The organism is uncultured Pseudophaeobacter sp. (assembly GCA_905479575.1).
Classification (GTDB): domain Bacteria; phylum Pseudomonadota; class Alphaproteobacteria; order Rhodobacterales; family Rhodobacteraceae; genus Pseudophaeobacter.
On sequence record CAJQNB010000017.1, the window covers coordinates 1 to 56832 of the forward strand.

The window sequence follows — 56832 nt, forward strand, 5'->3', positions numbered from 1 at the left end:
ATCGTCGAATTACGCTCAAAAATCCCATGTCTATCACTCCAATAACCCCCAACACATCCCGTCAGGAGCAAGGTTGCACATGGGTCAGTTCTCAGTGACAATTCTGACCTCTACCGGGTCAGTTTTGAGTGACATTCAACAGGCGTGGACGTCTGATCGGCCGTCCAAAAGGCGGCATGAACACGAAGTTGCATGCCGTCACCGACACGATTGGACGGCCGATCCGGTTCTTCATGACCGCAGGCCAGGTCAGCGATTACACTGGGGCCAGAGCCCTGGTGGAAAGCCTGCCAGCCGCCGACTGGTTATTGGGAGACCGAGGGTATGACGCGGATTGGTTCCGTGAGGCCCTTGTAGATAAGGGAATAACACCCTGCATCCCGGGACGAAAGTCGCGCGACAAGCCCGTCAAATATGACAAGCGCCGCTACAAACGACGGAACCGGATCGAGATAATGTTCGGTCGCCTGAAAGACTGGCGACGGATCGCCACTCGATACGACCGTTGCCCAAAGGTATTCCTGTCTGCAATCGCCCTCGCAGCAACCATCTTGTTCTGGTTATAAATCAATGAGTCTGGAGCCTAAGAAACTGGATGATGGGCAACTGAAAATCGACGTCTTGCGGAGTTACTACAACGCACAGAACAGACATAGCTCCCGGGCGGCTGTCTATACGACACTGTTCTTCTATGGGCTGGGTTTTCTACTTTTGGCAATTCCAGGAGTTGCGTTTACTAGCAGGGTTCTCTGCGTCGTAGGTACCGACATAGGATTGCTGTGAGCGACGACGACTCGGCCATTCGCTCCTATAGCTTGAAGCAGATGGAGAGCGTTTTCTGTGCTTATACTGTGTTCGACACAAGCAAGCACAGCATCCGAGGCAGTCTGAAGCACTAAGTGCTTGTTTTTCTTGGTAAAATTGGTGAGCCCGTCCGGGTTCGAACCGGAGACCTACTGATTAAAAGTCAGTTGCTCTACCAGCTGAGCTAACGGCCCACTTTATAGTCGCGGTCTAAGTGATTTATCCAAGAGGATCAAGCGCTTAATTTGCTATCGTCCGGCCAGTCCGTGTCGTTCTTGCCGTTCCGATTGGCGGCTATCTACGGTTCGCGGGGGGACGGGTCAAGCCCTTTTTTGAACTTTATGCGTCACAGACTGGATTCATTTTCACCACAGGTCTATATGGCCGATATGAGCATGTATTCAGAACCCCTTTTTCCCTTCATGAAGATGCACGGGCTGGGCAACGACTTTGTTGTTGTTGACGCGCGGAGCAATCGATTGGAAATCACCCCCGCCCTGGCGCGGGGAATCGCCCATCGTCAATTTGGCGTTGGCTTTGATCAGTTGGCGCTGATTGAACAGGGCACGGGGGACGCGCATCTCACCTTTTACAACGCCGATGGCTCCACCTCAGCGGCCTGTGGCAATGCCACCCGCTGCATTGCCCGCCACCTGATGCAGGAAAGCGGCAAGACCGATCTGCACCTCACCACTGATCGCGGCGATCTATTCGCCTGCGACGTCGGCAACGGGCTCACCTCGGTCAACATGGGGCAACCGCAGCTGGACTGGCGCGACATTCCTTTGCGGGAAGAAACCGACACCCTGGAGTTGCCCATCGAGGGCGCCCCAACCGCTACCGGTATGGGCAACCCCCATTGCACCTTCTTTGTCGAAGATGCCGATCTCATCCCGCTCTCAGAGTTTGGCCCCAGATACGAACATCACCCGCTTTACCCCCAGCGCACCAATGTGCAGGTCGCCCATCTTGTTGGCCCCAATCACATCCGCATGCGCGTCTGGGAACGCGGTGTGGGCGTTACCCTGGCCTCTGGCTCCTCCTCCTGCGCAACCGCCGTGGCCGCCGCCCGACGCGGCCTGACCGGGCGCAAAGTCCAGATTGATCTGGACGGTGGCACACTCTGGATCGACTGGCGCGACGATGGCGTCTGGATGACCGGACCGACCATGCATGTCTTCACCGGCAGTTTCACCGCCGCTTTTCTCGAAAGTCTCTGACATGTCAGCGCCAAAGTTCACCACACTCGGCTGCCGTCTCAACGCCTATGAGACCGAAGCAATGAAAGAGCTGTCTCAGGCCGCTGGCCTGGAAAATCTGGTGGTGGTGAATACCTGCGCCGTCACCGCAGAGGCGGTGCGCAAATCCCGCCAGGAAATTCGCCGCCTGCGCCGCGACAACCCAGAGGCCCGCATCGTGGTCACCGGCTGCGCGGCCCAAACCGAACCCGAAACCTTTGCACAGATGTCAGAGGTCGATACCGTTCTGGGCAATACCGAAAAAATGCAACCAGAAACATGGCATGGCATGGCCGCCAATTTCATCGGCGAGACGGAAAAGGTCCAGGTCGATGACATCATGTCGGTGACCGAAACCGCCGGCCACCTGATCGACGGCTTTGGCACCCGCAGCCGCGCCTATGTGCAGGTACAAAATGGCTGTGACCACCGCTGCACCTTCTGCATTATCCCCTATGGCCGGGGCAATTCGCGATCCGTGCCCGCCGGGGTGGTGGTGGACCAGGTCAAGCGGCTTGTGGACAAGGGCTTTAACGAAGTGGTGCTGACCGGCGTTGACCTCACCAGCTGGGGCGCCGATCTGCCTGCGCAGCCAAAACTGGGCGATCTGGTGATGCGGATCCTCAAACTGGTGCCGGACCTGCCGCGCCTGCGCATTTCCTCCATTGATTCGATCGAAGTGGATGACAACCTGATGCAGGCCATCGCCACGGAGCCGCGTCTTATGCCGCATCTGCATCTGTCGCTGCAACATGGCGACGACATGATTCTCAAACGTATGGCCCGGCGCCACCTGCGCGACGACGCCATCCGGTTCTGCGAAGAGGCCCGGCGCCTGCGCCCCGATATGACCTTTGGCGCCGATATTATCGCCGGCTTTCCCACCGAAACCGAGGCGCATTTTGAAAACTCACTGGCGCTGGTCGAAGACTGTCATCTTACATGGCTGCACGTCTTTCCCTATTCAAAACGAGAGGGCACGCCTGCGGCCAAGATCCCCAAACAAATCAACGGCAACACCATCAAGCAACGCGCCGCCAGACTGCGCGCAGCTGGTGACGCCCAAGTCCAGAAACACCTCGCCACCCAGATCGGCAAAACCCATCAGGTCTTGATGGAAAACCCCCATATGGGTCGGACCGAACAGTTCACCGAAGTGAAATTCTCCAAACCTCAGAGCGAAGGCAAAATCGTCTCCACCCACATCCTCGGTATCAACGATACCCATCTCACCGCCTGAGCCCCCCCTTTTCATCTTGCTAAAAATACCTCGGGGTGAATGGGCGTTCACGCCCAGAGGGGCAGCGCCCCTGCGATTTGCAGCCGCCTGATCAAACAAAAAGGCCCCCGCAAGGTGACTTGCAGGGGCCGTTTTATGTCTGGTGAAATCAGCCTATCAGGCGGATTTTTTACCCTTGTGCGGTGCCCAGAGCTGTTTGTTGGTCAGATAAAGCAGAACCGACAGAACGGTCAGGATCAGCACCCCAACAAAACCGCTTTGCTTGCGGGCCATCATCTTGGGCTCGGCGGTCCACATCAGGAACGCCGCAACATCCTGTGCCATGTGATGCACGGTGTTGTCATGGCCATCGGCAAATTCAACCTGCTCATCCGACAGCGGCGGCGCCATCGAGATCCAGCCACCTGGGAAGGCGGTGTTCTCATAAAACAGGGTGCCTGCCTCTTCCTTTTCCTCACCGGTATAGCCGTCCAGCAAGGAGGCGATGTATTCCGCGCCACCGATGCCTTTGAACAGCTGGTTCATACCGGACCCATAGGGGCCGTGGAAACCGGCGCGTGCCTTGGCCATCAGGCTCAGGTCAGGGGCACCGGCGGCGGTATTGGCAGGGAAGTGATCTACCGGCTTGGCAGGGACATCCTCGTCCAGTTCCGGGTCATAGACGGTAAAGTTCTCAGCCGCATAGGCACGGACCTGATCAGCAGGCAGTGCAGGACCACCCTCGTCAGCAAGGGTGCGCAGGGGTACGAACTTCAGCCCGTGACAGGCAGCGCAGACTTCGGTGTAGATCTGCAAGCCGCGCTGCAGCTGATTTTGATCATAGGCGCCAAATGGTCCCTCAAACGAGAACTGAAAGTCCTCGACGTGGCCGCTGCCACCTGCCGCATGGGATGCGACAGGGGCAAGGGCCAGAGCGAAGGCGGCACCGATTGCGAGTTTCTTCAACATTGGTAGCTGTCCTTCTCTTACTCGGCAGGAGTGGCTGCGTCAGATTTCTCGCCATAGTGAGCGTCGAAATCTTCTTCGATTGTAGCAGGCTCTGCCAATGGCTTCTCGATGACACCCAGGATCGGCAGGATCACCAGGAAGTAACCGAACCAATAGGCCGATGCGATCAGCGAGAACGATGCATAGGGCTCTTCCGCCGGCATCGCGCCCAGCCACATCAGGGCAAAGAAGTCAAAGATCAGCAGATAGAACCACCATTTGAACATCGGACGGTAACGACCCGACCGCACCCGGCTGGTATCCAGCCAAGGCACCAGCGCCATCACGGCGATCGCGCCAAACATCGCCAGAACCCCAAAGAACTTGGCGTCGACAATGCCACCCGTCACAAAGGATGCAATCTGAACAACCCAGACTTCCGAGGTGAAGGCCCGCAGGATCGCGTAGAACGGCAGGAAGTACCATTCAGGAACGATATGCGACGGCGTCACCAGTGGGTTTGCCTCGATGTAGTTATCGGGGTGGCCCAGGTAGTTTGGCATAAAGCCGACGATGGCCCAGAAGATCACCAGAACCACGGCCAGACCAAGGAAATCCTTGATCACAAAATAGGGCCAGAACGGCAGGGTGTCTTTTTTGACTTCCTCTTTCGAGCCCTTGCGCACATCAACACCGGTTGGGTTGTTGTTGCCGGTGGTGTGGAAGGCCCAGATATGGACCACAACCAGCGCCGCAATAACAAAAGGCAGCAGATAGTGCAGCGAGAAGAAGCGGTTCAGGGTGGCATTGTCCACCGCAGGTCCGCCCAGCAGGAATGTCTGCAGTGCTTCACCCACAAAAGGAATGGCGCCAAACAGGCCGGTGATCACGGTCGCGCCCCAGAAGGACATCTGACCCCAGGGCAAAACATAGCCCATGAACCCGGTGGCCATCATCAACAGGTAGATGATCATGCCGATGATCCAGGTGATCTCACGTGGGGCCTTGTAAGAACCGTAGAAGAGACCGCGGAAGATGTGGATGTAGACCGCCACAAAGAACAGCGAGGCGCCGTTTGCGTGCAGGTAGCGCAGCATATAGCCGCCATTCACGTCGCGCATGATGTGCTCAACGCTGGCAAAAGCCATGTCGGCATGCGGGGTGTAGTGCATCACTAGGACGATACCGGTGACAATTTGCATCACCAGGCAGAAGGCCAGAACAATGCCCCAGATCCACCACCAGTTCAGGTTTTTGGGGGTAGGGATCATGATGGTGTCGTAGATCAGACCGACGATGGGCAGGCGGCTATGCAGCCACTTTTCTGCGCCTGTCTTCGGCTCGTAATGGTCGTGCGGAATACCGGACATATGTTAGTCTCCTTATCCCAGCTTGATGGTTGTTGCGTCGGTGAACTCAGCGACGGGCACGTGCAGGTTCTGGGGCGCGGGGCCTTTGCGGATCCGGCCAGCGGTGTCGTAGTGCGACCCGTGACAGGGGCAGAACCAACCGTTGAAATCGCCCGAACCATCGCCCAGCGGCACACAGCCGAGGTGGGTGCAGACACCCATCATCACCAGCCACTCGCCGTTTTCATCCATGGTGCGGTTTTGGTCCGCAGCATCGGTGCCAGGCTTGTTGGGGTTTTCCGAAGCGGTATCGATCAGGCCCGCAACATCAACCGCGCGGCCTTCGTCGATCTCAGCCTGGGTACGACGACGGATGAACACGGGTTTCCCCAAGAACATCACACTAATTTGCGTTCCAACTTCTACACCGCTGACATCCACGAGAATCGAGGACAAAGCTTTGACGTCAGCCGAGGGGTTCATCTGATTGACCAGGGGCCATACAGCGGCACCCGCAGTCACTGCCCCGGCGCCGGCAGTGGCGTAGTAGAGGAAATCTCTCCGGGTTCCTTCGTTGTCTTCTGCGTGGGACACGAGGTTTTCTCCATTTCCAGCGCCCGTTTAGGGCAAACATGCGCATGCACCACGATAAACGCGGTGACTCAGGCGGGTCATAGCTGGGTGAGGCGCTTTCGTCCAGCGGTCAAAGCCGCACAGGGCACTCCAGTTTGAAGTTTCTTTCAAACGGCGCTCTCAAAGCCACAGCAGACCTGCCTCAGCCCCTGCATTTTAAAGAAAGAATTAACCCTCAGGCGGCCGCGTAGCCTGCATGGAAGGCCGCGATTCGAAATCCTTGAACCAATCCGCCAGAGCCTCGTTTCCAACCCGCCAACCGGCGTCGGGATGCCTGAAATCCAGGTAAGAAAGCGCACAGCCCACTGCGATTTGCCCCATATCCAAAGGCCCCTGCAGGTGGCTCATCCAGCGCGCATTGAGCGCCGCACAGGCTCCCAGAACTTTGCCCAGCTGGGCCTGGATCCACTCGGGGTATTGCTGTGCCTCGGGGCGCAGGCGCTTTTCATAGGTCATCAGAACGGCGGCATCCATCATGCCATCGGCAGTGGCTTCCAGGACTTTGCTATCCCAGCGCGCCGCATATAGCCCAGCCTCGGCGCGTGCATCGAGGTATTCGCAAATCACCCGGCTGTCATACAGCGCCGGCCCGTCATCGCGTTCCAACGCCGGGATTTTTGCCAGCGGATTACTGGCCTGGACATCTGAACTGGGGGCATAGGGCGTGGTTGCAACATTGTGTATTTCCACACTGTCCAGGGTCCCCGTCTCGTGCAGCAGGACCATCACCTTGCGAACAAAGGGGGAAGTCGGGGCATAATGCAGTTTCATCGCGCTCTCCTTGTCGATTGGCCGCAGCCTAGCTGTTTGGTGTCAAATGGAAAGCCCGCACGCACAAAGGCTGTGCGCGCATTGCAAGTCGCCCTACGTCATATCTGTGCTTCACATCTTGCGCACCGTGCAACTTCTTGGCAATGTCGCGCTGTTCTCAGGGCGGGGCGAAATTCCCCACCGGCGGTATGCAAAGGGGGGTTTCCTTTTGCGAGCCCGCGAGCGGCTTTTGTCGTCTCCACGATCCAAAAAGTGGGAACCGGTTTTTGGATACATTGTGGAACATGGGCAAAAGTGTCAGCAGATCTGGTGTGATTCCAGAGCCGACGGTCATAGTCCGGATGGAAGAGAACGTGCGACAGGAGTGCTTTTGGCTCAGGCCAGGTGCGCCCATGCCGTTCGTTATCGCCTTGGGTGACGTGTCAAACCTATAGGAGATACCAATGACACACACCCGCTACGCCTTTATCAAGGCACAATGGCATGCCGATATCGTAGATCAGGCCTTGCTTGGCTTCACCCAACTTATCCCCGCCGAACATGTTGATGTTTTTGACGTGCCCGGCGCGTTTGAAATGCCGCTGATGGCCCAGGATCTGGCCAAAACAGGCCGCTACACCGCCATCGCCTGCACCGCATTTGTGGTAGATGGCGGCATTTACCGCCATGATTTTGTTGCCCAATCCGTGGTTGACGGAATAATGCGTGTGGGCCTGGATACTGGCGTGCCAGTGCTGTCGGTCTCATTGACGCCGCATCAGTATCAGGAAACCGATCACCACAACGCCATCTATCAGGCGCATTTTATCGACAAGGGCCGCGAAGCTGCCCAGGCGGCGCTGATGCTCGCCAAATCGCGCCAAACTCTGGCCGTTGTCGCCTGATATCGAACCTGATCCTGCAAACGGCAGTGGGCCTACCCTGGGTCCACTTGCCTGCCCCTAGCCCAGATAGGTCTTCAGCGCCGGGGGCGGATTATCCAGCAGCGCCGCCGTGGCCTGTGGAGGCTGCGCTTCCCCCTCGGCCACCAGAACCACCTGTTCAGCGATGCGGCGGGCGTCTTTGGGGTCATGGCTGACCATCAGCACCGTGGCGCCGGTCTCATCGGCAATTTCCGCCACCAGATCCAGCATTTCGTCCTTCAAGGCAGGCCCAAGGGCGGCAAAGGGTTCATCCAGCAGCAAGATATCGCGCCGCTGCAGCAAAACCCGCGCCAGAGCCACCCGGCTTTGTTGACCACCGGACAGGGCCGCCGGTTTGCGTGCCGCCAGATCCGACAGCCCAACGCGGCTCAACGCATTCTGTACCTGGTCGTGTTCTGCACTGGACAGGCGCAGATTGGCCCGCAGCCCCAGGCCCGCATTCTGCGCCACGGTAAGATGGGGAAACAGGTTGCCATCCTGAAACAGCATCGCCACCGGGCGCTGCCCTGGTGGCAAATCCGTCAGATCCTCGCCCTGCCAAAGAATACGCCCCTGAGGCAGCGGTAAAAACCCGGCAATCGCCTCAATCAGGGTGGATTTCCCCGCCCCCGAGGGGCCGATAATGGCCAGCTTTGCCCCCTTGTTGATCTCAAGATCCGCCCGCAGGGTGAAGGTGCCATTTGCTATTTCACAGCTTTCAAGCCTCAGCATGCCAACGACCTCCGCGATCCAGTATCCAAAATGCGCCCATCGACAACAACAGCAACAACAGCGCCGCCCCGGCTGCCGCCTGCATCTGATAGGCTCCCATCAGGCGGTAGACCTGCAACGGCAGGGTGGCCACCTCGGGGTCGGCAAACAGGGTGATGACGCCCAGATCCCCCATCGACAGCGCCGCTGCCAGCCCGGCGGCAAAACCAATCTGCGCCCGCATCCGTGGCAGGAACACCCGCCACAAAAACGGCCCGCCTGCCATATCCAACGACAGCGACAGCCGACCATAGCGCATCATGACCTCGCGGGCCTGCGGCACCAGAATACGCAGGGCAAAGGGCAGTGCCATCACCGCATTGACCAGCGCCGTCACCGGCAACGCCAGGGCAAAGGGATCAGCAACAGGGTAGATCACGATAAACAACCCCGTACCAATAACCAGGGGCGAGGCTGCCAGCCCCAAAATACCTGCGACCTCAATCAATGTGGTGCGCCCCATCGCCACCGCCGCCGCCATCGGCAGTGCCAATAACAGCAACACCAGGGTACTGAGACCAGCAACCAGCACAGAGGTCAGCGCCGCCATCCAAACCCCAGCGTTCAGCAGCAACAAGCCAGAGACCCCAGAGACAACAACCGCCGACAAGGGCAGGATCAAAAACAGCGCCGCACCAACAATCCAGGCTGCATCCAGACCACGCGCCAGAGGGGTATCCCCATCCCAGCGCCGCAGCACCCGGTCCAGCCCAGCGCCGGCACCATCATTGTCAGCCACCCGCAGCGCCACAAAAGCAGCCCCCCCGGTCAGCACCAGTTGCAGTGCTGACAACAGCGCCGCCCGGCCAAGATCAAAATCAAACCGAAAGGCCTGATAGATGGCCAGCTCGATCGTGGTGGCCCGCGGGCCACCGCCCAGCGTCAGCGCCACGGCAAAGCTCGACAGGCAAATGGCAAACACCACCGCCAGGGCACCGGGCACCACCCGCCGCAGCATCGGCGCTTCCAGCAGCTGCCACATGGCACGCGGGCCGGCATTCAGCTGCGCCGCCAGGCGAAACCGTTCCGCCGGGATCTCCTGCCAGCCCTGCAAAATCAACCGTGTCGCCAGCGGCAAGTTGAAAAACACATGCGCCAAGACCACCCCATGCAGCCCATAGATCTGCAAGGGCTCCAGCCCAAAGAACATCAACAGCTGGCTGATCCAGCCCGCCCGGCCAAAAACGCTCAGCAATCCTAGGATGGCCACGATCACCGGCAGAATAAACGGCGCCCCCAGCAGCGTGATCAATGCGCTGCGGCCAAAGAACCGCCGCCGCGCCAGAGCCCGCGCCAGACCAATCGCCAGACCAACGCTTGTGACTGCCGACAATATCGCCTGGGTCAGGGTAAACCGCAGCGCCGCCCAGTCACTGGCGGCAAATCCGCGACCAGTCTCGGCGCGCAACGCCACCGCCGCAAGCGTCCCCAGGATCAGCGCGGCCACAAACAGGGCCGCGCCAGCACCGGGAAGCGCGCTTATTGGCTCAGCGCGTCGAGCCATTCGCCCAATGCACCGTCGCGCAGCGCTGCGGCCTCATCCGCTGGCAAAAGCAGCGATTTTACCGGGGTAATCAGGGTCTCAAACCCCTCAGGCAGGCCGCTCGCTGGGGTTACCGATGGATACATCCAGTTGGTGGTGGGGATCACTGACTGAAACCCCTCAGAGACCATGAACTGCATAAAGTCACGCGCCAGCTCTGGCTGGTCGCTGGCCGCCAAAACGCCAGCAACTTCAACCTGCATGTAATGGCCTTCATCAAAGGCGGCAGCAGCTTTTGTGGCGTCTTCTTCGGCAATCAGATGATAGGCCGGCGAGGTGGTATACGAGAGCACCATGTCAGCCTCTCCATCCAGAAACAGACCGTAGGCTTCGGACCAACCTTTTGTCACTGTCACCACATTGTCCGCCAGATCGGCCCAGATCGCCGGGGCGTCGTCGCCATAGGCCGCCTTGACCCACATCAGCAGGCCCAGCCCTGGCGTCGATGAGCGCGGATCCTGAATGACGATCTTCATGTCGCTGGCGCCCAGCGCCTTGAAATCCGTCGGCACGGACACCGCATCTGCGTTGTGCACAAAGGCAAAATAGCCCCAGTCATAGGGGGCAAAGGTTGCGTCTTCCCAGGCCAGGGGCAGGCTGTAATCCGCTGTCACACCGTGCTCGGCAAATAGCCCGGTTGCCGCGGCAGCCGCCGTCAGGTTTGTGTCCAACCCCAACACCACATCCGCGTCCGAGCGCGCGCCCTCCAGTTTGACCCGCGCCAGCAGTGCCGCGCCATCGCCGGCAGCAACCAGTTTCAGATCACAGCCACACTGGGCCTCAAAGGCTTGTTCCACCGCAGGACCTGGGCCCCAGTCGGAAACAAAGCTGTCATAGGTATAGACAGTCAGCTCGGGCGTATCAGCATATGCAGCCGACGCTCCCAATAGTGCTGCTGCAAAAACAGAATACTTCATGGCATCCTCCTTTGCGGCATCGGGCAAGGGTGGAGCAACTCCGAAACCTTCCCTCCGCCGGTTCTAGCCGGTTCAGGTTCAACGGGTCTGTTCTCAGCCTGGATCTCCCAAGCACCCCGAGGTGCCCTCTGTCCTAGGTCTCCACCGCCTTAAAGGCAAGCCCAACCCTGCGCCGTGCTAGGAGTTTCACCGCCCGACGTGACACACCCAGCCCCGGCCTCATTTGGCCAAAAATATATCCAGGCAGCCACCAACGCCGGTGGGGGCAGCGCCCCCTCTGGCCTCTCTTCTTAATGGCACGCTGGGGACATCGAACTGCAATACCCCTTGAGCCACGGGCCGCGCCTCGCTAAGCACAACGCGCAAAGGAGATCCCAGCACATGTCGATGAACAGCTTTGGCCATCTTTTCCGCGTCACCACCTGGGGCGAAAGCCACGGACCGGCGCTGGGGGCAACCGTGGACGGCTGCCCACCAAATGTTCCGCTGGACCCTGAGATGCTCCAGCAATGGCTGGACCGACGCCGCCCCGGCCAGAACAAGAACACCACCCAGCGCAACGAACCCGACGCGGTGAAGATCCTGTCCGGCGTCTTCGACGGCAAAAGCACCGGCACGCCAATCCAGCTGATGATCGAAAACACCGATCAGCGCTCCAAGGACTATGGCGACATCGCCCAGACCTTCCGCCCCGGCCATGCCGACATCACCTATTTCCAAAAATACGGCAATCGCGACTATCGTGGTGGCGGTCGTTCCTCGGCCCGCGAGACCGCAGCGCGGGTAGCTGCGGGTGGCGTCGCACGTGAAGCCATCAAGGCGCTGGTCCCGGATCTGCAGATCACCGGCTACATGACCCAGATGGGCGAGATGGAGATCGACCGCTCCCGCTTTGACTGGGAAGCGATCGGCCAGAATGATTTCTGGATCCCCGATGCCGGTGCGGTGCAAGACTGGGAGGATTACCTCCAGGGCTTGCGCAAAGCCCATGATTCCGTTGGCGCCGTGGTCGAAGTGGTCGCCCGTGGAGTGCCCGCCGGGATCGGCGCGCCGGTCTATAGTAAGCTCGACACCGATCTGGCAGCCGCCATGATGTCGATCAACGCCGTCAAAGCGGTGGAGATTGGCGAAGGCATGAATGCCGCCCGTCTGAAGGGCTCGCAGAACGCCGATGAAATCTTCATGGGCAACGATGGTCAGCCGGTCTATTCCTCCAACCATGCCGGCGGCATTCTGGGGGGGATCTCTACCGGCCAGGATGTTGTGGTACGCTTTGCCGTCAAACCGACCTCTTCGATCCTGACGCCACGCCAGTCGATCCGCAAGGATGGCACCGCCGCCGAGGTGATCACCAAGGGGCGCCATGATCCCTGTGTTGGCATCCGCGCCGTGCCGGTGGCCGAGGCGATGATGGCCTGTGTGATCCTGGACCATCTGCTGCTGCATCGCGGCCAGATCGGCAGCAACCAGGGCCATATCGGCGCATGAGCCTGGCCGCGCTGCAGATCCAGCTCCGCCGCATCTCAGAGGTGCAGATGGCGCAGGATCCGGCCCATGACATCGCTCATCTTGATCGGGTCTGGGCCAATGCGCAGCGGATTGCCCGTGACGAAAACGAAAAATCCCCAAACCGGGCCAACCTGCGGATACTGATCGCCGGGGCCTACCTGCATGATCTGGTCAACCTGCCAAAGGATCACCCCCAGCGCGAGACGGCCTCAAAGCTGTCGGCGGAAAAATCAGAGCCTATTCTTCAGGGTTTGGGCTATAGCGGCGATGAAATCATCGCCGCGCAACACGTGATCGAAGCCCATAGCTTTTCCGCCGGCTTGCCCGCCAATAGTCTGGAAGCTCTGATCCTGCGCGATGCGGACCGGCTGGATGCCTTGGGCGCTGTTGGCATCGCGCGCACCTTTATGGTGGCGGGGACAATTGACCGGCCGCTCTGTGATCCTGATGATCCCTTTGCCGCCAACCGGTCGTTGGATGATCAGATCTGGTCGATTGATCATTGGCATCTGAAACTGTTGAAACTTCCCGGTGATATGGCCACTGACAAGGGCCGCAAGATCGCCCGCAAACGCGCGCGGCTGATGCTGGCCTATCTGCGGCAACTGGCCAAGGAAATGGAAACCGAGCTGCCAGACCACTGGGCGGCGCTGCTGAAATGATCGACATTCTCGCCATCACCTTTCCCATCTACGTCGCCCTGGCACTGGGCTATCTGGTGGTCTGGAAAGGTTGGTTCAGCCCGGGCGATATGCGCGTACTAGGCCGCTATGTGCTGAATATCGCCCTGCCTGCCTTGATCTTTTCCGCGGTAGCGGCACGCAGCCCGGTGGAGGTTTTTCAACCCGGATATGTCGTGGTCTATGCCCTTGGCGGGCTGGCAACGGTGCTGCTGTCCTATCTGTTGTTCACGCTGCGCGGCACCGACCCCAAACGCCGCGCCCTGGGGGTCATGGGCTCCACCTGCCCCAACAATGCCTTCGTTGGCTATCCGATCATGCTACTGGCCCTTCCCGACCAGGCCGGGATCATTCTGGCGCTGAACCTGCTGGTGGAAAACCTGCTGCTGGTCCCGGTCTGCCTGATTTTGGTGGAGCTGGCAGGCAAAGGCGTTGACCAGCCGTTGCTGCCACGACTGCGGCGTATCCTGCTGGATCTGGCCAAAATGCCCATGCTTATCGGTCTCGCCCTGGGGCTGGTGGTGTCGATTTTTGGTATAGCGCTGCCCGGCCCCCTTATGCGGTCTATTGATATGTTTGCTGTTTCTGCTGGGGCTGTTGCGCTGATCGTCATAGGCGGCTCGCTTGTCGGGCTGCCGCTGCATGGCAATCGCTCGCTTGCGGCGCAGATCAGTGCCTCCAAACTACTGTTGCATCCAGCCCTGGTCGCGCTGGTGGCTGCCGTCCTGTTGGCACTGGGGCTGATCACCCTGCCACCCGCACTGCACAGCGCGGTTATCCTGTCGGCGGCGATGCCGATGTTTGGCATCTATACCGTCCTGGCCCAGCGCCAGGGGTTGGAAGGCGCCGCCAGTCTGGCCATGCTCACCGGGACCAGCTGCGCCTTTGTTACGCTAACTGGTTTGTTGTGGGTTTTGACCTGACAGACAGGCGCTTGACCGCCCCCTATTAGGCGTACAAATCGGCGTAATCCTCGCGCAGCGCCTTTTTCTGCACCTTCCCCATGGTATTGCGCGGCAGTTCGGACACCAGCACGATCTGTTTGGGCTGTTTGAACTTGGCCAACCGAACAGAGAGCGCTTGGGCGATTGCTGCGGCAGTGATGCTCGCGTCCGCCTCGGGCACAACAACGGCCACCACCGCCTCGCCAAAATCGGGATGAGCCACGCCAATAACGGCGCTTTCCAGCACGCCGGGCAGATCGTCGATCAGGCTTTCGACCTCTTTGGGGTAGACGTTAAAGCCGCCGGTGATCACCAGATCCTTTTGCCGCCCCACAATGGTGATATAGCCATCCGCGTCTTGCTGGGCGAGATCACCGGTGATGAACCAGCCATCTGCCTGCAGCTCTTCTGCGGTCTTTTCGGGCATCTGCCAATAGCCCTGAAACACATTGGCCCCGCGCACTTCCAGCACGCCTGTTTCACCACTGGCGACTTCATGCCCCTGGTCCATGATACGGGCCTCAACGCCGGGCAGTGGAAAGCCCACGGTGCCGGCGCGACGCTCACCCTCATAGGGGTTGGAGGTGCTCATATTGGTTTCGGTCATCCCATAACGTTCCAGAATGCGGTGCCCGGTGCGGGCCTGCCACTGCTCATGGGTGTCCACCAGCAGCGGCGCCGAGCCAGAAATGAACAACCGCATATTCGCGGCCCGCTGCGGTGTCAGGCGCGGATCCTGCAACAGGCGGGTGTAGAAGGTTGGCACCCCCATAAGGGCCGTCGCCTGCGGCATCGCCTCCAGGATCTGATCGGCGTTGAACCCAGACAGAAACACCACGCGTGCACCGGCAAACAGCGCGACATTGGTGGCCACAAACAGCCCATGGGTATGAAAAATCGGCAAGGCGTGGATCAACACATCCGCGTCGGTGAACTGCCAATAGTCCCGCAGGGTCAGCGAGTTTGAGGCCAGGTTATCGTGGCTCAGCATCGCCCCCTTGGAGCGCCCGGTGGTTCCCGAAGTATACAGAATGGCCGCCAGATCATCTGGCCCGCGCGGCACCAGTTCAAACCGCCCGCGGCCCACCACGGCATCTGTCAGCGTGCCCAGCCCCGTGCCATCCAGCGTCACAACCCGCGCCGCGCCCGCGATTTCTGCCATATCATCGCGCCGCGCCGGGTCGCAGACCAACACGCGAGGCGTCGCATCGCCCAGGAAATAAGCCACCTCCGGCACTGTGTAGGCGGTGTTCAACGGCAAAAACACCCCGCCCGCCATGACTGTTCCAAGATAGAGCTGGATTGCCTCGATGGTTTTTTCAACCTGCACCGCCACCCGGTCGCCGGGCTGAACGCCCATGGCCACCAGGGCCGCCGCAGTGCGTTCAGCGCCGGCAAACAGCTCTCCAAAAGTGACGCTGGCACGGGCCGGAAAGGTCGCAAAGTTGCGGGTTTCATGCCCTTCACAGGCCGCATATAGCTGTGAAATCAAATGGTTTTCATCATACATTGAAAGGGCTCCTCAACTTTTGGCGCAATCTGCGCCGGGGCTGATAGGGAAATCAACCCATTGATCTTTTTGTCGCAGGGGCGCAGGGTCCTGCTCATGGCCACATCCTTAACATCGCATCGACCTCTGCTTGCCATCGCCCTCAAGGTTGCTGCCATTGGGCTGTTTACCGGCCTCTCTGCCGTGATCAAGTCGGTGTCCGATGTGGTTCCAGCCGGCGAAGCGGTGTTTTTTCGTTCGTTTTTTGCCATTCCCGTCATTGTTGTCTGGCTGTCCATGCGCGGTGATCTGAAACACGGGCTCAAGACCACGCGCCCCATGGGGCATGTGATGCGCGGTCTTGTTGGCACCTCGGCGATGGCAATGACCTTTATGGGGCTGGGCATGTTGCCCCTGCCAGAGGTCACGGCCATTGGCTATGCGACGCCGATCTTCACCCTGATCCTGGCCGCCGTCTTTCTGGGAGAGCGCATACGCCTGGTACGTATCAGTGCTGTTGGGATTGGCCTGCTCGGAGTGTTGATCATGATCTATCCGCGGCTGTCCAGCGGCATGGATATGTCCAGCACCGCCTTTGTCGGGGTCATGCTGATCCTTGGCGCCACAGTGGCGCGTGGGTTTGTACAAATTCACATTCGCCGGATGGTGATGACAGAGCAAACTGCCGCAATTGTGTTTTACTTTTCCGTCACCGCATCCCTGCTGTCTCTGCTGACACTGCCGTTTGGCTGGGTCATGCCGGATCTGACGACACTTCTCCTGTTGATCAGCGCCGGAATTATCGGCGGCGTGGCGCAGATCCTGATCACCTCGTCCTACCGCTTTGCACCTGCGTCGATGCTGGCTCCCTATGACTATGTCTCGATGCTGTTTGCGATTGTCCTCGGCTATGTCTGGTTCGCAGAATTGCCAACGCTTGTCATGCTGGCAGGGGCCAGCCTGGTGATTGCGGGCAATATTCTGGTGATCTGGCGTGAAAGCCGCCTTGGCCTGGTCCGTGGCAAGGCCAAATCTCTGACCGACCCCAAAGGCGGGTAAGCCCACACTGCCCTCCCGGCTCAGGTTTCGCCAGCGCCAGGCGAAGGTCGCGTTCTTTTAGGTCTGGCTCTTTGCGTTCAACCGCAGTGCCAGCTCCTGGATCTTGTCGCGTAACGAAATCAGGTCAGCCAGATCATCCCCCGCCGCCTCCAAAATACAGCGCGAGATAGTTGCCGCCTCGTTCTGCAAGGCAAGACCTTTAGCTGCCAATGAGACAATCACACTGCGCTCATCCTCAGGGTTACGCTTGCGCGTGATCAGGCCGGCCACCTCCATGCGTTTCAACAAAGGCGTGAGCGTATTTGACTCCAGGTTCAATGCGCTGCCCAGATCATTCACCTTCTGGCTGTCCTGCTGCCACAGGGCGACAAGCACCAGATACTGCGGATAGGTCAGCCCATATTGCGACAACAGCGGCCGATACAGCCGCCCCATGGTATTATTGGCGGAATAGAGCGCAAAGCAAAGCAGGTCATCAAGGTGAAGGGGTCGGTGCGTCATCCTCGACAGGTAAATCGCACACGATCAAACTGCAACCCCTTGCCACTGGTCCCGGCCTGACCTATTTAAATCGCACGCGATATATTCCCACACGATTAATCAAAACAAGGACACCACCATGAGCATCTCCCCTCTTTATACCGCCCAAGGCACAGCCACCGGAGGCCGCAATGGCCGCGCCACAGTTGCAGAATCTGGTCTCGATCTGGTTCTGGCGGCGCCACCTGCCCTGGGCGGGGACGGCAAAGGCAGCAATCCAGAGCAGCTTTTTGCCGCCGGATACTCCGCCTGTTTCATTGGCGCCATGCAATTTGCCACGACGCAGGATGAAAGCCTGGCCAAGGTTCCCGCCGAGGTCTCGGTCACTGCAAATGTGGGAATTGGCCCCAAACCCGAGGGTGGTTTTGGTCTGAGTGTCGCCCTTGTTGTGACCCTGCCCGGGCTTGACGCGGCCCAGGCCGAGCGCATCGTCGAAGCCGGTCACAAGATTTGCCCCTATTCCAACGCGATACAGGGCAATGTCGAGGTGACAACAGAAGTTCAATAAGGCCGGAATAATGCGCGAGGCCTTGCCGCGCGTTCGGGATGCTATTGGCCAAATGAAGCGGCCACAGGCGGCAACCGCATCGCCAGATGCTCATACAGTAAAAGCGCGGAAGGTATCTTCCGCGCTTTTTCATTTTAGCAACAGCAGCTGCGATTAACTACGCACCATCGCTTCATAAGCTGCAGCGATGTCGCGCGTCATCTCACCGACTTCGAATGTGTAGGGACCGATTTCCCCAACAGGGGTGACCTCAGCCGCGGTGCCGGTCAACCAGCACTGTTCAAACCCTTCCATCTCCTCGGGCAGGATGCGACGTTCATGCACGGTGATGCCTTTTTCCTTGAGCATCGCAATCACGGTCTGACGGGTAATCCCATTGAGAAAGCAATCTGCCAGCGGCGTGTGCACTTCGCCGTCCTTCACAAAGAAGATATTGGCGCCGGTCGCCTCAGCCACATAGCCGCGATAATCCATGAACAGGGCATCCGAACAGCCTTTGGCCTCAGCCTTATGCTTGGAAATGGTGCAGATCATATAAAGACCCGCCGCCTTGGCATGCACCGGGATTGTCTCGGGGCTGGGGCGCTTGTATTCCGCAATGTCCAGTTTGGCGCCCTGCATCTTGGCATCGCCATAATAGGCCCCCCAGCCCCAGACTGCCACGGCCATGCGCACCGGATTCTGCGCCGAGGCGACACCCATGTCTTCGCCAGAGCCGCGCCAGACCAGAGCCCGCACATAGGCGTCCTGCAGCCCGGAGGCCTTGAGGGTCTCTTCTTTGGCGGCTTCGATATCATCCACCGAATAGGGCATCGGCATGTCCAGCGCCTCAGCACTGGCAATCAGCCGCTCGGAATGTTCGCGGCTTTTGAAGATCTTGCCGTTATAGGCGCGCTCCCCTTCAAACACCGAAGACGCATAGTGCATCGCATGGGTCAGGACGTGCACCTTTGCATCTCGCCAGTCGATCAGCTCACCGTCCATCCAGATAAAGCCGTCACGATCATCATATCCAGCCATGCCACAGCCTCCTCAAAGCAGTTGTATTTTCATAAGTTGCGCCAAATATGACCGAAGTGGACATATTGTTGCGCCAAAGCTGCGATTCGATACATCTTCACTCTTGGAATGTCAATATAGCTGACATAAACTGACCGGCAGGGATGCACGGCGAGCAGAGGGAACGCACCATGGCAGAAGGCAGCTCAAGCGGACGGTCAATGGGGCGATCCAGCCAGGGCTATGGCGGCGAAAGCCTGTTGTTTTTGACCGATGAACAATTGCGCCAGGGGATCGAGGCAATGTTCTTTGCCTATCGCGGCTTTACAGCCGATCCCGACCGCATTCTGGCACAGATGTCTTATGGGCGTGCCCATCACCGCGCCATTCACTTTATCAATCGCGCCCCCGGGACCACGGTAAACAACATGCTGACCATCCTGGGCGTCACCAAACAATCGCTCAACCGGGTTCTGCGCACCCTGATCAGCGATGGGTTGGTCGAAAGCCGGGTTGGGGTCACCGACAAACGCGAACGCCACCTGCACCTCACCGAGGAAGGCAGACAGCTGGAGGCCAAGCTTTCGGATGCCCAGCGCGCCCGCATGCGCGCCGCCTATAAGGATGCCGGGCCCGAGGCCGTCCAGGGGTTCAAGAAGGTATTGGAGGCGATGATGGATGCAGATATGCGCCGGGCCTATATCAATCTGCGGGAAACCGGATCATGACCACCTTTGACTCGCACCTACTGATTGTTGACGATGACGAACGCATTCGCGGATTGCTGAAGAAATTTCTGGTGCGGGCCGGGTTTCTGGTCTCTGCAGCACGGGACGGAGCCCATGCCCGCCGGATCCTGGCAGGCCTCGATTTTGATCTGATCATCATGGATGTGATGATGCCGGGCGAGGACGGTATCTCGCTGACCAAATCCCTGCGCGAAACCATGACCACGCCAATCCTGCTGCTCACCGCAAAGGGCGAGACAGAGGACCGCATCACCGGTTTTGAGGCCGGCGCAGACGACTATCTGCCCAAACCCTTTGAACCCAAGGAACTGCTGTTGCGGGTCAATGCGATCCTGCGGCGGGTGCCGGATACCTCGGCGCAGGACAGCGCCCCCAAGGTGCTGCATCTTGGCGACATCCGCTATGATATCGAACGCGGAGAGATGTGGCAGGGCAATGATCTGGTGCGGTTGACCGGCACCGAAAGCCAGCTGATGAAGATCTTTTCGGCCTGTCCCGGAGACCCCGTGAGCCGCGCCAAACTGGTCGAAGATCTGGGCCGGGACCGTGGTCAGGCACAGGAACGCGCTGTGGATGTTCAGATCACCCGGCTGCGCCGCAAGATCGAGCCGAACCCAAAACAGCCGCAATACCTGCAAACTGTCCGGGGTGCCGGCTATATGCTTGCGCCTGATTGATCAGGGACCGCCGCTCCGAAAGACTCGCCCTTTCTAACTGATCCCTTTGCTGGCACCCTATGGGCAATTCTACCCCTGTTGTTCACTCTGACGCTCTGGAACATGCCAAAATGACAACCGCTTTGATCACCCACGCTGATTGCCTGCGCCATGACACACCAGAGGGGCACCCCGAACAGGTGGCCCGCCTTGAACACGTCCTACACGCGCTGGAAACACTGGATCTGAAACGTGTTGCCGCGCCGATGGCGGCCGAGGATGACGTCCTGCGCATCCATCCTGTGGATCATCTGCGCGCCCTGCGCAGCGCCCGCCCAATCGAAGGCTATGCACAGATTGATGGCGATACTTTCCTGTCCCCCGGTTCACTAGACGCGGCCTTTCGCGCCGCCGGTGCTGCGGTACGCGCCGTGGATTTGGTACTGACAGGCGAGGTTCAAAACGCCTTTGCTGCTATTCGCCCACCGGGACACCATGCCGAAACCGAGACCGCCATGGGGTTTTGCCTGTTTGGGAACGCTGCACTGGCCGCCAAACATGCCCTGGATCATCACGGCCTGAAACGAGTCGCGGTGGTGGATTTTGACGTGCATCACGGCAATGGCACCCAGGATCTATTGTGGGACGAGCCCCGCGCCCTGTTTATCACCAGCCAGCAAATGCCGCTGTGGCCCGGTTCAGGGCGGGTGGATGAAGACGGCGCATACGGCCAGATTCTCAACATGCCACTGGCACCCGATTCTGCTGGCCCTGAAATGCGCACCGCCTATGAAGGCCAGGCTTTTCCACGGCTGCGCGCCTTTAAACCAGAGCTGATAATCATTTCCGCCGGCTTTGACGCCCACCGTGATGATCCCCTTGCCAGCCTGAACTGGAGCACGACCGATTTTGCCTGGCTCACGGCTGAACTCTGCGCTCTGGCAGAGGAGCTGTGTCAGGGCCGTATCGTCTCGACTTTGGAAGGCGGATATGATCTGAACGCCCTAGCGCAGGCCACGCGCGCACATGTGGAAGAATTGATAAAGGCAGCGACATGACTGAACCCACCGCCCCCTCCGTAGAAGAGATGAGCTTTGAGCAGGCCATGCGCGAGCTGGAAACCGTGGTTGGCCAACTGGAACGCGGCGATGTAGCACTGGATGCCTCGATCGCGCTGTATGAACGGGGTGCCAAGCTCAAGAAACGCTGCGAAGATGAGTTGAAGCGCGCCGAAGAGAAGGTCGCCTCCCTGACGCTGGACGCCAGCGGCACACCGGTTGCAACCCAGGCTCTGGACGCGGGCTAACAGCATGGCTGCCTCGTTCACCGTGGCGCTGAAACAGGCGCAACAAGAGATCTCTGCCCGCTTGAGCGCGATTATTCCTGTGCAGTCCACCCTGGGACAGCCAATGCTGCATGCGGTGATGGGCGGCAAGATGCTGCGCGGATTTCTGGCGCTGGAAAGTGCGCGGCTGCACGGCGTTGATGCCGAGGCCGCCCTGGATGCGGCCGTCGCGATTGAATGCATTCACGCCTACTCCCTGGTGCATGATGATCTGCCCTGCATGGATGACGACGATCTGCGCCGTGGCCTGCCGACGGTCCATAAAAAATGGGACGAGGCAACAGCGGTGCTGACAGGCGATGCCCTGCAAACCATGGCCTTTGATCTGTTGGCCGATGCAAAATTCGGCACCAACGCGCTAGAGCTCATCAGGCTCCTGGCCCGCGCCGCTGGCCGCTCTGGGATGGTGCAGGGGCAGATGCTGGATATTGATGCAGAAACCGCCACAACCCCTTTGACCTTGGAACAGATCACCCGCCTGCAGGACCGCAAAACCGGCTGCCTGATCAATTGGTCTGCCACCGTTGGGCCAGTGATTGCCGGCGACGATTCCCGCGCTCTGTGGCAATATGCAACCGCTCTTGGCCTTGCATTTCAGATTGCCGATGACATCTTGGATGTGGAGGGAGACGCTGAAAAGGTTGGCAAGGCCCTGCGCAAAGATGCCACTGCGGGCAAGGCGACCTTTGTCTCGCTCTTGGGACTGGAGCCTGCCAAACAGCGCGCTCGGGATCTGGTCGACGAGGCCTGCAGCGCCCTAGCCCCCTATGGGGCCGCCGGAGAAACCTTGAAGCAGACCGCCCGCTTCGTTATTGCGCGTGACAGCTGACACCGGGGCCCGATTGCCCTGACCGCCACAAGGAAACATCATGTCTGACCGGCCCTCTACCCCGCTTTTGGACCAGATCGCGCGCCCTTCGGATATGAAAGGGCTGAGTGATGCACAATTGGTGCAGCTGGCCCATGAGCTGCGGCAAGAGACCATTTCTGCGGTCTCCACCACTGGCGGCCATCTGGGTGCGGGACTGGGCGTGGTTGAACTGACAGTGGCGCTGCATGCGGTGTTCAACACCCCACGGGATAAACTGATCTGGGATGTCTCCCATCAAAGCTACCCCCATAAAATCCTGACCGAGCGCCGTGACCGCATCCGCACCCTGCGCACCAAGGGCGGGCTGTCGGGTTTCACCAAACGCTCCGAATCTCCCTACGATCCCTTTGGCGCTGCCCATAGCTCCACCTCGATCTCTGCGGCGCTGGGATTCTCGGTGGCCCGCGATCTGGGCGGCGTGGTGCCCGAAGGTCTGGGCGAAGCAATTGCAGTGATTGGCGATGGGGCGATGTCGGCCGGCATGGCCTTTGAGGCGATGAACAACGCCGGTCATCTGGACAAGCGCATGATCGTCATCCTCAACGACAATGAGATGAGCATCGCACCGCCGGTTGGCGCGTTGTCCTCCTATCTGTCACGGCTTTATGCCGAAGAACCGTTTCAGGAACTGAAGGCCGTGGCCAAGGGCGCCGCATCGCTGCTGCCGGAACCCTTCCGCGAAGGCGCCAAACGCGCCAAAGACATGCTCAAAGGCATGGCCGTTGGCGGCACAATGTTTGAATCCCTCGGCTTTTCCTACATCGGCCCTATTGATGGCCACGATCTGGATCAGCTGCTGCCAGTGCTGCGCACCGTCAAGGCCCGCGCGCGCGGGCCGATCCTGATCCACGTGCTGACCAAAAAGGGCAAGGGATACGCCCCGGCTGAAACAGCCCGTGACAAGGGCCATGCCACCGCAAAATTCGATATGGTCACCGGTGAGCAGAAAAAAGCCCCCTCCAACGCGCCCTCCTACACAGGTGTCTTTGGCGATGAGCTGGTGAAACTTGCCGCCAAGGACGACAAGATCTGCGCCGTCACGGCCGCCATGCCCGATGGCACCGGCCTGTCGCTGATGGCGGAACGCTATCCGTCACGCTGCTTTGACGTGGGCATAGCCGAACAGCACGGCGTCACCTTTGCCGCCGCGCTGGCGGCCGGCGGGATGAAGCCGTTTTGTGCGATGTATTCCACCTTTTTGCAGCGTGGCTATGACCAGGTGGTGCATGACGTCGCCATCCAGCGCCTGCCCGTGCGCTTTGCCATCGACCGCGCTGGCCTGGTGGGGGCCGATGGCGCCACCCATGCCGGTTCCTTCGACATCGGCTTTATGTCCAACCTGCCCGGCATGGTGGTGATGGCAGCCGCCGATGAGGCCGAGCTGGTGCATATGGTCCATACCGCCGCCGCCCATGACGCGGGCCCCATCGCCTTTCGCTATCCCCGTGGCGAGGGCGAAGGTGTCGAGATGCCGGAAGAGCCGCAACTGCTGGAGATCGGCAAGGGCCGGATGATCCAAACGGGCAAACGCGTGGCGCTGCTCTCCTTTGGCACCCGTCTGGGCGAAACCCGCAAGGCCGCTGAGGCCCTGTCGGCCAAGGGCATCACGCCGACTATTGCCGACGCCCGTTTTGCCAAGCCGCTGGACCGTGAGATGATCCTGAAACTGGTGGCCGACCACGAGGCACTGATCACCATTGAAGAGGGCGCCGTAGGCGGCTTTGGCTCCCATGTGGCGCAGCTGCTGGCAGATGAAGGCGTATTCGACGCGGGCTTCAAATTCCGCTCCATGGTGCTGCCCGATACGTTTATCGACCAAGCCAGCCCCAAAGACATGTACGAGACCGCCGCCATGAACGCCCCCCAGATCGAAGCCAAGGTGCTGGAGGTGCTGGGTGTTGCGTCAATTGGAGAAAAGCGGGCGTAAATCACTCAATGAAGCCATCGGTGTGAGCTTTGAGGTCCCGTTTAACGCTATGCCCCATATGTGCCAGAATAATGCGCACACCTTCACGACGAGCGAATTTGAATGCGGGGATGAAATCGCTATCCCCAGTCACCACTACTATTGTTCTGACTAGCTGTCGTAGCGACAGGCGAGCGATGTCCAAACCTATTCGCAGATCAACACCTTTCTGCTCAATGTCGAAGACAAAGTCTTCTTTCTTTAATTGACGATCCGGTAATTTATCATCTTGCAGAGCCCAATGCGCCAACTTGAAGCCTCGTGGCGATAATTCTCCCGCACGCAAGGAAATTTCAGGTTGTAGCTCTAACTTTTGGAAGAATGCCTTGTTCTTCGAAAAGACAGGCGTATCAGCCAAATTTGTTACTTCTTTAGTGATTGGGTGAGTGAGCTTACCCGTCGCAGGATATGCATCGTAGTAGTACGTTCTCAGTAACTCGTAGTTGGCTAATAAGGGATCTGCACGAATACGGCGGATCTCCTCAACGACATCCTCCACTTTTGGAGTTCGTTTGCCCAACTTGTTGTAGAGCTTTCGTGTAAAAAATCCGCCATCGACCAAAATAGCGTAACGATGATCCATAAAAAAAAATCGACTCCGTACATTCGCGGTATAGTTGCCTATACACTTTGATAAACGGCGAATGATACGGAGTCTATTTTTCTATATAGGTACTAGAGCACCTATCCTTAGACATATAATCTGTTCCTTAAGAAATGGTAGAGTCAATTTTGCCACAGTCCTACAACGCTGGCGGTTCTTCCGGCGGCACAAAGCGCTCCATATCTTCTGCTGCAAGCACCGCCTGCAACCCCTCGCGGTAGCTTGGATACAGCAGCTCGACCCCCAACTCGTCTTTGATGCGATTGTTGCGGACGCGCTTGTTCTCGCCGTAAAAACTGCGCGCCATTGGGGTCATGCCGGCCTCATCAAAAGGCACCTCGGCGGGCACGGGCAGGCCCAGCAACTCTGCCGCGTAGCCCAGAACGTCCTGTGGTGGGGCCGGGTCATCATCGCAGAGGTTATAGATCCCCCCCGGGTTCGGCTGATCAATTGAGGCCAGCAGTGCCTGCACAATGTCATCCACATGAATGCGGGAAAACACCTGTCCTGGTTTGACAATACGCCGCGCCTTGCCCGCCATCAGCTTGGCAAAGGGGCCGCGCCCGGGGCCGTAGATCCCCGCCAGCCGAAAGATATGCAGCGGCAGGTCAGGGACCTGCTGCCAGTGTTGCTCTGCCAGGCTGCGCCAGGTGCCGCGTTCGCTGGTCGGCGCAACCGGTGTGGTTTCATCCACCCAACCGCCGTCCCGGTCGCCATAGACCGCTGTGGTCGACAAATACCCGACCCATTCAAAATGGGCAGCCGCAGCAGCTATCTCGTCTCGTAGGTGAGCCAAAACAGGGTCGCCGCGCTCATTTGGCCCGATAGAACTGAGCACATGGGTCACCCCGGCCAAAGGAATATCCTCCCCCGGCCAGGTCAGCATGTCCACACCTGGGACCGCAACCGGCTCCCGCGCGGTGCCAATCACCCGCCAGCCGCGCGCCAACAGCTGCGACGCCAGGTGGCGCGCCGTATATCCACATCCAAGACAAAGAAGCGTTTTTTGCATAGGCTCTATTTGGGCAGAACCACGCGAGGGTGCAAGACTTGTTTCGCCCCCGCGCCGCTCTTTCAAACCGTCATCAGCATTTCCTGAAGTGAGCCAGCAAAACAGTGCTAAAAAGCAGGAGAGCGGGCAGGCCTGCACACCGCACATTCACCCGGCAAGAGACCGCCACGACCTGCTGCTCTGCGGAGCTTGCCCACCGTCATCTTTGTTGGCGCAATGCCGCTTTAGATATGTGCTCAGTCGATCTGATAGCTTGGCAATTGCGCCAGCGCGTTGCGCAGGGCGTCTCCCCAGCTTGAGGAGACCGCTTGGTAATAGGCATCGTCCACTTCGATCCGTGGCCTGGGGGTGGCGACAAAGCTGTCTTGGAAATAGACGTGCAGATCAAGGGGAAGCCCAACAGACAGATTGGCCTTTATTGTTGAATCAAACGAGACGATCAGCAGCTTAACAGCGTCTTCAAATGACATCTCGGGATCATAGGCCCGTACCAGGATTGGTTTGCCGTATTTGGCTTCGCCGATCTGGAAAAACGGATTGTCGTCAGTGATTTCAATAAAATTGCCTTCGGGGTAAATCATAAACATCGTAGGTGCCCCGCCTTTGATCTGACCCCCTACAATCACCGAGGCTTTGAATTTTGACGATGCTTGCTGGCCCTCGGAATGGCTATCGGCAATCACCTCTCGCAATGTCGAGCCAACAAGCCGGGCGATTTCGAACATCGTCGGCAGCTCCAATATGGAGGGGCTGCGTTCCGTTGTGACCTTTGACCGTTCCTCCAGAAGGCTGATCAATGATTGAGTGGTTGCAAGATTGCCCGATGTCATCAGTGTGATGACCCGTTCGCCGGGAACATCCCATGTGAACATTTTCCGCGTGACCGAGAAGTTATCTACGCCTGCGTTGGTGCGGGTGTCGGACATGAAAACCAAGCCCTTGTTCAATCGTAGTCCGACGCAATAGGTCATTGTTTTGGTCCAGTACGGGGTAGAGAGTTCGAAACAGTGTACCGTATCTATTGCTGAATTTGCAGCGATACAATCATCGTCTCGTCCATAGCTCCCCTGCGAATGCCCGTAATTGGCGCCGCATCCCGTGAATCAAGGCCGGTTGCGATCCTGACATATCGCTCATCCGGCGAAATACCATTGGAGACGTCAAAGCCGACCCATCCCAGCCCCTCAATATGGGCCTCGGCCCAGGCGTGGCTGGCATCTTGATCGATCCGGTCGTCCATCATGAGATATCCGCTGACATAGCGCGCAGGAATGCCTGCCACCCGCGCCGCTGCAACGAAGATCTGCGCGTGGTCCTGGCAAACGCCACCACCAGCCTTCAACGCCTCTTCGGCGCTGGTTCCTGCAAAGGTGTTTGCTTCGCCATACGGGGCCGCTGCAAGAATTTCCTGTGACAATACGTGGAGATCGCTCAGCGTATCGCCTTTGGCCTTTATATGTTTGGCCAGCTTGCGAATGCCGCGTCCAGGTGTGGTGCGTGGTGTTGTTTGGCAAAAATGCCAAAGCGGCGCCTTGCCGTAAACTTTGCCGAAAATACCATCAGAGGAATGGGTTTCGACCACGCCTGAGACCTGAACAGAGACTTCGGTCGTGCCTGCATTGGCTTGAACCAACAGCGTTTGGTTTTGATATTGATCCTGAAACTCAAGCTCCTGAACCCCGCCGGAAATCGAGACATTCCAGTCCAGAACCGTTTGATGCTTGGTGGACATCGGGGTCAGGCGCACCTGTTGCAAGCCATAAGACACCGGCGCATCGTAGGTGTATTTGGTCGTATGTGAGATTTCCAGTTTCATAGTCTCAAACGCTTATCCGATGAACCGATAGTCTGTTTCAATCTGCTGCCCGATCGCGTTGATATCGTCGATAAAGGCTGTGATGAATTGATGCAGCCCCTCGTCAAAAACCGTTGCAATCGTGTGCGCACGCAGCCTGTCGCGCTGTGCGCTAATCATGTCGTGACATGTCAGACGGGTGCCATAATCCTTGGCGAGAAATCCGAGACTTTCTTCCAGAATTCGGCTGCAAAAGGACAGGGACCGTGGAAAGCGGGGATCCAGAATGAGGAAATCAGCGACGCTGGCGGGCGTCATGTTTTCATCATTGAGCCAGCGAAAAGACCGGTGCGCAGAAACCGAGCGTAAAATGGTTTCCCACTGCACATTATCCAAAGCGGATCCGACAAAACTGGCTGACGGTAGCAATGTGTAATACTTCACATCAATGATCCGTGCCGTATTGTCTGCCCGTTCCAATGCGATGCCCATTTGGGTGAAATCATAAATATCATTGCGCAGCATGGTGCCGTGCATAGCACCGCGGACCAATGCGCTATGGCGGCGAATTTCTCCGAGCACGGCTGGCAGATCCGTTTCTTTTACAGGTGACTTGAGGGTCTTTTTCAGGCCCATCCAGCCTTCATTGACCGCTTCCCAGACTTCTGTGGTCAACGCGGTTCGAACCATACGGGCGTTGGTCCGTGCTTTTTCGACAGCTGAGAGAACACTCGACGGATTGGCGGGATCTCGCAGCAGGAAATCCACCACATATGCCGCCTCGTAGGAATCATATTTTGCGTCATAATGGCTACGCGCGCCCGCCGTGGTCACAACGGATTTCCATTCTGAGGCAGGATCATTGGACCGTGTCAGCGCAATGCGGAACCCGGCTTCGACAAGGCGCGCGGTATTCTCGCAGCGTTCCAAAAAGCGAAACATCCAATAGAGGCCACCAGCGGTTTTTCCAAGCATCCTGCTAGTCCTCCAGAACCCAAGTATCTTTGGTGCCGCCACCCTGGCTGGAGTTGACCACCAGGGAACCGGCCTTCAATGCCACGCGGGTCAGACCGCCCGGGGCGATGTTGATACTGTCCGGTGACACCAGGGCAAAGGGCCGTAAATCAACGTGACGCGGCGCAAGCCCTTTTTTGGCAAAGATGGGCACTGTCGACAAAGACAAGGTCGGCTGCGCGATATAGTTGCCTGGGTTTCTGCGCAGTTTGGCAGCAAAGGATGACAGCTCTTTCTTGCTGGCTGCTGGCCCGACAAGCATCCCATAGCCGCCCGATCCGTGAACCTCTTTCACCACCAGCTCTGCCAGATGATCTAGGACATAGGCCAGCGAGTCCGCCTCTGAACACCGCCAGGTCTGGACGTTTTTCAAAATTGCCTTCTCACCAGTATAAAATTCGATGATGTCGGGCATGTAGGAATAGATCGCTTTATCGTCAGCAATGCCCGTCCCCGGCGCGTTCGCAATGGTGATGTTTCCGGCACGGTAGACATCCATGATCCCCGGCACACCCAACATAGAGTCTGGGTTGAAATTCAGCGGGTCAAGATAATCATCATCGACCCTGCGATACAGCACATCAATGTTCTTATAGCCCTTGGTCGTGCGCATCGCGATGTGGCCGTCCACAACCATCAGATCATGCCCTTCCACCAGCTCGACGCCCATCTGATCAGCCAGAAACGAATGCTCAAAATAGGCGGAGTTGTGAATTCCTGGCGTCAGAATGGCCACGGTGGGCTTGCCAGCGCAGCGCTCGGGCGCACAGGCGGCAAGCGAGCGCCGCAGGTTTTTGGGGTAGTCGCTCACGCGCTGAACTTTGATCTGGCTGAACAGTTCGGGAAACATATGCAGCATCGTTTCGCGATTCTCGAGCATGTAAGACACACCCGACGGTGTTCGGGCGTTGTCTTCGAGCACGTAGAAATCATCCTCACCCGTGCGCACAAGATCAGTGCCGACGATGTGGGTGTACACTTTACCCGGTGGCGTGAACCCGATCATCTGCGGCAGGAACGCTTCATTGCGCGAAATCAGTTCGGTCGGCACGATCCCCGCACGTAGAATTTCTTGTCGGTGATAGATGTCATGCAAAAAGGCATTGATTGCACCCACACGTTGCTTGATCCCTTTGGATAATTTGGTCCACTCGCGGTTTGCAATAATGCGGGGGATCAAGTCGAACGGGATCAATCTTTCTTGGGCGGCGGCTTGGCCATAGACATTAAAGGTGATGCCTGTGCGTCGGAAAAACGCCTCGGCTTCCTTTGATTTCTTTGAAAGACGCGCAGGGTCTTCGTTTGCAAACCACTTTTGGTATTCGGCGTATGGAGCGCGGACGCCATCTGAACCCAAAAGCATTTCATCAAAGTGGAGACGTTCTAAATCCATATAAACACGTTAAGGGTTTATGAAGGTTTGGCAAATGGAAGTGTTGAATTATACGCTGCGCGCCACATTAACTGCCTGTTTTTTGAGCAACATACTGCCGTAGGACGTCATAAAAGACACGTCTGCAGCGTCTCTGCCCACACCAATGCGCGCAATTTCACTCGCTTTTGCCATGCCCGTCGGGTCAACCAAATGCCACTGATTTTCTAGATAAACCTCTGCCACGGCATGAAAATCCTGGGGCGTAACATCTGGTGCATAGGCACTCACAAATCGGGCGGGAATACCCACGGAACGCGCCATAGCGATCAAAACATGTGCATAGTCGCGACAAACGCCTGCACGAGCCCCAAAACTGTCCGTTGCGGTTGTCAGACCATGGCTTGCAAAGCTGTCATATGTGAATTGATTCTCAATCCAATCGGACATTGCCACAATCAACCGGCCACCAGAGGCCGCCCCAAACAAAGCTGGGACAGAATTGGCGAAGTCTTCTGGATGGCAATATCGTGAGGGCATAAGGAACTTTGTGACCTCGCTGGGAAGCTGGCGCAGCTCTGTGGCCGCGAGCTCAGCCAATACAGCTGTTTTTCGATCCACCATGACCTGCGTTTGATACATGCATTCAAATTCACCGGCCACGCGGAGCCAACGCCTTGTTCCAACCTGTTCTTCACCGGAAACAATACTGGTTTCAACATCGGGTGAGAGGCAAAATTGCGTGTTCTGCAAGCGCTGCTCGGTATCCTGCGCCGCCTCGATCTGCAGCAATAAATCGCAGGGGTGCTCAGATCTGTAGATGAGATGGGCCTGGATCGATAGAAGCAAGACGTATCCTTCCAATGCAAAAACGCAAGACAAGCAGGCTCACACTTTCCGCCCTGAGTGTCGATGCATTTTCAAACAGCGGCCAGAACGCCGGCTCGGTTACCCAAACGTCCAAGCAGACATTCATCGCTTAACGGCAACTTGCTCTCTCTGGGCTCGGGCCCGTCGCTGGCTGAACATGAGGCAAAGGTTTGCTCTGGCTGTTTTTATTAGACCCAGCATATCGCCTTGGCCCCGTTCAGCCGAGCAAAGGCTGCCGCAGGGGCTCAAAGCCCGAGCAATTGCGCCTCCAGGGATTTTGCGCGGGCTGTTTTCAGCCGCCGTTTTTCAGTCTTTGCCATATCACCCACGGCGGTTTTGCGGCCAAAGGTCTGGCGCAGACGATCCATCGCCATCAGTTTGCGGGCGGTGACCTGCGCCAGCTGCATGTTAAGATTGCGGCGCGTGTTCAAATGCCAGCCCTCCCACAACAGATCAGCCCCCAGGGCCTTCATCGGCATGTCGCTATCAGCCTCTGAACGGGCCTCACGAACCTGGGCCTCCAATTTGGTCAACTGGCCACGCAGCCGCGCCTCTTGGTCCAAGATGGGTTTGATTTTGGCGTGTTCTTTCAGATACTGCGCTTCGGTGACAGCAGCCATCTGTTTGAGCATGGCCATCTTTTGTTTCATCACAGACCTCCCTTGGCGCGTTCGCGCATCTCATCAGCAAAGCGGATCGCCGCAGCCACCGGTGCGTAATATTCTTCTTCAACCTCGTCACCGATCCCGATGGTGGCGTAAAGTGCCCGCGCCGTTGGCGGATCACTGTGGATCGGAATGGCGTTTTCATTGGCGATCCGGCGAATGGTCGCCGCGACCTCATCCACACCTTTGGCCACGCAGACCGGCGCCGTACCGGCACCGCCCTCCCATTTCAGCGCCACCGCATAGTGGGTCGGGTTGACGATCACAACGCTGGCCTCTGGCACCGCAGCCATCATCTGGCCCGTGGCAATTTCCATGGCTTTTTGACGTCGCTTGCCCTTCATATGGGGATCGCCTTCGGCGTCCTTGTTTTCGTCTTGGATTTCCTTGCGTGACATCATGTTCTTGCGACGATGTTCATCGTGCTGGAAAATCGCATCCACCACCCCGATGGTGATCGAGATCAGCAAGGCAATCACCAGGAACTCCATTCCCAGCTCTGCCAGCATCTTGATCACCGACGAGGCCCCGGTTGCCGAGGAAGCGATCATCTCGGGCATCCGGTTATTGAGATAAACCCCAAGACAGATCGAATATATCATCAGCTTGAAGGCGCTTTTGCCAAACTCAAACAGCCCAGCACGACCAAACTTGTTCTTGGCGTTGGAAATAATCGAAAGCCGCGACATCTTTGGTTCAAGCTTGCTGGGCGCAAAGACCAGTGCCCGTTGGCCGACGATGGATAACAGAACCAGCACAAAGGGAATGATAAACAGCGGCAGCAGAGGCCAGACCAATGCCGCAATCATGCCGCCAACCGGTGGCGTTCCATTGCCGGAAAACAGCTGTTTCGCCAGCCGGTCGGGCTGGTCGATAATTGACATCAACACAGTGCCAAATTCGGTCACCATACCGTGGCCAGCCGCATATAAGGCGACGACCAACCCCATATAGGCGGCGGCGACGGAAAGGTCGGTTGATTTGGCAACCTCACCTTTCTCCCGCGCTTTGCGCAGCTTGGCCTCCGTTGGCTCAAATGACTTGTCTGAATCGTCGTCGCCGCTCATTACAAGCCACCTCCGGGATCAGCAAAAAAGGTCATCATCTCGCGCATCCAGACATCCAGGATCATCGGGCTGGCAACCATCAGAATGAACAGACCACCAAAGGTGATTACCGGCGCACCAACAAAAAACACCATCAACTGAGGCATGGCACGGTTGATCACGCCCAGCGCCAGATTGTAGATCACCGCCGTAATGAGAAAAGGCGCCGCCAGGGTGAAGGCCATGTAGAACGCGCGGGCGATCCGGTGTATGCCCCATTCGGAAAAACCAGCGGGCGCAGGGTAATCGCCGAGCGGAAAAATCTGGTAGGAATAGATCAAAAACTCCGCCACCCGGACATGCAGCCCCATCATCACCGCCAGCGCCAGGCCTGACACCAGCAACACTGCCCCCATTGCCGGCAGGGAATCGGCGCCGATATTGCCCAGAACCTGCGACAGGGAGGTGCTTTGCGCTGCAATTGTGCCAGCGATCTGCAACCCCATGAGAAACAGCCGCACCGAGATCCCCAAGGCCAGGCCAACAATGGCCTCGCTGGTGGCTAAACCAGCAAAATGCAGCGGTGATGTCGGCTCTGGAAACAGGGGCAAGGCCGGCGCCACGACAAAGGTAAAAGCAACGGCAATCGCCAGCTTAATATTCATCGGGACATATTGTTCACCAAAGGCTGGCAGCACTGAGGTCATGGCACCAACCCGCAAGAAGACAATGGCAAAATGCCAGAAACTCGCTCCGAGAAACGCCCGCAACTCTGGAGGCAGATCCAGCAGTGTCATGCGGCAACCATTCCAACCAATGCCGGGCGGGCTTCCAGACCAATTTCCTCAAACGAGAGCACCGGATTGGTGATGCCACGGGATTTCAGAATGGTGCGCAGATAGCGACGGCGGCGGGTAGAGGTCACCACGGCGGCAAAGACGCCCTGTTCTGTCACAGTGTTCAGGCGCTCGCTCAGACCCTCTGCCAAGCGGTTGAACATATCAGGCGGCAGGGCCACATCGAGATTGCCGGCGCTGACATCCACCTGATAGGTCGAAAAGGTATCCTCCCACTCTGGCGCCAATTGGATCAGCGGGATGGTGCCATCTTCGCGTTTCATCTCGGCAACCAGCTGGAAACCGAGGCGCTGACGCACCTGTTCGCAGATTACCTCTGGCTGGGTAGAGTGGATGCGTGCCTCTGCAATGGCCTCCAGAATCAGAGGAATATTGCGGATCGACACCCGCTCTTCCAACAGCAGGCGCAGGACCGCATGCAGGGTATCCAATGGCACCTTGTCGGGCACCAGATCCTCCAGCAGCTTGCGGTTGGCTTCGGCGCGGAACGGATCCGACAGCTCGGTCATTTCATTCAGCAGGCGGCGCAGGGATTTGAAGGTCAGCAAGCGGGCAAAGTTCTGCTTGATCACTTCCAGAAGATGCGTTGCCAAGATTTCCGGTGGGGTCACGACCGTGGCACCCGCAAGAACAGCATCCTGTTGTTGCGCCGCATTAATCCAGCGGGCTGGCGCGCCATAGACGGGCTCGGTTACGTCCGTCCCTGGGGGCAGCGCACTATGGTTGTCGGGCATCAAGGCCAGGACCATATCCGGGTGTAGCGTCCCCCGCACCTGTTCGACCCCCTGCACTTTCACCACATAGGTTCCGCGCACCAGATCCGCCTGATCTGTGAGACGGATTTCGGGCAAAATCAGGCCAAAGCTGGTGGCAATATGGGTCCGCATGTTGGCGATACGCGCGTCTAACCCGGTGCCGGCATCCAGCACCATGCTGACCAGATCCGGGGCAAACTCCAGGTGCAAATCGTCAAGATCAAGGATATCGCCCAGCGCCTTGCTCGGCGTTGGATTGGCGGTTTCCTCCATCTCGTCTTCGATTTCGGCGTCTTCTTTGGCCTTGATTTTCACCTGAATACGATAGGCCGCAAAGCCCAGAACCGCCCCCCCGATAACAAAGGGTAGGAACGGCAGGCCAGGGACCAGCGCAAACATCACCATCAGCACCGCAACCGTGGCCAGGGCCGCCGGGTGTTTGCCAAACTGATCCATCAGCGCGATATCGGTCGCGCCGGTGGCCCCACCACGGGCCAGCAACAGCGCCGCAGCAATCGAGATGATGACCGATGGGATTTGCGAAACCAGCCCATCCCCAACAGTCAGGATTGCATAGGTTTCAAAAGCCGTCGCAACTGGCATCCCGTGGACAATAACGCCCATCACCAGACCCATCACCAGGTTCAACAGCGTAATAAGCAGACCGGCAACCGCGTCCCCTTTGACAAATTTCGACGCCCCATCCAGCGAGCCAAAGAAGGTGGTTTCCTTCTGGTCGTTCTCGCGGCGTTCCTTGGCGGTGGCATGGTCGATCGCGCCTGCCGACATATCGGCGTCAATCGCCATCTGTTTGCCCGGCATCCCGTCCAGGGCAAAACGTGCACCAACTTCGGCCATCCGGGCCGCGCCCTTGTTGATGACCATGAAGTTAACAATGAGCAGGACGCCAAAGGTCACCAGACCCAGAAACACGCTGCCGCTCATGACAAACTGAGCAAAGCCCTGGATCACATCGCCGGCCGCATCCGTACCGGTATGACCCTGGCCGATGATCAGCTTGGTCGACGAAATATTCAGCGACAGGCGCAGCATCAAGGAGGCCAGCAGGATCGTCGGGAAGGACGAGAAATCCAGCGGCCGCTCGATGAACAGGGTAATGGTGAAGATCAGGATTGCCAGGCCAAAAGACGCGGCAAGGCCCACATCTAGTACCCAGGCTGGCATGGGCAGGATCATCATCACGATGATCGCCATCAGAGCCAGCGCCAAAAGCACTGTCGGGCTAAAAAGCTGTTGAGCGGTAAATTTAGGCACGAGCATTCTCTTGTTCTGGAGCAATCAGGCTGTTGAGGACGATGTGGTCTTTGCGGACATGCCAAAGCCCCCCACACGGGGTGGAGCTTCCGGCGCAGGCCCTGCGTTCAAAAGTTTTGAAAGATGTCCTGTTCAAGACCACGGCATATTTTGCCCCGGTCAGAGCAGCACTGGATATCGCCCCAAATTGCCGCCCCGAGGCGGCAGGGGGAGACCTGTGGTTCAAAGACCGCGACATGCGTCGATCTGAAGTTCTGATAGCTAACGGCATTCTGCCTGTCCAATCGCGGATTAATCTAAAATCCAAGGTAGTTTCAGACAGTTGACAAAGTGTTAGCAGGACGGCGAAAGGCCGCCCCAAGAGGCGGCCTTTCGCAACTTCATCCAAACTCCAAAAGCGCCCCGAACTGGCCCTTATTCAGCCTGGCCCCTATTCAACAGGGGGAGCATTTGCAGAATCGACCCTATTGAGCAGGTCGAGAATATTGTCACGGGTGCCGATGCTGCTCTCGACCAGAGCCCGTGCATGGGCCAGCGGTGACAGACCTTCGGGATCCTGGCTAGTTGCGGAAATCTGGCTGGTCACCGTGGCAACCTGTCCAAAGGGCGCATCCTCAGCAGGCGCCATGGTCTCGATCGCCTCCATGTCTTCCGAGTGCCAGAAGCCACGGGCAGCCGCGTTGCTGTCTTCTCCCAGCATATACTCCCCAGAGCGCGCAAATTCACCGTTGCGCCACAGGGCTGCGGCCCGCATCCGATTGGCTTCCGATCCCTCAAGCCCCATCAATTCCACCAACGCGTTATGGGGTTTGCCCAGCGCCAGCGCGGTTTCGGCCATCATCAGGCGGCGATCCTTGTTTTCAGGCTCCAGCGCCAGCTTCTGCAGCAAGGACTGCGCCTGTTCCGCAAACCCCAGATCCAGCAGGCGACGCGCCATCAGCTCAGCCACCGGGCCAGCTTCGGCAGCGGTCGATTGACCGGCAAACACCAGACCATACTGCAGAAAGGTCACATCATCTGCCCGTTCGGTCAGCAGTGTCATCAGCGGATCAAGCACATCAGCCCGCGCCGCTGGCCCATCGCGCCGGGTGACCTGCTTCAACTTGTCAAAAGCCTGCGCGAACTCTCCGGTCAAGGCCAGGGACACCACACCGGCCTTGCGCAGAGGCCCACCCAGAGGGGTATCGCGGCTCTCCAGTTCATAGGAGGCGATCAGCTCTGGCACATCCGGAGACAGGGCTTTGCGTTCGTTATAGCTGAGCTCAATCAAATCAATCAAAGCCGTGGGGGCGCTTTCAGTACGCTCGGCGACCTCTTCGGTGAGCTTTTCTGCCACCACCTCAGTATCGCCTTCCAGTTCTGCAATTGCGGCTTCGGCCAAGTTGATCTCCGGCACAAATTCCGCCCCGGTGCGGCTGACAGAGCGCAAAATAGATTCGGCAATATGAAGATCACCAGATTCAGCAAACATCGAGCTGAGACGGGGGCCAAAATTCACCCGCAGATGCACAGGCAGCTTGGCAAAGGCCTGCTGAATTGCATCGGTATTGGCCGTTTTGCGGATGTTACCATCTGCCAGCACCGACCAAAGCGCGGTTTGCCCATTGCAGCCCTGCTGCCCCGAAAACGGATGATTGATGCCGATCCCTTTGCCATCCATCAGATCTGCCATCGCAATAAGCGTTGCCTGTTGCTCGGCGTCGACCCGTTCTTCTGGCAGCATCGACAACATGCTCCGGGCTTCGGCCCCAAAGCCAAAGTATAGATAAAGCTTGGCAAGAGCCCGCACACCGGCTGGGTTTACATCATCAAATTCACGCACCAAGGCACCGCGCAACGGGCCAAGCTGATCCGCAAAGGGGCTGTCGTTGCCCCAGGTGTGAATAGCGATTCGGCGATCCGGCAGACAGTGGTCATCAATGTTGGAATCCGTGGTCGCGCGCGCAATCAAACCGGTCTCGCGGTCGATGGCCGAGGTCACAGAAATATTGTCAAGCGGGTTCAGGGGGCGATCTGCCCGCCCCAGCAGCTCCAATGGCCGACTGCCATCCGCATCCCCTGACCGTGCCACATCCAGCAAACCCTGGTTCGCTGCCCTGCCAATCTGTTGCAGCAACCGCTGCTCTGAAGCGTTCACCGCCGCAGCCCGCGCGGTTTCATCCATATTGAGCAGCAAATTCATCTCGGGCAGTTCATCCAAGACCTCCGCAGTTTCTTGCGCTGCGGCCTCGTCCTCTGCCACAGGTTCCGGGTTGGCCGGTGTTTGGTTCAGACCCAGTTCCGCATCCAGTCCAGCAGCCAGAACCGCAGCACCGCGCGACCCGACCGGTTCGGGTTCAGCCAAACGAGCGGACTCGGCAATCATTTCCTTGGTCGTCTTGACAGGTTCCGGTTCGGGCTCTGGCTGTTGTCGGCTAACTTGTCCGCCGCGATCAGCACTGATGGCAGATTTCAGATTCAACGCCATGCGGGCATCCGCGATAGCCCCCTGGGACAGGTTGAACCGGTATCCCGCAACAGCTGAAGGCACCCTGGACGGCTCTGGGGCGACAGATTCCACCGGAGAGCCAAGCGTCAAAGCGCCAAAATTGCTCTGTACCGGATTGGACGCCACCGGCGCACCGCTGCCATCTGTGATATCGACAACCAGATAGCCATCCCTTTGCAGATAGGACTGGATTTCACAGTCACAGCCCAATTCCATCCGCAGAGGCTGACCAGGGCCGCTTTGTGTCAGGCCCTGCAGACGATCGCGGGGGATCAGGTTCCAAACCCGCGAGGTGTCAAATACAGCAGTAGACGAATTAATTTTTAGGCTTGCGGTACGCCCAGATTGGTTAAGTGTCCACTGCACCCCATCCGGCAGGCGCATGACCAGGCGCGAGAAGCCATCATGCTCGCCTGAGCGGGCGATGATGGTCTCAGCCTGGGCAGAGGAGCCCGCCGCCAACGCTGTGGCGGCTATCGCAAATGCGCGCCAAATCATGCTGCGTCCTGTTTTACCGATCTAAGGGCTTCTTCCAGTTCAGAAAAACCGGGGCGAATATGCGAAGGCGTGTTCTGGCGACCAACTTCGATACAGATCGCAGCCGCATGGTTGTGAAGATTCGCAACCAGCACTTCGCGGATCAATTTGTAAAAGTGGGAGTCTTCCTCGGTGATGGTTTTTACCTTGTCAGCAAAGGGACCAACCAGACCATAGGCCAGAAAAACCCCAAGGAACGTCCCAACAAGCGCGCCACCAATCATCTTACCCAGAACCTCTGGCGGCTGGTCGATCGAGGCCATGGTTTTGATAACACCCAAAACAGCCGCAACAATCCCAAGCGCCGGAAGACCGTCTGCCATGGTTTGCAGAGCGTGGCTGGAATGCAGCGCATGATGGTGATTGGCCTCCATGCGTTTTTCCAGAACTTCCTCGACCTGATGCGGGTCATCGTAGTTCATCGAGGCAGAGCGCATGGTGTCACAAATCAGGTTCACCGCTTCGCCATCTGCCAGGATCTTGGGGTATTTGTTGAAGACCGAGGAATTTTCAGGGTCTTCAATGTGCTGCTCCACCTCGACAGGGTTGGCCCGGGCAATACGGATCAGCGAGAACAGAAGGCAAAGGAGATCCCGATAATCATCGGATTTCCACTTGGCCCCTTTGAAGACCTTCCCGAGGTCTTTCAGGGTGTGTTTGATGCCGCCCATATCGTTACTGATCAGAAAGGCACCCACTGCGGCACCGCCAATCATCATCATCTCAAAGGGAAGCGACTTGAGAATAATCCCCATCTTGCCGCCGGCCAGTAGATACCCACCGAATACCATGACAAAAATTACCAGGATGCCTGCTATTCCGACCATAGGGTCACTCCAAATTTCATTGCTTTTTCTAAACTTAGGCGAGTCGGATTAAGAAAGCCTGAGCGCGAAGCCCAAGTTATTCCTTGGGAACTCCGCTGTTACGTCCAGCCATCACAACGCTGATTGTATAGGCTGCTTCCGGGCTCAGACCGGCCATGATACCAGCCGCAGCCTCTGGCCGCATACGTGCCAGGAAACCCGCCGCAAAATTGGGATCCATTTCTTCAAACAGTGCTGCCGATTCTTTTGGCTTCATCTGTTCATAAACAGTGGTCAGACGGTCAACATCAGCCTCTGTGGCACCATCGGCCAATGCCAATGTTGTCCGCAGCTCTTCTTCCGCCTTCTCCAAGGCCGCCAGTTTCCGGTCAATGGCCTCGTCAGCGATTCCCAAAGCCTTCATGCGGTCTTCGATTTCAGCTTCGCGCAGCTCAAGCGCCGCTTCGCGCTCCTTAAAGGCTGCCAACATCGCCTGCAGCTCAGCAGAAGACGGCATGCCCTGGCTTTGCATCTGGCCGCCATGGGCGGGCTCTTGGTCTTCGCCGTTCTGAAGATTGGAAACTTCCCGCGCGATTGCCGGACCGGCCTCCATGCCCAGACGCACCAGCGCCGAGCCGATCAAAAGCAGCGACAACAAGAACAAGGCGCTGCTCCGGCTACGACCTGGCTTCTTTTGCTTTTTGGTCTTTGGCTGTTTTGCAGTCATCACGCCACCCGATTCTTATCGCGGTTGTGACGCACAAACATAACGCCGGCCGCTTTGTTTGGATCTTCTGCCGGTGTCTCTACTGCGGCCTCTGGGGCGGCTTCGGTCTCATAGGCAACAGCCAGAGCATCGTTTTCTTCCGCATCAGGGGCGACAGCCCGGCGGGGCTGCGGGGCTGCGACATTTGCTTCCGGCATGTCATGCATCGAAGCCATCATCAGTTCCAGCCGCTGCGCCACCGATTCGGCCCGCCCGGTGAGCTGATCCAGCGCCTGGCTCGAGCCCTCAGTGATTTGCCGCGCCGAGGCAAAAGATTTATTCAAGTCATCTACTTGCGAGGAAAGTACAGCAACGGCTCCGCCGACGCCCTTTTCCAGGTCATTGAACCGTTTCAACCGGCGCGAAAGCACCAAACAGTAAAATCCGGCCCCAAGGGCCCCCGCCGCAAGCAGGATATCAGCAATAAGGTCCATCCCGTTCTCCTAGTTCAGTACGAATTCCATGATCAGCAAATCACGCACACGCCCCTGTCCGGTGGCTATGTTGATTCGCCGCAGCATCTGCGCGCGCAGCCTTGGCAGCGCCATCGGATCAGACAGATCCTCCAGCTCCAGAGCGCGAAGATAGCTATTCAGTACATCGACTACACGGGGGAGGACTTTTTCGACCTCGGCCTGGTGGAGCGCGTCCACCTCTAATTGTGCGTTGAACCGCAAGTGTTTGATGCCGCTTGCTTTGCGCAGCGTAATCACAATTGGTTCCATCTCGATGAAGGCAAGCTTGGCGATATCCTCCGCCGTCTCACCACTATCTACGCCTTCTGGCGCTTCTACAGCCGCATGAGTCTCTTCGGACTCTGCGGATTTACCAAAGGGAAGAAGCCCTGACGAAACTGCAAAAAAACCGCCACCGCCGCCTGCAAGTGCAAGGACGACCCCAATGATGAGAGGCAGTTTGCTTTTTTTACCCGGTGCGTCTTCTTCCGCATTCACTACAGCGTCTGTCATGGCTTTCCCTAAAACGTCGTGCAAAGCCTTCATAACCCCTGAGGAACTAACCGAATGTTAAGGCCCCTCGGTCAAAAAGGGATCACGCCGGACAGAATGCCGGTGCGACGGAGGTTAAAGTGCAGCAGATCAAGAATGTCTGGACCGGGTTGGATACGCGTAAGCGGCTCATTGTGGTTGGCGCCACAGTAGCGGTGATTGCGAGTGTGTTTGCCATGTCCCATGTGGCGAGCAAGCCAACCATGAAATTACTCTATGCTGGGCTCGAAGCTGGCTCGGCTGGGGATGTAGTACGGTCACTGGAACAGGCCAATACACAATACGAAGTTCGCGGTGGCTCTATATATGTCCCCGCTGATCGCCGCGATGAGCTGCGCATGACACTGGCCAGCGAAGGCCTGCCTGCAAATGGCGGTCGTGGCTACGAACTGCTCGATTCGCTAACCGGGTTTGGTACAACATCGCAGATGTTTGATGCGGCCTACTGGCGCGCCAAAGAAGGAGAGCTGGCCCGAACCATCGTTGCCAGCCCCCATATCAGCCAGGCCCGTGTCCATATTGCCAATACTGGCGCCAATCCTTTTCAACGCACTGTGGATCCAACAGCCTCCGTATCCGTCGTGCCTCTGGGATCCCCGATTACCCCAGCCCAGGCCAATGCGATTCGCTTTTTGGTTGCGTCCGCCGTCACCGGACTGGCGGTGGATAATGTTGCTGTGATTGATGCCAATGGGTCTTTGATCGGATCTCCTGAAGCCGCGGCTGCTGCCGGTGCTGGAACCGATGATCGCTCACAATCGATTCGGGATCGGGTCATGCGCCTGGTTGAGGCCCGCGTGGGTCACGGCAATGCCGTGGTCGAGGTCAGCGTCGATACCGTCACCGACACCGAATCGATCCGCGAAAAGCATGTTGATCCCGCCAGCCGTGTCGCCATCAGTACAGATGTCGAAGAACGTGCCGATGTGTCCAGCAACCAATCCGGCGAGGTCACCGTGGCCTCGAATATTCCGGATGGGGATGCCGCTTCGGGCCAGGGGTCAAAGAACAACACCACTGCAACGCGTGAGCGAGTGAACTATGAAATCTCCGAGACCGAAAAGGAAATCATCCGCGGCCCAGGTGCAATCAAACGCCTGACCGTTGCGGTCCTGATCAATGGTCAGACGATAACCAATGACGCGGGCGAATCTGTGTTTGAACCGCGCCCCGAAGAAGAGCTGGGCGCCCTGCGCGAGTTGATCTCGGCGGCGATCGGGTTTGACGAGGCCCGCGGCGATGTCATTACCCTCAAGTCGATGGATCTGCCCAGCATCGAACCCCAGGGCACCGAGGCCACCTCCTCCTTTATGGACAACGTCTACTTTGACGCCATGGGGCTTATTCAGATGGCAGCCCTTGCCATTGTGACCCTGATTCTCGGTCTCTTTGTGGTCCGGCCAATTCTGGCAGGAAAAAGCGAAGGCGTTCCAGCGCTTGGCGCCCCGAGTATGGATCCAATGGGGGGGCTGCCTGACCTGCCCGCCATGGGAACAGCACCTGGTATGGGGGACTTTATGATGAACCCGGACCTTGGCTCCAATATCGCCCTGGATGGTGAAATTCAGGATGGCGGCGGCCAGTTCGGCGGCATGGGCGACATGGGTGGCATGGGCGACATGGGTGGCCTGCCAGCCCTCGGAGGTGGCGGCGAGAACCCGGTTGATCGCCTGCGTGAAATGATTGGCGAACGCCAAGAAGAAACTGTCCAGATCCTGCGCGGATGGCTGGAAGAAAATGAGGAACGGGTCTGATGGGAATTACCCACCTGCTAGAAGATTTTGGTCCTGCAACCTTTGTTCAACAAACGGATTTCCCGGAACTCTCGGAAGAGCTGATCGAGGAAGAACGGGCTGTGTCTTATGAAAAGGGCTACAGCGCCGGTTGGGACGATGCGGTGACGGCCAAGGATAAAGAGACAGCACATATTTCAGCCACTTTGACGAGTTCGCTGGAGGATCTGAACTTCACCTACAAAGAAGCGCAGGCACAGCTGATCGAATCTCTGGACCCTATGTTCAAGGTCCTGACCAGTGCGGTGCTGCCCGATACCATGGCAGCGACCTTTGGCCACCATATCGTCGATCAAATGACCGACATGGCCAAGATGCACACGGATCAACCGATGAGCATCTTTGTGTCGCCCGGGGAGGGGACTGCTGTGCGCTCCCTGCTACCCGATTCTTTTGCCACTCCGGTTCAGGTCCAGGAAGACGAAAACCTGGCACCGGGGCAGGCCTATCTGCGGGCCGGAACTTCGGAACGCGAAATCAACAGTTCGGGGCTGGTTGAATCCATTCAGGACTCAATAGAAGCCTTCACCTACCACGTTAGAGAGGACAGCCAGTATGGATGACGCCGACGATCTCAAGAAGCAGGCCACCGACGCCAGCAACCCATTTGTTTCTGTTCCCGTCGAGGTGGTGGTTTCAGTTGGCAAGGCCCGCCCCCTGGTCCGCGACCTCGTGGGTCTGTGTGAGAACTCAATTCTGGCGCTGGATAAACGCGTCGAGGATCCCGTTGACCTATATGTCGGGGACCGTTTGGTCGCCCGGGGTCAGCTCGAAGAAATGGAAGGCGATCAGGCTGGTCAATTGGCGGTTCGCCTGACCGAGATCGCCGATTTGCAAAACGGCCTGGGATGACACGCACAGCCCTAATCCTCACTCTTGTTGTTTCCTGCGCAGCCCTGATGCTGCCGCAGGCGGCAATGGCGCAGGAGCTGAGCCTGTCGCTCGCCGAGGGGCAATCTATCTCGGCCCGTTCGATCCAGCTTATCCTGTTGATCACCGTGCTCAGCCTGGCCCCTGGTCTGCTGATCATGATCACCTGTTTCCCATTCCTGGTGACGGTTCTGTCGATCCTTCGCCAGGGTCTGGGCCTGCAGCAGGCGCCACCCAATATGATGATGATCAGCCTAGCGCTGTTTCTCACCTATTTTGTCATGGAACCGGTCTTTACCGAGGCCTGGCAGGTCGGCATCAGTCCCCTGATCGAAGAACAGATCGACATTGAAACCGGCCTGATGCGGGGGCTGGAACCATTTCGTGCCTTTATGGCCAATCGTCTGGATCCCGATACCTTCTATGCGATTTCCGATCTGCGCCCAGACATGGAAGCCATGAATCCCAGCCCGGAGGCACCGCTTTCCGTGCTGATCCCCAGCTTTCTGCTGTCTGAAATTGCCCGCGCTTTTCAGATTGGCTTTCTGGTCTTTCTGCCCTTCCTGGTGATCGACCTTGTGGTGGCTGCGGTGCTGATGTCGATGGGGATGATGATGGTGCCACCGGCGGTGGTCTCGCTTCCGTTCAAACTGGCGTTCTTTGTGGTCGCCGACGGCTGGAGCCTGATCGCAACTGCCCTGGTGCGCAGCTATTATCCCTAGCCATTAAAATAAGACATAAATCCCACAGGGTGCCTCCAGCATTCTGCGCTTACAGCCCCGGCCCCAGTGCCGGGGCTGTTGTCCTGTGTGCGCTGGTCTTTGCCCAAGATTGTTTTGGCGGTACAGAATTTTCTTGCAAATGTTATGATATAACATCATTAGATAATTCATCCCTTTTACCCGCCTAGCAAAAAGCCGAGGATCCATGTTCCATGCGCGACACCTCCCAATCCGATACCCGCCTTCCCGTCACCGTTCTGTCCGGCTTTCTTGGGGCAGGCAAAACCACATTGCTCAACCGTGTCTTGAACAACCGCAATGGGCGGCGGGTTGCCGTCATCGTCAACGACATGTCTGAGGTAAACATCGATGCCGATCTGGTCCGCGAGAGCACCGAACTGTCGCGATCCGAAGAAACCCTGGTTGAAATGTCCAATGGCTGTATCTGCTGCACCCTGCGCGATGACCTGCTCAAAGAGGTGCGCAAACTGTCCCAGGAAGGCCGCTTTGATTATCTTCTGATCGAATCCACCGGAATTTCAGAACCGCTGCCCGTGGCGGCGACCTTTGATTTTCGCGACGACCAGGGCCAAAGCCTGTCTGACGTGGCACGGCTCGACACTATGGTCACCGTGGTTGATGCGGTGAACCTTTTACAGGATTTCTCCAGCCATGACTTTCTCAACGACCGCGGCGAATCGCTGGGCGAAGAAGACAACCGCAGTCTGGTCAGCCTGCTCACCGAACAGATCGAATTTGCCGATGTTGTGATCCTCAACAAGGTTACAGATGCAGGCGCATCCCGCACAGAAAACGCGCGCAAGATCATCCGCGCGCTGAATGGTGACGCCAGGATCATCGACACCGATCACTCTGACGTGGCGGCTGATGCCATTCTCGACACCGGCCTGTTCAACTTTGACACCGCCCATGAACACCCCATGTGGGCAAAAGAGCTGTATGGCTTTGCCAACCACACCCCCGAGGATGAAGAATACGGCATCGAATCCTTCGCCTTTCACGCCCGTGCCCCCTTTGATCCGCAAAAACTGCATGCGGTGTTGAACGGCGCGCTCCCGGGGGTGATCCGTGCCAAGGGACATTTCTGGATCGCTACCCGGCCAGACTGGGCGGCCGAATTCAGCCTCGCCGGGGCGCTGTCTTCAGTGGCTCCCCTGGGCCGGTGGTGGGCCTCGGTACCGCAAGACCGCCTGCCAGATCACCCACAGGCACAGGCTGAAATTGCCCGCAACTGGGTAGAGCCATGGGGGGATCGGCGCCAGGAACTGGTCTTCATTGGCGCCGGGCTGGAGCGTGAAACCATCAGTGCCCGGCTGAATGACGCCTTGGTCGATACAACGGATTTCCACCCCGATGCCTGGACCGATATGGCAGATCCTTTTCCACAATGGGGACAGCGTTGATGCCGGTGACCCGTTTTGATGTCGGGTAATGCCTTATGCTGCGGGCTGCGCTATTGGCAGCGTGATCTGAAGATCTAAAACCTCAAAATCAAAAGTCCCGGACCGTCTGCGACGATCCGGGACTTTCTGTAGCTTAGGCAGTCTGTCGTGGCTTAGCGCACCACAAACTCGGCGTGCAATGCACCTGCGGCTTTCAGACTTTTCAGGATGTCGATCATGTCACGGGGCGACACGCCCAGCGCATTGAGACCTGCGACCACCTCTGACAGGGATGTGGTCTCGCGCACCTCAGCCAACTGCACGCCTTCTTCCTCGTCGATGGCTGCATTGGTACGCGGCACCACCACTGTTTCGCCATCAGTAAAGGGACTTGGCTGTGACACCAACGGTGCCTCTTCGATCCGTAGCGTCAGGTTACCCTGAGCCACCGCCACCCGAGAAATCCGCACATCGCTGCCCATCACAATGGTTCCGGAGCGCTGATCAACCACCACACGGGCCTTGCGCTGCGGTTCCACCAAAAGATTTTCCATCCGCCCGACAGCATGGGCGGTTGAGCGTGCATTTGTGCGTTTGATGTCGATCTCGACAGTGCCGGAATCGCGCATCAATGCAACGCCACGGCCAAATTCATCATTCACCGCGCGTTCGATCCGCTCTGCGGTGGTGAAATCCGGCTCCCGCAGGGCTAGACGCATGGTCGACAGCGACGACAGATCAAAACCGATCTCGCGCTCTACCCGCGCCCCCGAAGGGATATTGCCAGAGGTCGGAACCCCCTGGGTAACGCTGGCGCCATCGCCTTCGGCAACAGCCCCACCCGCAAGAATGGTCCCCTGCGCCACCGCATAGATCTGACCATCAGCGGCGTTCAGCGGCGTCATGATCAAGGTGCCACCCAGCAGGCTTTTGGAATCGCCAATGGCCGACACCGTGACATCCACAGTACCGCCAACACGGGCAAAGGGCGGCAAGGTTGCGGTCACAAAGACCGCTGCCACGTTTTTCGGCCGGAACTGTTCGCCGGTTACATTGACCCCGAGACGTTCCAGAATGTTGGTCATGATCTCTTCTGTGAAGGGCGAGTTTCGCAACCCGTCCCCGGTACCATTGAGACCCACAACCAAGCCGTAACCTACCAGATCGTTGCCGCGCACCCCGTCGAATTCGACAAGATCCTTAAGGCGAATTGCATTGGCCTGCGCCAAAGTCGGCAGCAGCAGGCAGGCGATCAAAAGGCGAAAAAATTTCATCATCACATGTGCTTTACAAGGCTGAGTTGGGCGCTGCGCGCAGTCACCGTATAAAGGATTTCCAGCTGGGTCTCTGTCGACTTCATCTTGGAGGAAACTTCATACTGATCGGCCAGAACAATGTCGTTGAAGGCCAGGCTGAGGCTGGTTTTACTGGCCTGATTGCGCGTGCTGACCCGTTCGAGCTGAGATTCCATAAAGCCGATATCCGCCTGCGCCTCAACCAAACGAGAGCTGCTGTCAGCCATTTCAGTAATGCCTGCGCGGGTCATGTCGATTTTGACTTCATCTGACAGCGCCACACCGGGTTCATCCATCAGGGCAAGGATCGCAAAGCTCTGCAAAGAATGTGTCAGGTCCGGGTCATCGGCCCGCAGAGACAGCGATACCGTCTCGCCATCGCCAATTTCGACCGGGGAAAGATCAGTGGTCGACCCATTGTACATCAACGTGTTAAATCCGGCGGGGTCTGCAAACCAGTCTTTCACCGCTTGAATAATATCGGCCGCATCGGTCAGACCGGCCGTTTCGAGCACCAGTTCACTCATCATTGTGTCGGCATCATTCAACGGTGATGTTCCCGTCGCCGTGCCGGAAAACAAGCTGCGTCCACCAGCCCAACCATTCAATGAACTGATTGCCGCGTCCAACTGACGACTGGCCTCCTTGGCGAACTGCTCCGCGTCGGTCGCGTTCAGCGTGGTGGAGACCGAAACGATGTCGTCACGCATCAGCTGCGTTCCCTCCTGAATACGCGACAGATTACTCTGCATGCTCAGGGCGAAGAGTTTGGTCTCATTGGTGGCGACGGTTTGGCTTTCGATCCGGTTCAGATTGTTTTCGATATCGGCCAGATAGGAAAAGTCACCGCCCAACTCCGCTGTCAGGTTGGATTTTTTGCCTGTGGAAACTTCTTGTGACAGCGTCGCCAGATCCAGCTTTAGTTCCGCATTGCGATTGCGCAGGAAACTATGAGTGGTCAGGTCGCCGTAGGAATTATAGATCATTCATTATATCCTCAGAAGAGATTCCATCATGTCATCAATGGTCGACAGCATGCGTGCATTTGCTGCGTAGGCATTCTCGATGAGCATCATGTTTTGCAGCTCGGCGTCCGAATCAACACCAAGGGCAAGCTCTGCCTGAGCCAGCTCGGTGTAACTGGTGGCAGCAAAGCTTAGCGAATTGTTGGCGCTGTCACTGTCTCGGGCAAACCGCGACATAAGAGAGGCGCTCAGCGTGTTGAGATCCGAAGAAATGGTGCCCAACTTGGTGGTCGAAACCGTCCGGTTTTCGCTGATGGCTTCGGAATAGGCGATCAGTTGGCTGGCATCACCAGGATCGCCTTCGGCGGCCGCATAGAGCCCATCCCGCAGACGCCAGGTTTCTGCCTGACCGTCCATGGCCACCAGATCATTCAATTCCAGCCGCGCCGCCAGCCCCACTGTATCAGCAGGATCAAAGGCACCGCCGCTGTCGGTAAAGATCCCCGCATCGGTCAGGCCAATAGTGGCATCCAACGCCGGATCCTGGAAGCGCTCCACCAGATCGCGGGCTACGGCATCCAGGTCATTCTGCGCCTCAACCGCGACATTGTCGCGAATATCAAAGGCCGCAATCAAGGTGCCGCCCCGCAACGGCCCGTTGATAGAGGTATCCATCGCCAGACCATTGATCTCCAGCCCTGACAACAACCCGTTGTCCTGGGTCATCTGTGGCTCGATTGTGCGCTTGGCGTCAAAGCTCAGCTCTGATGCCCGACCATCCAGCAAGGCGACACCCCCAACGGTGAACAGAGCAACCCGGCCCTGATCCCGCTGCACGACGTTGACCGGGATCGCCTGGTTCACAGTATCAATCAACAGATCTCGCTGATCTTCCATTGCTGTGGTGCTACCACCTGCCGCCTGAGCAACAACAATACGGGCATTCAGCTTTTCCAGTTCTTTCAACTGACTGTTCAGTTGGTCAACCTGCAGATCAATCGAGGATTCAGCTGCAAGCCGCTGATTGTTCAACCCGTCGGCTGCGTCAGTAATGGATTGAACAATCAAGTCCGCCTTTACCGAAAGATCGTGCAACCGTTCGGTTGAATCCGGGCGTGAGGTTGCTTCGACCAATGCCGCGTCAAAGTTTGAGATCTGCGTAGAGATCGACATATTGTCGTCCACGGTGCCAACAAAGTTGGACATCCGCGAATAGAAATCCGAGTAGACTCCGATCTTTGCATATTCAGCTTCCGCCTTGCGGGTGGTGGATTGCAATGCCGGATTAACATTGCGCTCCACATCCCCGATCCTGACACCAGCCGCATATTGGCTGGTGGACAGGTTCAGCTTTTGAGAGGAGTAGCCAGGCGTTAGCGCATTGGCCAGGTTCTCCGAAGTTACTTGGGACAGCCGCGCATTCGCGGTCAGTCCGGTCATCGCGGAGTTAAGTGCACTTGTGATAGACATGTCAGGCGCTCTTTCTAAGCCGGAGTCAAAGTATCAGCGACGCTTATCGCTTGATGTTGGTGGTTTCCTGAAGCATCTCATCGACGGTCTGGATCACTTTGGCATTGGAAGAATAGGCCCGCTGCGTCTTGATCATATCCGTCAGTTCGGTCGCCACATCGGTGGCTGATTCTTCCCGCGAATAAGAGGCAACTTCCCCTGTTGGTCCGTCACCCGCGTCCCACAAGAAGTAGGATCCACTGTCCGACGAGGGCAGATAGGTCTGGTTATCAAGTGATTTCAGGCCATTCAAATTAGGGACATCCACCAGTGGGATCTTGTAAATCACACGGCTGGCACCGGAATCATAGTTGGCGCGGAGATAGCCCTGCGGGTCAACTTCGACACCAACCATGGTGCCGACTTCAGAACCGTCTTTGGTGACCGAAGCCGGTGCAAAGGTATCGGAAAGCTGGGTGAACCCATCGCTCTCACCAATGGTGCCGACTTTGATTTCCATCGGCCCGCCATCAACATTGACCACAATGCTGCCGGTTGCCGGATCATAGGCACCGCCCGAAACCGCCGTGACCGAGGCAAGTGAACCACCCGCGGTACGACTGTCATTGAACGTCATGGTGTATTCGCCAATCACCGCGCCGCCAGAGGCGCTATCGGTGATCTGCATGGTCCATTCGTTCGAGCTGCCGGTTGCAGGAACCGTTGGCGTATAGGTAATGCCCAGTGTCTGCGAGCTGCCAAGGTTGTCATAATATTCAACCGTCATGTTGCGCACAGTACCCGCGCTGCCGGCCTCGGTATCAGTGGCGGGAAGGTTCACGCCCAGACCAACAGTTGTTGTCGGCTCGCCAGTCAGCTGGTTCATGTTGTACTGAACCGGCTCCAGCCCTTCGGCTGTGTCGCGTGGACCGTCTGAAACTGTACCATCCGGGTTGGCAGGCCAGCCGAGCAGGACCAGACCTGACTTTGTCGTCAGGTAACCTTCGTCATTGGTGCGGAAGGACCCGGTTGTGGTCATCAACATGGTTGGAGACCCATTGTCGCCCTGCACTTCGGTCAGGGAGGCAACGGGCAACATGCCACGGCCACTTACAGCCAGATCGGTTGCATTGTTGGTTCCGACAAGAGGTCCGCGCTGGTCAATCAGGCGCATATTGCTGGCGGAAACACCGCCCGCAGAATACCTGCCGCCAGAAGAGCCGACCACCATGGATTGGAAGTCGGTCTCTACTCTCTTGTACCCGCTTGTGGAGGAGTTTGCGATATTGTCCGAAATTGCGGCCAAAGAGCTCGCGTTTGCACTCAATCCGGAAACACCGGCATTCAGGGCGGAAGAAATGGTCATGTTGCGCCTTTCTGCTGCAATAAGTCGTTCTTGGAGCAACAGCTAGCGCATCAGCACTTAACGGGCGGCTAACAGATAAAATGCAATTTATACTGCGCCGCCCGAGGGTGAGTTATATGGGGTTCATTCACGCAAGAGGATGATTTCCACCCGGTTATTCCGGACCGCCATCGGATTTTTCACTGCCAGTTTTCTGTCCGCGTGCCCCGTAATCCGATGGATTCGGCTGGATTTCATACCACCCGATTCGAGCAAAGTTCGGGTGACATTTGCCCGGTTATGAGACACTTCCCAAACCGGATTCTGTGCCAACACAACCGGATGCGACTGAATGTGCCCGCTGATCGCAATGTCATTGGTCACACTGCCACTCACCCGCGCCACCATGCGCACCAGGTCACGGAACAACGGAGTCGGCTCCGCGCCACCGGCGGCAAAAAGATTGACCCCGTCTGTCTCGAACAGCTCGACAATCAGACCTTCATCGGTGACACGCGTAATGATGTGGCGTGACATCTCAACCGAAACCATGCTCTCACCACCGCGGCCCTGAAGCTGCTCTTCGATGGCGCGGAACTTGCTGTCTTCCTCGGCTTTCTCGGCATCACTGACGCCGGTCTGACCCTGGGCTTTCTGCGCATCCATCGGATTGATGTCAGAAGCCCCCGTACCGGACTGCGGCTGGATGTCTTCGGTAAACATACTGTCGCCCTGGAAGGCACCATTACCGCCACCGGAAATCCGGCTGAGCGGAATCGATGGCGAAAAGTAATCCGCCAGACCCTTACGTTGCTTTTCAGTTGTTGCGTTCAACAGCCACATCAACAAGAAGAACGCCATCATGGCTGTCACAAAGTCTGCATAGGCCACCTTCCAGGCGCCCCCATGGTGGCCACCGCCACTAACGACTTTTTTCTTCTTGATGATAATAGGCGCCATTCCATTTTGTGCGCTCATATCCACCACCACTATTTTTCACCCACTCATGGAATATCAGGTGGGGTGCTAACTGGCCCTTAACAATTAAACTTGCCGGCAGTTAAGGCGTATAAACAGGGGGGTGGCATAGCCCAGTGCCCTACTAGGGCCAGGGCTGCGGACAAAAAAGGTAGATGACCTGCGCCCCGGCTTTGGCTGCTGGGGCGCAGGTCAGTTCTGTTAGGACGCAATCAGAATAGAGCCAAACGATTCGCGCAGCTTATTCTTCAGCACCTTACCGGTCCCGCCCAACGGCAGTTCAGTCACAAAAACCACCTTGTCCGGGATTTGCCAGCTGGCCACACGACCCTCATAATGGGCCAGAAGATCAGCCTCGGTCAGATCCGCGTCAGATTTGATTGCGATCACCACTGGGCGTTCATCCCATTTGGGATGCTGCGCCGCAATGGCAGCGGCCTGCGCCACCTGCGGGTGCGACATGGCAATATCTTCCAGTTCCACCGTCGAAATCCACTCGCCGCCGGACTTGATGATATCCTTGGAGCGGTCGCGGATAATCATGTAGCCATCGCCGTCAATGGTGGCGACATCGCCGGTGTCAAACCAGCCATCCATGGTCAGGGCACTTTTGTCCTGGCCAAAGTAGGTGTCGATAATCCAGTGGCCACGGATCTGAAGCTCACCCTGGGTTTCCCCATCATTGGCCAGCACATGGCCTGATTCGTCGACAATACGCAGCTCGACCCCATAGGGTGGACGGCCCTGGCCTTCGCGGATGGCGCCTTTTTCGGTGTCGGACAGATCATGATGCTTTTGCAGCAGATGATTCATCGTTCCCAACGGGCTGGTTTCCGTCATGCCCCAGGCATGGATCAGCTCCACCCCGTATTTGTCGCGGAAGGCCGGGATCATCACCGTTGGCAGCGCCGAGCCCCCCACAACGGTGCGGGTCAGGCTCTCGGCCTTGCTGCCGGTCTTTTCCAGTGCCTGCAACAGTCCCATCCAGATGGTTGGAACGCCCAGCGCCAGGGTAACCTGCTCGCCGTCGATCAGCTTGACCAGGCTTTCGCCGTCCAGGTTTGGCCCTGGCAGTACCAGTTTGGCGCCAACACCAGCGGCAATATAGGGCACGCCCCAGGCATTCACGTGGAACATCGGCACCACGGCCATCACCGTATCCCGCGCCGAGATCGCCAGCCCATCCGGCTGGTTGCCCCCCAGCGAGTGCAGCACGGTGGTGCGGTGGGTATATTGCACCCCTTTGGGATTGCCGGTGGTGCCCGAGGTATAGCACAGGCTCGACGGCATGTTTTCATCCAGCTCTGGCCAGCTGTACGCATCACCTTCGGCGGCAATCAGCTCGTCATAGAACAAGATACCCGGCACAGCCTCGGCGGCGGCTTCATCGCGCGGGCCCATTAGCACGACGTGTTTGACGGTTTTGAAGTGCTCCTTCAGCTGACCCACCGCGGTCACAAAGGTGGCATCAATGAACAGCACCTGATCTTCAGCATGATTGATGATATAAATCAGCTGCTCCGGTTTCAGGCGCGGGTTGATCGTGTGGCAGATCATACCGGCGCCGGCGACACCAAAATAGATTTCCAGGTGCCGCTGGTTGTTCCAGGCAATGGTACCGCAACGGTCCCCCTGGGCCACGCCCAGGCGCTCCAGCGCGGCGGCCAGTTTGCGGGCGTTGGCCTCAACCTCGCCCCAGCTGGAATGCACCACCTCCCCAGAGGTTTCGACTGAGGTCACTGTGGTTTCGCCGTGATAGCGCCCCGCATGTTCAATCAAAGAGCTGATCGTCAGCGGATTGTGCATCATCTTGCCAAGCATTTCGCCTGTCTCCTCCAAATTATTCTGCAGCCAGCGCTGCATGGCCACGGATCAGATCCGCAGCCTTTTCTGCAATCATAATGGTGGGGGCGTTGGTATTCCCCCCTATCAGCCGCGGCATCACAGAGGCATCTACAACGCGCAGCCCCGCCAGGCCCCGCACCTTCAAATCCGGATCGACAACAGCCATGTCGTCCTGCCCCATCTTACAGGTTCCCACCGGATGATAAATCGTATCCGAGCGCGCCCGGATGTGCTGCTCCAACGCTGCGTCATCCGGCTCTTCTTTGATAAAGAGTTCTTTGTGGATGTAGCCCGACAGCGGCGCGGTTTGCATCAGCTGTCGCGTCTTGCGTGCGCCCTTGATCAGCACGGCCAGATCTTCGGGATCCGACAGGAACTGCGGATCAATGCGCGGCGGCGCCATGGGATCACCGGAGGTCAACCCGACCGAACCCCGCGATTTTGGCCGCAACACACAGACATGACAACTAAACCCATGGCCCATATGCAGTTTTCGCGCATGATCATCCACGATTGAGATGACAAAATGCAGCTGAATATCCGCGCGCTCCAGATGGCTTTCGGTCTTGAGAAAGGCCGCGCCTTCGGCAAAGGGGGTGGCAATCATGCCCTGACCCGAAGACCGCCAGTTGGCGATATGTTTCAGCAAAGACAGGCTGCCCGGCAGGGATATGCCAAAGTTATCGCGATCCTTGCTTTTGTAGGCCAGGGTGAAATCCAGATGATCCTGCAGATTCTGGCCCACTCCGGGCAGCTCGTGCAGCATCTTGATGCCATGTGGTTCGATATCCTCAGCCCGGCCAACGCCCGACAGTTGCAGCAGTTGCGGCGAATTGAACGTGCCACCACAAAGCAGCACCTCGCGCTCCGCCATGACCTCTTTGTCCTGTCCCCCCTGGCGATAGGCAATGCCGGTGGCGCGCTTGCCTTCAAACAGCACCCTGGTGGCATGGGCCTTGGTCAGCACCGTCAGATTGGGGCGATCCATCACCGGATGCAGATAGGCTGCCGCCGCCGAGCACCGCTCACCGTTCTTATCCTGGGCATGAAACTGGGTGACCTGGTATTCGCCAATGCCCTCGTTATCGCCGCTGTTGAAATCGGCGACTTCGCGGATCTGCAGCGCCTGACCGGCCTCGACAAAGGCGCGGGTGATGGGGCGTGGGGAATTCTGATTGCTGACCTGCAGCGGCCCGCTGTCCCCGTGCACCGCATCGCCGCCGCGCTCGTTATTTTCGGCACGCTTGAAATAGGGCAACACCGCGTCCCAGTTCCAGCCGTCACAGCCCAGATCGGCCCATTCGTCATAGTCCTTGGCATGGCCACGAACATAGAGCATGGCATTGATGGCACTCGACCCACCCAGGGCCTTGCCCCGTGGCTGATAGCCCTTGCGGCCATTCAGCCCCGGCTGCGGCACCGTTTCAAAGGCCCAGTTGTTGATCTTGGGTCGCCCCGGCAGCATCGTAACAACCGCAGCCGGAGCGCGCACCAGAATACCGTCCCCCTTACCGCCGGCCTCAATCAGACAGACCGTGGTGGCAGAATCCTCACTCAAACGGGCAGCCAATGTCGCCCCGGCAGAGCCACCTCCGACAATCACATAGTCAAATTTCATTGCGTTCCTCCCCATACAACCCTGTGGGTGGTAGCAGAGCCAAGCCAGCAGTATCTGTCCAGACTTACACCGCGTAAATCTGGACTATACCCAAACAGATGGCTTACGGGGAAGAAACCGGGGGGGGACAACTGGCACCTGCGCGCCTGCACCCCCGGTTTGCTTTCTGAAGTCTTTAGGCTTTGGCTTGGGCCTCGCCGCCTTCTTCTGAACCGGCGCTGTCATCCGCTTTATCAGCCTCAGCGCTGGCGTCGATCTCGTCAACATCAACGATGTCTTGCACCACCACAGCGCCCGAGGCCGCGTTGCTTGCAGCTGCTGCGCCGGTGATCAGCGGTAGCATATGGACACCGGTGGCGCTGGCGACCTCCGGGGTTTCCGGGCGTTGCCAGCTCAGGGTGTCAAAGCTGGTGCAATGTTCACAAACCGGCGCCCAATCGGCGTGGATATGGTTGCAGTTGCTGCACAGCCACTGCGGCCCCCGCGGCGCCGTCAAGGCCCGCGCCAGCCAGGCCTGGGTCACCGCATTGTCAGCGCCCTCGCCTTTCTCAATCGCCGCCATCAGCGTCAGCACCCGCGCATCCGGCGCCCGTTCCACCAGATCTCCCAACGCGCGGCGCGCCTCGGGGAAATCTTCGGCAACGATATGCAGCTCGGCCATGACCAGCCGGGTTTCGTCATCCTGTGGCTTCAGCCGCGCCAGCTGGTCAAAGCGTTTTACCCGCTGCGCAGGCGTCTCTTCTGGCTCAACCTCGGCAAAGACATGGGCAAGGTCCGGGTGCGGCTGTGCCTCCCAGGCCTTTTTCAACACCTTGACTGCATTGCGTTTCTTGCCCTGCGCCAGATAGGCCCGCGCCGCCATCGCCGCTGCCGGAACCAGATCGGGCGATAGCCGGTTGGCCTCAATGGCCTGCTCGCGCTGCGCGACTGTTGCCTCTTCGTCGATGACCCCACGAGAGGCGGAAAGCGCCAGCACCGCATCGCGACGTTTAAACACATCGCGCGGCAGCGTGCCCGATTTCAGCTTGGTGGACAGGGTTTTACGCGCCCCCGCCCAGTCTTCGGCCTGGGCCTGAAGCTGCAGCAACGTGTCCTGAACTTCTTCGTGTTTGGGACGCAATGCCAGGGCCTTTTCGGCCAATTGCAGCGCGGTGTCCCTGTCCCCCTCGGACAGCTTTTGCTTCATGATGCCGCGCACCCCGACAAAGCGGGTGGTCTGATTGCTCAGCAGGCGCTTATAGGCCTCTGCGGCCTTATGCGTATCGCCGGC

The 56832-nt window shown here is 57.9% G+C and carries 53 protein-coding genes, 1 tRNA gene, 1 pseudogene and 2 riboswitches (1 of these 57 only partly in view); of the genes and pseudogenes, 20 read left to right on the plus strand and 35 right to left on the minus strand.

Features of this window, described 5'->3' with window-relative positions:
* Window positions 1–143: 143 nt before the first annotated feature.
* A pseudogene (locus QZ268_RS05305) lies at window positions 144–566 on the plus strand (IS5 family transposase); the annotation flags it as partial.
* 356 nt (window positions 567–922) lie between these two features.
* Here the strand turns inward: QZ268_RS05305 and QZ268_RS05310 are convergent.
* Window positions 923–998: transfer RNA gene (locus QZ268_RS05310), tRNA-Lys, on the minus strand.
* 186 nt (window positions 999–1184) lie between these two features.
* Here QZ268_RS05310 and dapF point away from each other — a divergent pair.
* On the plus strand, window positions 1185–2024 hold the full coding sequence (gene dapF, locus QZ268_RS05315) for a diaminopimelate epimerase (protein WP_295449155.1): 840 nt from the start codon (window positions 1185–1187) through the stop codon (window positions 2022–2024).
* A gap of 1 nt (window position 2025) precedes the next feature.
* On the plus strand, window positions 2026–3282 hold the full coding sequence (mtaB, locus tag QZ268_RS05320) for a tRNA (N(6)-L-threonylcarbamoyladenosine(37)-C(2))-methylthiotransferase MtaB (protein WP_295449158.1): 1257 nt from the start codon (window positions 2026–2028) through the stop codon (window positions 3280–3282).
* A 156-nt stretch (window positions 3283–3438) separates the two neighbouring features.
* Here the strand turns inward: mtaB and QZ268_RS05325 are convergent, their stop codons facing one another.
* From QZ268_RS05325 to QZ268_RS05340, 4 genes are all read right to left on the minus strand, one after another.
* Complete coding sequence (locus QZ268_RS05325; RefSeq protein ID WP_295449162.1) at window positions 3439–4230, minus strand: cytochrome c1; 792 nt, start codon at window positions 4228–4230, stop codon at window positions 3439–3441.
* 17 nt (window positions 4231–4247) lie between these two features.
* Window positions 4248–5579 carry a cytochrome b gene (petB, locus tag QZ268_RS05330; RefSeq protein ID WP_295449167.1) on the minus strand — a complete coding sequence of 444 codons (1332 nt, stop codon included), beginning with the start codon at window positions 5577–5579 and terminating at the stop codon, window positions 4248–4250.
* A 12-nt stretch (window positions 5580–5591) separates the two neighbouring features.
* Window positions 5592–6152, minus strand: coding sequence for a ubiquinol-cytochrome c reductase iron-sulfur subunit (petA, locus tag QZ268_RS05335; RefSeq protein ID WP_295449171.1), 561 nt, complete (start codon window positions 6150–6152; stop codon window positions 5592–5594).
* Window positions 6153–6359: 207 nt separating this feature from the next.
* Complete coding sequence (locus tag QZ268_RS05340; RefSeq protein WP_295449174.1) at window positions 6360–6962, minus strand: glutathione S-transferase; 603 nt, start codon at window positions 6960–6962, stop codon at window positions 6360–6362.
* Window positions 6963–7111: 149 nt separating this feature from the next.
* Window positions 7112–7319, plus strand: a riboswitch (FMN riboswitch).
* A gap of 86 nt (window positions 7320–7405) precedes the next feature.
* Here QZ268_RS05340 and QZ268_RS05345 point away from each other — a divergent pair.
* Window positions 7406–7846: a 6,7-dimethyl-8-ribityllumazine synthase gene (locus QZ268_RS05345; RefSeq protein ID WP_295449178.1), complete on the plus strand. Its 441-nt coding sequence runs from the start codon at window positions 7406–7408 to the stop codon at window positions 7844–7846.
* A 57-nt stretch (window positions 7847–7903) separates the two neighbouring features.
* Here the strand turns inward: QZ268_RS05345 and QZ268_RS05350 are convergent, their stop codons facing one another.
* Genes QZ268_RS05350 through thiB form a run of 3 tightly spaced genes read right to left on the minus strand, consistent with a single transcriptional unit; the run spans window position 7904 to window position 11095 of the window.
* Complete coding sequence (locus QZ268_RS05350) at window positions 7904–8596, minus strand: ATP-binding cassette domain-containing protein (RefSeq protein WP_295449181.1); 693 nt, start codon at window positions 8594–8596, stop codon at window positions 7904–7906.
* Window positions 8583–10139, minus strand: a complete 1557-nt coding sequence (locus tag QZ268_RS05355) for a thiamine/thiamine pyrophosphate ABC transporter permease ThiP (RefSeq protein WP_295449184.1) — start codon at window positions 10137–10139, stop codon at window positions 8583–8585. The genes QZ268_RS05350 and QZ268_RS05355 overlap by 14 nt, the downstream gene beginning before the upstream one ends.
* On the minus strand, window positions 10115–11095 hold the full coding sequence (gene thiB / locus QZ268_RS05360) for a thiamine ABC transporter substrate binding subunit (protein WP_295449186.1): 981 nt from the start codon (window positions 11093–11095) through the stop codon (window positions 10115–10117). The genes QZ268_RS05355 and thiB overlap by 25 nt, the downstream gene beginning before the upstream one ends.
* Window positions 11096–11127: 32 nt before the next feature.
* A riboswitch (TPP riboswitch) is annotated at window positions 11128–11224 on the minus strand.
* 252 nt (window positions 11225–11476) lie between these two features.
* Here thiB and aroC point away from each other — a divergent pair.
* From aroC to QZ268_RS05375, 3 genes are read left to right on the plus strand one after another with little or no spacing between them, the layout of a single operon-like run.
* Window positions 11477–12583, plus strand: coding sequence for a chorismate synthase (gene aroC / locus QZ268_RS05365; RefSeq protein WP_295449188.1), 1107 nt, complete (start codon window positions 11477–11479; stop codon window positions 12581–12583).
* The gene (locus QZ268_RS05370) at window positions 12580–13266 is read left to right on the plus strand and encodes an HD domain-containing protein (protein WP_295449190.1); all 687 of its coding nucleotides are present in this window, start codon (window positions 12580–12582) and stop codon (window positions 13264–13266) included. The genes aroC and QZ268_RS05370 overlap by 4 nt, the downstream gene beginning before the upstream one ends.
* Complete coding sequence (locus QZ268_RS05375) at window positions 13263–14207, plus strand: AEC family transporter (protein WP_295449192.1); 945 nt, start codon at window positions 13263–13265, stop codon at window positions 14205–14207. Before QZ268_RS05370 ends, QZ268_RS05375 begins: the two co-directional genes overlap by 4 nt.
* A 25-nt stretch (window positions 14208–14232) precedes the next feature.
* Here the strand turns inward: QZ268_RS05375 and QZ268_RS05380 are convergent, their stop codons facing one another.
* On the minus strand, window positions 14233–15738 hold the full coding sequence (locus QZ268_RS05380) for a malonyl-CoA synthase (protein WP_295449195.1): 1506 nt from the start codon (window positions 15736–15738) through the stop codon (window positions 14233–14235).
* Between the two features lie 96 nt (window positions 15739–15834).
* Here QZ268_RS05380 and QZ268_RS05385 point away from each other — a divergent pair, with 96 nt between their 5' ends.
* Complete coding sequence (locus QZ268_RS05385; RefSeq protein WP_295449197.1) at window positions 15835–16776, plus strand: DMT family transporter; 942 nt, start codon at window positions 15835–15837, stop codon at window positions 16774–16776.
* 57 nt (window positions 16777–16833) lie between these two features.
* Here the strand turns inward: QZ268_RS05385 and QZ268_RS05390 are convergent, their stop codons facing one another.
* Window positions 16834–17277: a MarR family transcriptional regulator gene (locus tag QZ268_RS05390; protein WP_295449199.1), complete on the minus strand. Its 444-nt coding sequence runs from the start codon at window positions 17275–17277 to the stop codon at window positions 16834–16836.
* Window positions 17278–17395: 118 nt separating this feature from the next.
* Here QZ268_RS05390 and QZ268_RS05395 point away from each other — a divergent pair, with 118 nt between their 5' ends.
* Complete coding sequence (locus QZ268_RS05395) at window positions 17396–17824, plus strand: organic hydroperoxide resistance protein (RefSeq protein ID WP_295449201.1); 429 nt, start codon at window positions 17396–17398, stop codon at window positions 17822–17824.
* Between the two features lie 153 nt (window positions 17825–17977).
* Here QZ268_RS05395 and QZ268_RS05400 read toward each other — a convergent pair whose 3' ends face one another.
* On the minus strand, window positions 17978–18844 hold the full coding sequence (locus QZ268_RS05400) for a branched-chain amino acid aminotransferase (protein WP_295449203.1): 867 nt from the start codon (window positions 18842–18844) through the stop codon (window positions 17978–17980).
* A 170-nt stretch (window positions 18845–19014) separates the two neighbouring features.
* On the opposite strand from QZ268_RS05400, the gene QZ268_RS05405 reads away from it, so the two are divergent.
* The 6 genes from QZ268_RS05405 to dxs all read left to right on the plus strand — a co-directional run bounded on the left by QZ268_RS05405 (window position 19015) and on the right by dxs (window position 24371).
* The gene (locus QZ268_RS05405; RefSeq protein ID WP_295449205.1) at window positions 19015–19551 is read left to right on the plus strand and encodes a MarR family transcriptional regulator; all 537 of its coding nucleotides are present in this window, start codon (window positions 19015–19017) and stop codon (window positions 19549–19551) included.
* On the plus strand, window positions 19548–20249 hold the full coding sequence (locus tag QZ268_RS05410) for a response regulator (RefSeq protein ID WP_295449208.1): 702 nt from the start codon (window positions 19548–19550) through the stop codon (window positions 20247–20249). Before QZ268_RS05405 ends, QZ268_RS05410 begins: the two co-directional genes overlap by 4 nt.
* A 110-nt stretch (window positions 20250–20359) precedes the next feature.
* Window positions 20360–21286 (plus strand): histone deacetylase family protein, encoded by a 927-nt coding sequence (locus QZ268_RS05415; RefSeq protein WP_295449210.1) that lies wholly within the window; start codon window positions 20360–20362, stop codon window positions 21284–21286.
* On the plus strand, window positions 21283–21534 hold the full coding sequence (locus QZ268_RS05420; protein ID WP_295449213.1) for an exodeoxyribonuclease VII small subunit: 252 nt from the start codon (window positions 21283–21285) through the stop codon (window positions 21532–21534). The genes QZ268_RS05415 and QZ268_RS05420 overlap by 4 nt, the downstream gene beginning before the upstream one ends.
* A 4-nt stretch (window positions 21535–21538) precedes the next feature.
* Window positions 21539–22402 (plus strand): farnesyl diphosphate synthase, encoded by an 864-nt coding sequence (locus tag QZ268_RS05425; protein WP_295449215.1) that lies wholly within the window; start codon window positions 21539–21541, stop codon window positions 22400–22402.
* 40 nt (window positions 22403–22442) lie between these two features.
* A complete protein-coding gene (gene dxs, locus QZ268_RS05430; RefSeq protein ID WP_295449217.1) occupies window positions 22443–24371 on the plus strand; it encodes a 1-deoxy-D-xylulose-5-phosphate synthase in 1929 nt (642 codons plus the stop codon).
* Between the two features lies 1 nt (window position 24372).
* Here dxs and QZ268_RS05435 read toward each other — a convergent pair whose 3' ends face one another.
* The 16 genes from QZ268_RS05435 to QZ268_RS05510 all read right to left on the minus strand — a co-directional run bounded on the left by QZ268_RS05435 (window position 24373) and on the right by QZ268_RS05510 (window position 41240).
* Window positions 24373–24993, minus strand: coding sequence for an NYN domain-containing protein (locus tag QZ268_RS05435; RefSeq protein WP_295449219.1), 621 nt, complete (start codon window positions 24991–24993; stop codon window positions 24373–24375).
* Between the two features lie 160 nt (window positions 24994–25153).
* Window positions 25154–26026 (minus strand): SDR family oxidoreductase, encoded by an 873-nt coding sequence (locus QZ268_RS05440; RefSeq protein ID WP_295449222.1) that lies wholly within the window; start codon window positions 26024–26026, stop codon window positions 25154–25156.
* A gap of 236 nt (window positions 26027–26262) precedes the next feature.
* Complete coding sequence (locus QZ268_RS05445) at window positions 26263–26997, minus strand: proteasome-type protease (RefSeq protein WP_295449225.1); 735 nt, start codon at window positions 26995–26997, stop codon at window positions 26263–26265.
* A 47-nt stretch (window positions 26998–27044) separates the two neighbouring features.
* Window positions 27045–27842: a transglutaminase family protein gene (locus QZ268_RS05450; RefSeq protein WP_295449228.1), complete on the minus strand. Its 798-nt coding sequence runs from the start codon at window positions 27840–27842 to the stop codon at window positions 27045–27047.
* Window positions 27843–27854: 12 nt separating this feature from the next.
* Window positions 27855–28796 (minus strand): alpha-E domain-containing protein, encoded by a 942-nt coding sequence (locus QZ268_RS05455; protein ID WP_295449230.1) that lies wholly within the window; start codon window positions 28794–28796, stop codon window positions 27855–27857.
* A 4-nt stretch (window positions 28797–28800) separates the two neighbouring features.
* Window positions 28801–30228: a circularly permuted type 2 ATP-grasp protein gene (locus tag QZ268_RS05460; RefSeq protein ID WP_295449233.1), complete on the minus strand. Its 1428-nt coding sequence runs from the start codon at window positions 30226–30228 to the stop codon at window positions 28801–28803.
* A 48-nt stretch (window positions 30229–30276) separates the two neighbouring features.
* Window positions 30277–31056, minus strand: a complete 780-nt coding sequence (locus QZ268_RS05465; protein ID WP_295449237.1) for a transglutaminase family protein — start codon at window positions 31054–31056, stop codon at window positions 30277–30279.
* A gap of 266 nt (window positions 31057–31322) precedes the next feature.
* Window positions 31323–31727: a hypothetical protein gene (locus QZ268_RS05470; protein ID WP_295449239.1), complete on the minus strand. Its 405-nt coding sequence runs from the start codon at window positions 31725–31727 to the stop codon at window positions 31323–31325.
* Complete coding sequence (locus QZ268_RS05475) at window positions 31727–32809, minus strand: flagellar type III secretion system protein FlhB (RefSeq protein ID WP_295449242.1); 1083 nt, start codon at window positions 32807–32809, stop codon at window positions 31727–31729. Before QZ268_RS05475 ends, QZ268_RS05470 begins: the two co-directional genes overlap by 1 nt.
* On the minus strand, window positions 32809–33585 hold the full coding sequence (locus tag QZ268_RS05480; RefSeq protein ID WP_295449245.1) for a flagellar biosynthetic protein FliR: 777 nt from the start codon (window positions 33583–33585) through the stop codon (window positions 32809–32811). Before QZ268_RS05480 ends, QZ268_RS05475 begins: the two co-directional genes overlap by 1 nt.
* On the minus strand, window positions 33582–35675 hold the full coding sequence (gene flhA, locus QZ268_RS05485) for a flagellar biosynthesis protein FlhA (RefSeq protein WP_295449248.1): 2094 nt from the start codon (window positions 35673–35675) through the stop codon (window positions 33582–33584). Before flhA ends, QZ268_RS05480 begins: the two co-directional genes overlap by 4 nt.
* Before the next feature lie 430 nt (window positions 35676–36105).
* Window positions 36106–38661, minus strand: a complete 2556-nt coding sequence (locus QZ268_RS05490; RefSeq protein WP_295449251.1) for a hypothetical protein — start codon at window positions 38659–38661, stop codon at window positions 36106–36108.
* Window positions 38658–39527, minus strand: a complete 870-nt coding sequence (gene motA, locus QZ268_RS05495) for a flagellar motor stator protein MotA (RefSeq protein WP_295449254.1) — start codon at window positions 39525–39527, stop codon at window positions 38658–38660. Before motA ends, QZ268_RS05490 begins: the two co-directional genes overlap by 4 nt.
* Before the next feature lie 76 nt (window positions 39528–39603).
* On the minus strand, window positions 39604–40233 hold the full coding sequence (locus tag QZ268_RS05500) for a hypothetical protein (protein WP_295449257.1): 630 nt from the start codon (window positions 40231–40233) through the stop codon (window positions 39604–39606).
* Complete coding sequence (locus QZ268_RS05505) at window positions 40233–40706, minus strand: hypothetical protein (protein WP_295449259.1); 474 nt, start codon at window positions 40704–40706, stop codon at window positions 40233–40235. Before QZ268_RS05505 ends, QZ268_RS05500 begins: the two co-directional genes overlap by 1 nt.
* Before the next feature lie 9 nt (window positions 40707–40715).
* Window positions 40716–41240: a flagellar basal body-associated FliL family protein gene (locus tag QZ268_RS05510; RefSeq protein ID WP_295449262.1), complete on the minus strand. Its 525-nt coding sequence runs from the start codon at window positions 41238–41240 to the stop codon at window positions 40716–40718.
* Between the two features lie 119 nt (window positions 41241–41359).
* Here QZ268_RS05510 and fliF point away from each other — a divergent pair, with 119 nt between their 5' ends.
* The 5 genes from fliF to QZ268_RS05535 all read left to right on the plus strand — a co-directional run bounded on the left by fliF (window position 41360) and on the right by QZ268_RS05535 (window position 46088).
* Entirely contained in the window at window positions 41360–43033 is a 1674-nt protein-coding gene (gene fliF / locus QZ268_RS05515) for a flagellar basal-body MS-ring/collar protein FliF (protein ID WP_295449265.1), read from the plus strand.
* Window positions 43033–43635, plus strand: coding sequence for an ABC transporter ATP-binding protein (locus QZ268_RS05520; protein WP_295449268.1), 603 nt, complete (start codon window positions 43033–43035; stop codon window positions 43633–43635). The genes fliF and QZ268_RS05520 overlap by 1 nt, the downstream gene beginning before the upstream one ends.
* A complete protein-coding gene (locus tag QZ268_RS05525) occupies window positions 43628–43924 on the plus strand; it encodes a FliM/FliN family flagellar motor C-terminal domain-containing protein (protein ID WP_295449270.1) in 297 nt (98 codons plus the stop codon). The genes QZ268_RS05520 and QZ268_RS05525 overlap by 8 nt, the downstream gene beginning before the upstream one ends.
* On the plus strand, window positions 43921–44664 hold the full coding sequence (gene fliP / locus QZ268_RS05530) for a flagellar type III secretion system pore protein FliP (protein WP_295449273.1): 744 nt from the start codon (window positions 43921–43923) through the stop codon (window positions 44662–44664). The genes QZ268_RS05525 and fliP overlap by 4 nt, the downstream gene beginning before the upstream one ends.
* Before the next feature lie 212 nt (window positions 44665–44876).
* Window positions 44877–46088, plus strand: a complete 1212-nt coding sequence (locus tag QZ268_RS05535; protein ID WP_295449276.1) for a GTP-binding protein — start codon at window positions 44877–44879, stop codon at window positions 46086–46088.
* 152 nt (window positions 46089–46240) lie between these two features.
* Here QZ268_RS05535 and QZ268_RS05540 read toward each other — a convergent pair whose 3' ends face one another.
* The 8 genes from QZ268_RS05540 to QZ268_RS05575 form a co-directional block, all read right to left on the minus strand.
* Window positions 46241–47344 (minus strand): flagellar basal body P-ring protein FlgI, encoded by a 1104-nt coding sequence (locus QZ268_RS05540; RefSeq protein ID WP_295449279.1) that lies wholly within the window; start codon window positions 47342–47344, stop codon window positions 46241–46243.
* Entirely contained in the window at window positions 47344–48348 is a 1005-nt protein-coding gene (locus QZ268_RS05545) for a flagellin (protein ID WP_295449281.1), read from the minus strand. Before QZ268_RS05545 ends, QZ268_RS05540 begins: the two co-directional genes overlap by 1 nt.
* A 3-nt stretch (window positions 48349–48351) precedes the next feature.
* Window positions 48352–49797: a flagellar hook-associated protein FlgK gene (flgK, locus tag QZ268_RS05550; protein ID WP_295449284.1), complete on the minus strand. Its 1446-nt coding sequence runs from the start codon at window positions 49795–49797 to the stop codon at window positions 48352–48354.
* A 43-nt stretch (window positions 49798–49840) separates the two neighbouring features.
* Entirely contained in the window at window positions 49841–51142 is a 1302-nt protein-coding gene (locus QZ268_RS05555) for a flagellar hook-basal body complex protein (RefSeq protein ID WP_295449287.1), read from the minus strand.
* A 123-nt stretch (window positions 51143–51265) separates the two neighbouring features.
* Window positions 51266–52099, minus strand: a complete 834-nt coding sequence (locus QZ268_RS05560; RefSeq protein WP_295449290.1) for a flagellar motor protein MotB — start codon at window positions 52097–52099, stop codon at window positions 51266–51268.
* 201 nt (window positions 52100–52300) lie between these two features.
* Window positions 52301–53920 carry a long-chain fatty acid--CoA ligase gene (locus QZ268_RS05565; protein WP_295449293.1) on the minus strand — a complete coding sequence of 540 codons (1620 nt, stop codon included), beginning with the start codon at window positions 53918–53920 and terminating at the stop codon, window positions 52301–52303.
* Between the two features lie 19 nt (window positions 53921–53939).
* Entirely contained in the window at window positions 53940–55562 is a 1623-nt protein-coding gene (locus QZ268_RS05570; protein ID WP_295449296.1) for a GMC family oxidoreductase N-terminal domain-containing protein, read from the minus strand.
* A 175-nt stretch (window positions 55563–55737) separates the two neighbouring features.
* Window positions 55738–56832, minus strand: partial view of a heme biosynthesis HemY N-terminal domain-containing protein gene (locus QZ268_RS05575; protein ID WP_295449299.1) — the 3' portion only. Its footprint extends 423 nt past the window's final position; only the last 1095 of its 1518 coding nucleotides appear in the window; its start codon lies beyond the right edge, outside the window — the gene reads right to left on this strand; the stop codon is at window positions 55738–55740.

Coding starts and splice junctions, on each gene's coding strand:
- QZ268_RS05490 (WP_295449251.1), bottom strand. CDS start 38,661: ATGATTTGGCGCGCATTTGCGATAGCCGCCACAGCGTTGGCGGCGGGC.
- dxs (WP_295449217.1), top strand. CDS start 22,443: ATGTCTGACCGGCCCTCTACCCCGCTTTTGGACCAGATCGCGCGCCCT.
- QZ268_RS05475 (WP_295449242.1), bottom strand. CDS start 32,809: ATGAGCGGCGACGACGATTCAGACAAGTCATTTGAGCCAACGGAGGCC.
- QZ268_RS05355 (WP_295449184.1), bottom strand. CDS start 10,139: ATGGCTCGACGCGCTGAGCCAATAAGCGCGCTTCCCGGTGCTGGCGCG.
- motA (WP_295449254.1), bottom strand. CDS start 39,527: ATGGTCGGAATAGCAGGCATCCTGGTAATTTTTGTCATGGTATTCGGT.
- QZ268_RS05425 (WP_295449215.1), top strand. CDS start 21,539: ATGGCTGCCTCGTTCACCGTGGCGCTGAAACAGGCGCAACAAGAGATC.
- QZ268_RS05565 (WP_295449293.1), bottom strand. CDS start 53,920: ATGCTTGGCAAGATGATGCACAATCCGCTGACGATCAGCTCTTTGATT.
- aroC (WP_295449188.1), top strand. CDS start 11,477: ATGTCGATGAACAGCTTTGGCCATCTTTTCCGCGTCACCACCTGGGGC.
- QZ268_RS05525 (WP_295449270.1), top strand. CDS start 43,628: ATGGATGACGCCGACGATCTCAAGAAGCAGGCCACCGACGCCAGCAAC.
- QZ268_RS05520 (WP_295449268.1), top strand. CDS start 43,033: ATGGGAATTACCCACCTGCTAGAAGATTTTGGTCCTGCAACCTTTGTT.
- QZ268_RS05480 (WP_295449245.1), bottom strand. CDS start 33,585: ATGACACTGCTGGATCTGCCTCCAGAGTTGCGGGCGTTTCTCGGAGCG.
- QZ268_RS05435 (WP_295449219.1), bottom strand. CDS start 24,993: ATGGATCATCGTTACGCTATTTTGGTCGATGGCGGATTTTTTACACGA.
- QZ268_RS05345 (WP_295449178.1), top strand. CDS start 7,406: ATGACACACACCCGCTACGCCTTTATCAAGGCACAATGGCATGCCGAT.
- QZ268_RS05560 (WP_295449290.1), bottom strand. CDS start 52,099: ATGAGCGCACAAAATGGAATGGCGCCTATTATCATCAAGAAGAAAAAA.
- QZ268_RS05535 (WP_295449276.1), top strand. CDS start 44,877: ATGCGCGACACCTCCCAATCCGATACCCGCCTTCCCGTCACCGTTCTG.
- QZ268_RS05380 (WP_295449195.1), bottom strand. CDS start 15,738: ATGTATGATGAAAACCATTTGATTTCACAGCTATATGCGGCCTGTGAA.
- QZ268_RS05350 (WP_295449181.1), bottom strand. CDS start 8,596: ATGCTGAGGCTTGAAAGCTGTGAAATAGCAAATGGCACCTTCACCCTG.
- mtaB (WP_295449158.1), top strand. CDS start 2,026: ATGTCAGCGCCAAAGTTCACCACACTCGGCTGCCGTCTCAACGCCTAT.
- QZ268_RS05460 (WP_295449233.1), bottom strand. CDS start 30,228: ATGGATTTAGAACGTCTCCACTTTGATGAAATGCTTTTGGGTTCAGAT.
- QZ268_RS05375 (WP_295449192.1), top strand. CDS start 13,263: ATGATCGACATTCTCGCCATCACCTTTCCCATCTACGTCGCCCTGGCA.
- QZ268_RS05415 (WP_295449210.1), top strand. CDS start 20,360: ATGACAACCGCTTTGATCACCCACGCTGATTGCCTGCGCCATGACACA.
- flgK (WP_295449284.1), bottom strand. CDS start 49,797: ATGTCTATCACAAGTGCACTTAACTCCGCGATGACCGGACTGACCGCG.
- fliP (WP_295449273.1), top strand. CDS start 43,921: ATGACACGCACAGCCCTAATCCTCACTCTTGTTGTTTCCTGCGCAGCC.
- QZ268_RS05555 (WP_295449287.1), bottom strand. CDS start 51,142: ATGACCATTTCTTCCGCCCTGAATGCCGGTGTTTCCGGATTGAGTGCA.
- QZ268_RS05540 (WP_295449279.1), bottom strand. CDS start 47,344: ATGATGAAATTTTTTCGCCTTTTGATCGCCTGCCTGCTGCTGCCGACT.
- QZ268_RS05455 (WP_295449230.1), bottom strand. CDS start 28,796: ATGCTTGGAAAAACCGCTGGTGGCCTCTATTGGATGTTTCGCTTTTTG.
- QZ268_RS05505 (WP_295449259.1), bottom strand. CDS start 40,706: ATGGACCTTATTGCTGATATCCTGCTTGCGGCGGGGGCCCTTGGGGCC.
- QZ268_RS05440 (WP_295449222.1), bottom strand. CDS start 26,026: ATGCAAAAAACGCTTCTTTGTCTTGGATGTGGATATACGGCGCGCCAC.
- dapF (WP_295449155.1), top strand. CDS start 1,185: ATGGCCGATATGAGCATGTATTCAGAACCCCTTTTTCCCTTCATGAAG.
- QZ268_RS05400 (WP_295449203.1), bottom strand. CDS start 18,844: ATGGCTGGATATGATGATCGTGACGGCTTTATCTGGATGGACGGTGAG.
- QZ268_RS05470 (WP_295449239.1), bottom strand. CDS start 31,727: ATGAAACAAAAGATGGCCATGCTCAAACAGATGGCTGCTGTCACCGAA.
- QZ268_RS05340 (WP_295449174.1), bottom strand. CDS start 6,962: ATGAAACTGCATTATGCCCCGACTTCCCCCTTTGTTCGCAAGGTGATG.
- QZ268_RS05325 (WP_295449162.1), bottom strand. CDS start 4,230: ATGTTGAAGAAACTCGCAATCGGTGCCGCCTTCGCTCTGGCCCTTGCC.
- petB (WP_295449167.1), bottom strand. CDS start 5,579: ATGTCCGGTATTCCGCACGACCATTACGAGCCGAAGACAGGCGCAGAA.
- QZ268_RS05410 (WP_295449208.1), top strand. CDS start 19,548: ATGACCACCTTTGACTCGCACCTACTGATTGTTGACGATGACGAACGC.
- QZ268_RS05420 (WP_295449213.1), top strand. CDS start 21,283: ATGACTGAACCCACCGCCCCCTCCGTAGAAGAGATGAGCTTTGAGCAG.
- QZ268_RS05570 (WP_295449296.1), bottom strand. CDS start 55,562: ATGAAATTTGACTATGTGATTGTCGGAGGTGGCTCTGCCGGGGCGACA.
- QZ268_RS05500 (WP_295449257.1), bottom strand. CDS start 40,233: ATGACTGCAAAACAGCCAAAGACCAAAAAGCAAAAGAAGCCAGGTCGT.
- QZ268_RS05370 (WP_295449190.1), top strand. CDS start 12,580: ATGAGCCTGGCCGCGCTGCAGATCCAGCTCCGCCGCATCTCAGAGGTG.
- QZ268_RS05445 (WP_295449225.1), bottom strand. CDS start 26,997: ATGACCTATTGCGTCGGACTACGATTGAACAAGGGCTTGGTTTTCATG.
- thiB (WP_295449186.1), bottom strand. CDS start 11,095: ATGAAGTATTCTGTTTTTGCAGCAGCACTATTGGGAGCGTCGGCTGCA.
- QZ268_RS05390 (WP_295449199.1), bottom strand. CDS start 17,277: ATGACGCACCGACCCCTTCACCTTGATGACCTGCTTTGCTTTGCGCTC.
- QZ268_RS05385 (WP_295449197.1), top strand. CDS start 15,835: ATGGCCACATCCTTAACATCGCATCGACCTCTGCTTGCCATCGCCCTC.
- QZ268_RS05405 (WP_295449205.1), top strand. CDS start 19,015: ATGGCAGAAGGCAGCTCAAGCGGACGGTCAATGGGGCGATCCAGCCAG.
- QZ268_RS05395 (WP_295449201.1), top strand. CDS start 17,396: ATGAGCATCTCCCCTCTTTATACCGCCCAAGGCACAGCCACCGGAGGC.
- QZ268_RS05510 (WP_295449262.1), bottom strand. CDS start 41,240: ATGACAGACGCTGTAGTGAATGCGGAAGAAGACGCACCGGGTAAAAAA.
- QZ268_RS05545 (WP_295449281.1), bottom strand. CDS start 48,348: ATGATCTATAATTCCTACGGCGACCTGACCACTCATAGTTTCCTGCGC.
- QZ268_RS05450 (WP_295449228.1), bottom strand. CDS start 27,842: ATGAAACTGGAAATCTCACATACGACCAAATACACCTACGATGCGCCG.